Source organism: Gaiella sp., from assembly GCF_035710885.1.
Classification (GTDB): Bacteria; Actinomycetota; Thermoleophilia; order Gaiellales; family Gaiellaceae; genus Gaiella.
The window spans coordinates 1-50,409 of the sequence record NZ_DASTCS010000052.1 but is presented as its reverse complement, the minus strand read 5'-3'; the positions used below and the strand labels follow the sequence as shown (position 1 = coordinate 50,409).

At 71.0% G+C, this 50,409-nt stretch carries 57 protein-coding genes and 1 pseudogene; 22 read left to right on the top strand and 36 right to left on the bottom strand.

Translation table 11 applies throughout. From position 1 onward, the window contains the following. The 6 genes from VFO26_RS13055 to VFO26_RS13030 all read right to left on the bottom strand — a co-directional run. Positions 1–944, bottom strand: a 944-nt coding sequence (locus tag VFO26_RS13055) for an FAD-binding protein (RefSeq protein WP_325115452.1), incomplete at its 3' end; no start/stop codon positions are given. A gap of 122 nt (positions 945–1,066) precedes the next feature. Next, positions 1,067–1,483 carry a VOC family protein gene (locus VFO26_RS13050; RefSeq protein ID WP_325115451.1) on the bottom strand — a complete coding sequence of 139 codons (417 nt, stop codon included), beginning with the start codon at positions 1,481–1,483 and terminating at the stop codon, positions 1,067–1,069. Further along, entirely contained in the window at positions 1,480–3,078 is a 1,599-nt protein-coding gene (gene pckA / locus VFO26_RS13045; RefSeq protein ID WP_325115450.1) for a phosphoenolpyruvate carboxykinase (ATP), read from the bottom strand. The genes VFO26_RS13050 and pckA overlap by 4 nt, the downstream gene beginning before the upstream one ends. Before the next feature lie 111 nt (positions 3,079–3,189). Continuing rightward, positions 3,190–5,037 carry an ABC transporter ATP-binding protein gene (locus VFO26_RS13040; RefSeq protein WP_325115449.1) on the bottom strand — a complete coding sequence of 616 codons (1,848 nt, stop codon included), beginning with the start codon at positions 5,035–5,037 and terminating at the stop codon, positions 3,190–3,192. A 68-nt stretch (positions 5,038–5,105) separates the two neighbouring features. Further along, positions 5,106–5,702, bottom strand: a complete 597-nt coding sequence (locus VFO26_RS13035; RefSeq protein ID WP_325115448.1) for a lysophospholipid acyltransferase family protein — start codon at positions 5,700–5,702, stop codon at positions 5,106–5,108. Positions 5,703–5,708: 6 nt separating this feature from the next. Next, positions 5,709–6,302: a hypothetical protein gene (locus VFO26_RS13030; RefSeq protein ID WP_325115447.1), complete on the bottom strand. Its 594-nt coding sequence runs from the start codon at positions 6,300–6,302 to the stop codon at positions 5,709–5,711. Between the two features lie 37 nt (positions 6,303–6,339). Here VFO26_RS13030 and VFO26_RS13025 point away from each other — a divergent pair, with 37 nt between their 5' ends. Beyond that, positions 6,340–7,176: a tyrosine-type recombinase/integrase gene (locus tag VFO26_RS13025; protein ID WP_325115446.1), complete on the top strand. Its 837-nt coding sequence runs from the start codon at positions 6,340–6,342 to the stop codon at positions 7,174–7,176. A 273-nt stretch (positions 7,177–7,449) separates the two neighbouring features. After that, entirely contained in the window at positions 7,450–8,364 is a 915-nt protein-coding gene (locus VFO26_RS13020; RefSeq protein WP_325115445.1) for a tyrosine recombinase, read from the top strand. Here the strand turns inward: VFO26_RS13020 and VFO26_RS13015 are convergent, their stop codons facing one another. The 4 genes from VFO26_RS13015 to VFO26_RS13000 are packed head-to-tail and all read right to left on the bottom strand — an operon-like array spanning position 8,365 to position 11,499. Continuing rightward, positions 8,365–9,369, bottom strand: a complete 1,005-nt coding sequence (locus tag VFO26_RS13015; protein ID WP_349259087.1) for a 5-(carboxyamino)imidazole ribonucleotide synthase — start codon at positions 9,367–9,369, stop codon at positions 8,365–8,367. It abuts the gene before it with no gap. A 39-nt stretch (positions 9,370–9,408) separates the two neighbouring features. Further along, positions 9,409–9,873 carry a 5-(carboxyamino)imidazole ribonucleotide mutase gene (gene purE / locus VFO26_RS13010; RefSeq protein WP_349259086.1) on the bottom strand — a complete coding sequence of 155 codons (465 nt, stop codon included), beginning with the start codon at positions 9,871–9,873 and terminating at the stop codon, positions 9,409–9,411. 36 nt (positions 9,874–9,909) lie between these two features. Beyond that, positions 9,910–10,410, bottom strand: a complete 501-nt coding sequence (locus VFO26_RS13005; RefSeq protein ID WP_325115442.1) for a HEAT repeat domain-containing protein — start codon at positions 10,408–10,410, stop codon at positions 9,910–9,912. A gap of 6 nt (positions 10,411–10,416) precedes the next feature. Next, on the bottom strand, positions 10,417–11,499 hold the full coding sequence (locus VFO26_RS13000) for a citrate synthase 2 (RefSeq protein WP_325115441.1): 1,083 nt from the start codon (positions 11,497–11,499) through the stop codon (positions 10,417–10,419). Positions 11,500–11,583: 84 nt separating this feature from the next. Here VFO26_RS13000 and VFO26_RS12995 point away from each other — a divergent pair, with 84 nt between their 5' ends. The 5 genes from VFO26_RS12995 (at position 11,584) to VFO26_RS12975 (ending at position 16,042) form a co-directional block, all read left to right on the top strand. Beyond that, on the top strand, positions 11,584–12,663 hold the full coding sequence (locus tag VFO26_RS12995) for an isocitrate/isopropylmalate dehydrogenase family protein (RefSeq protein ID WP_325115440.1): 1,080 nt from the start codon (positions 11,584–11,586) through the stop codon (positions 12,661–12,663). A gap of 27 nt (positions 12,664–12,690) precedes the next feature. Next, positions 12,691–13,626 (top strand): malate dehydrogenase, encoded by a 936-nt coding sequence (gene mdh / locus VFO26_RS12990; protein WP_325115439.1) that lies wholly within the window; start codon positions 12,691–12,693, stop codon positions 13,624–13,626. 67 nt (positions 13,627–13,693) lie between these two features. Then, the gene (locus tag VFO26_RS12985; RefSeq protein WP_325115438.1) at positions 13,694–14,440 is read left to right on the top strand and encodes an SDR family oxidoreductase; all 747 of its coding nucleotides are present in this window, start codon (positions 13,694–13,696) and stop codon (positions 14,438–14,440) included. Further along, the gene (locus VFO26_RS12980; RefSeq protein ID WP_325115437.1) at positions 14,437–15,447 is read left to right on the top strand and encodes a PDZ domain-containing protein; all 1,011 of its coding nucleotides are present in this window, start codon (positions 14,437–14,439) and stop codon (positions 15,445–15,447) included. The genes VFO26_RS12985 and VFO26_RS12980 overlap by 4 nt, the downstream gene beginning before the upstream one ends. Positions 15,448–15,787: 340 nt before the next feature. Beyond that, positions 15,788–16,042: a LapA family protein gene (locus tag VFO26_RS12975; RefSeq protein WP_325115436.1), complete on the top strand. Its 255-nt coding sequence runs from the start codon at positions 15,788–15,790 to the stop codon at positions 16,040–16,042. Between the two features lie 3 nt (positions 16,043–16,045). Here VFO26_RS12975 and VFO26_RS12970 read toward each other — a convergent pair whose 3' ends face one another. Next, positions 16,046–17,137, bottom strand: coding sequence for a PLP-dependent aminotransferase family protein (locus VFO26_RS12970; RefSeq protein WP_325115434.1), 1,092 nt, complete (start codon positions 17,135–17,137; stop codon positions 16,046–16,048). 150 nt (positions 17,138–17,287) lie between these two features. On the opposite strand from VFO26_RS12970, the gene VFO26_RS12965 reads away from it, so the two are divergent. Further along, a complete protein-coding gene (locus tag VFO26_RS12965; RefSeq protein WP_325115433.1) occupies positions 17,288–18,481 on the top strand; it encodes a DEAD/DEAH box helicase in 1,194 nt (397 codons plus the stop codon). A 16-nt stretch (positions 18,482–18,497) separates the two neighbouring features. On the opposite strand, the gene VFO26_RS12960 is transcribed toward VFO26_RS12965, so the two are convergent. The 8 genes from VFO26_RS12960 to sucC all read right to left on the bottom strand — a co-directional run bounded on the left by VFO26_RS12960 (position 18,498) and on the right by sucC (position 24,200). Continuing rightward, on the bottom strand, positions 18,498–19,043 hold the full coding sequence (locus VFO26_RS12960) for a hypothetical protein (RefSeq protein WP_325115432.1): 546 nt from the start codon (positions 19,041–19,043) through the stop codon (positions 18,498–18,500). Further along, the gene (locus tag VFO26_RS12955; RefSeq protein WP_325115431.1) at positions 19,040–19,381 is read right to left on the bottom strand and encodes a cupin domain-containing protein; all 342 of its coding nucleotides are present in this window, start codon (positions 19,379–19,381) and stop codon (positions 19,040–19,042) included. The genes VFO26_RS12960 and VFO26_RS12955 overlap by 4 nt, the downstream gene beginning before the upstream one ends. A 30-nt stretch (positions 19,382–19,411) precedes the next feature. Continuing rightward, complete coding sequence (locus tag VFO26_RS12950) at positions 19,412–20,296, bottom strand: serine/threonine-protein kinase (protein WP_325115429.1); 885 nt, start codon at positions 20,294–20,296, stop codon at positions 19,412–19,414. A 22-nt stretch (positions 20,297–20,318) separates the two neighbouring features. Then, a complete protein-coding gene (locus tag VFO26_RS12945; RefSeq protein WP_325115428.1) occupies positions 20,319–20,948 on the bottom strand; it encodes a hypothetical protein in 630 nt (209 codons plus the stop codon). Positions 20,949–21,026: 78 nt separating this feature from the next. Next, entirely contained in the window at positions 21,027–21,440 is a 414-nt protein-coding gene (locus VFO26_RS12940; RefSeq protein WP_325115427.1) for a potassium channel family protein, read from the bottom strand. 96 nt (positions 21,441–21,536) lie between these two features. Next, entirely contained in the window at positions 21,537–22,409 is an 873-nt protein-coding gene (gene sucD / locus VFO26_RS12935; RefSeq protein WP_325115426.1) for a succinate--CoA ligase subunit alpha, read from the bottom strand. Between the two features lies 1 nt (position 22,410). After that, positions 22,411–23,055, bottom strand: a complete 645-nt coding sequence (locus VFO26_RS12930) for a class I SAM-dependent methyltransferase (protein WP_325115425.1) — start codon at positions 23,053–23,055, stop codon at positions 22,411–22,413. Further along, the gene (sucC, locus tag VFO26_RS12925; RefSeq protein WP_325115424.1) at positions 23,052–24,200 is read right to left on the bottom strand and encodes an ADP-forming succinate--CoA ligase subunit beta; all 1,149 of its coding nucleotides are present in this window, start codon (positions 24,198–24,200) and stop codon (positions 23,052–23,054) included. Before sucC ends, VFO26_RS12930 begins: the two co-directional genes overlap by 4 nt. A gap of 88 nt (positions 24,201–24,288) precedes the next feature. Between sucC and VFO26_RS12920 the strand changes: the two genes are divergently transcribed. Then, positions 24,289–24,855 (top strand): hypothetical protein, encoded by a 567-nt coding sequence (locus tag VFO26_RS12920; protein WP_325115423.1) that lies wholly within the window; start codon positions 24,289–24,291, stop codon positions 24,853–24,855. A 34-nt stretch (positions 24,856–24,889) separates the two neighbouring features. Here the strand turns inward: VFO26_RS12920 and VFO26_RS12915 are convergent, their stop codons facing one another. The 3 genes from VFO26_RS12915 to VFO26_RS12905 are packed head-to-tail and all read right to left on the bottom strand — an operon-like array spanning position 24,890 to position 28,344. Beyond that, the gene (locus VFO26_RS12915; protein WP_325115422.1) at positions 24,890–25,342 is read right to left on the bottom strand and encodes a hypothetical protein; all 453 of its coding nucleotides are present in this window, start codon (positions 25,340–25,342) and stop codon (positions 24,890–24,892) included. A 57-nt stretch (positions 25,343–25,399) separates the two neighbouring features. Next, positions 25,400–26,560, bottom strand: coding sequence for an SAM-dependent methyltransferase (locus tag VFO26_RS12910; protein ID WP_325115421.1), 1,161 nt, complete (start codon positions 26,558–26,560; stop codon positions 25,400–25,402). Further along, complete coding sequence (locus VFO26_RS12905) at positions 26,557–28,344, bottom strand: acetyl-CoA carboxylase biotin carboxylase subunit (RefSeq protein WP_325115420.1); 1,788 nt, start codon at positions 28,342–28,344, stop codon at positions 26,557–26,559. The genes VFO26_RS12910 and VFO26_RS12905 overlap by 4 nt, the downstream gene beginning before the upstream one ends. A 23-nt stretch (positions 28,345–28,367) precedes the next feature. Here VFO26_RS12905 and pgsA point away from each other — a divergent pair, with 23 nt between their 5' ends. Next, positions 28,368–28,913, top strand: coding sequence for a CDP-diacylglycerol--glycerol-3-phosphate 3-phosphatidyltransferase (gene pgsA, locus VFO26_RS12900; RefSeq protein ID WP_325115419.1), 546 nt, complete (start codon positions 28,368–28,370; stop codon positions 28,911–28,913). A gap of 185 nt (positions 28,914–29,098) precedes the next feature. On the opposite strand, the gene VFO26_RS12895 is transcribed toward pgsA, so the two are convergent. From VFO26_RS12895 to VFO26_RS12880, 4 genes are read right to left on the bottom strand one after another with little or no spacing between them, the layout of a single operon-like run. Next, the gene (locus VFO26_RS12895) at positions 29,099–30,136 is read right to left on the bottom strand and encodes an ABC transporter ATP-binding protein (RefSeq protein WP_325115418.1); all 1,038 of its coding nucleotides are present in this window, start codon (positions 30,134–30,136) and stop codon (positions 29,099–29,101) included. Further along, positions 30,079–30,903 (bottom strand): ABC transporter permease, encoded by an 825-nt coding sequence (locus tag VFO26_RS12890; RefSeq protein WP_325115417.1) that lies wholly within the window; start codon positions 30,901–30,903, stop codon positions 30,079–30,081. Before VFO26_RS12890 ends, VFO26_RS12895 begins: the two co-directional genes overlap by 58 nt. Continuing rightward, positions 30,900–31,649, bottom strand: coding sequence for a molybdate ABC transporter substrate-binding protein (gene modA, locus VFO26_RS12885; RefSeq protein WP_325115416.1), 750 nt, complete (start codon positions 31,647–31,649; stop codon positions 30,900–30,902). Before modA ends, VFO26_RS12890 begins: the two co-directional genes overlap by 4 nt. After that, a complete protein-coding gene (locus tag VFO26_RS12880) occupies positions 31,646–32,023 on the bottom strand; it encodes a TOBE domain-containing protein (protein WP_325115415.1) in 378 nt (125 codons plus the stop codon). Before VFO26_RS12880 ends, modA begins: the two co-directional genes overlap by 4 nt. 239 nt (positions 32,024–32,262) lie before the next feature. On the opposite strand from VFO26_RS12880, the gene VFO26_RS12875 reads away from it, so the two are divergent. Genes VFO26_RS12875 through VFO26_RS12860 form a run of 4 tightly spaced genes read left to right on the top strand, consistent with a single transcriptional unit; the run spans position 32,263 to position 35,905 of the window. Further along, complete coding sequence (locus VFO26_RS12875; protein WP_325115414.1) at positions 32,263–33,252, top strand: sulfate ABC transporter substrate-binding protein; 990 nt, start codon at positions 32,263–32,265, stop codon at positions 33,250–33,252. A gap of 6 nt (positions 33,253–33,258) precedes the next feature. Further along, on the top strand, positions 33,259–34,104 hold the full coding sequence (cysT, locus tag VFO26_RS12870; protein ID WP_325115413.1) for a sulfate ABC transporter permease subunit CysT: 846 nt from the start codon (positions 33,259–33,261) through the stop codon (positions 34,102–34,104). Beyond that, positions 34,101–34,919, top strand: coding sequence for a sulfate ABC transporter permease subunit CysW (gene cysW / locus VFO26_RS12865; protein ID WP_325115412.1), 819 nt, complete (start codon positions 34,101–34,103; stop codon positions 34,917–34,919). Before cysT ends, cysW begins: the two co-directional genes overlap by 4 nt. Then, a complete protein-coding gene (locus VFO26_RS12860; RefSeq protein WP_325115409.1) occupies positions 34,919–35,905 on the top strand; it encodes a sulfate/molybdate ABC transporter ATP-binding protein in 987 nt (328 codons plus the stop codon). The genes cysW and VFO26_RS12860 overlap by 1 nt, the downstream gene beginning before the upstream one ends. A gap of 3 nt (positions 35,906–35,908) precedes the next feature. Here the strand turns inward: VFO26_RS12860 and VFO26_RS12855 are convergent, their stop codons facing one another. Then, positions 35,909–36,316 carry an Rrf2 family transcriptional regulator gene (locus tag VFO26_RS12855; RefSeq protein ID WP_325115408.1) on the bottom strand — a complete coding sequence of 136 codons (408 nt, stop codon included), beginning with the start codon at positions 36,314–36,316 and terminating at the stop codon, positions 35,909–35,911. Positions 36,317–36,406: 90 nt separating this feature from the next. Here VFO26_RS12855 and VFO26_RS12850 point away from each other — a divergent pair, with 90 nt between their 5' ends. Together VFO26_RS12850 and VFO26_RS12845 are read left to right on the top strand one after the other, a co-directional pair. After that, positions 36,407–37,369 carry a GNAT family N-acetyltransferase gene (locus tag VFO26_RS12850; RefSeq protein WP_325115407.1) on the top strand — a complete coding sequence of 321 codons (963 nt, stop codon included), beginning with the start codon at positions 36,407–36,409 and terminating at the stop codon, positions 37,367–37,369. Further along, positions 37,366–37,818 (top strand): SRPBCC family protein, encoded by a 453-nt coding sequence (locus tag VFO26_RS12845; protein ID WP_325115406.1) that lies wholly within the window; start codon positions 37,366–37,368, stop codon positions 37,816–37,818. Before VFO26_RS12850 ends, VFO26_RS12845 begins: the two co-directional genes overlap by 4 nt. An 89-nt stretch (positions 37,819–37,907) precedes the next feature. On the opposite strand, the gene VFO26_RS12840 is transcribed toward VFO26_RS12845, so the two are convergent. The 4 genes from VFO26_RS12840 to VFO26_RS12825 all read right to left on the bottom strand — a co-directional run bounded on the left by VFO26_RS12840 (position 37,908) and on the right by VFO26_RS12825 (position 41,340). Beyond that, on the bottom strand, positions 37,908–38,063 hold the full coding sequence (locus VFO26_RS12840) for a hypothetical protein (RefSeq protein ID WP_325115405.1): 156 nt from the start codon (positions 38,061–38,063) through the stop codon (positions 37,908–37,910). Positions 38,064–38,196: 133 nt separating this feature from the next. After that, on the bottom strand, positions 38,197–39,228 hold the full coding sequence (locus VFO26_RS12835; protein WP_325115404.1) for a manganese catalase family protein: 1,032 nt from the start codon (positions 39,226–39,228) through the stop codon (positions 38,197–38,199). Between the two features lie 95 nt (positions 39,229–39,323). Continuing rightward, positions 39,324–40,889: an acyl-CoA carboxylase subunit beta gene (locus VFO26_RS12830; protein ID WP_325115403.1), complete on the bottom strand. Its 1,566-nt coding sequence runs from the start codon at positions 40,887–40,889 to the stop codon at positions 39,324–39,326. Positions 40,890–40,911: 22 nt separating this feature from the next. Continuing rightward, positions 40,912–41,340 (bottom strand): PPOX class F420-dependent oxidoreductase, encoded by a 429-nt coding sequence (locus VFO26_RS12825; RefSeq protein WP_325115402.1) that lies wholly within the window; start codon positions 41,338–41,340, stop codon positions 40,912–40,914. A gap of 46 nt (positions 41,341–41,386) precedes the next feature. On the opposite strand from VFO26_RS12825, the gene VFO26_RS12820 reads away from it, so the two are divergent. Further along, the gene (locus VFO26_RS12820) at positions 41,387–42,352 is read left to right on the top strand and encodes a PLP-dependent aspartate aminotransferase family protein (protein ID WP_325115401.1); all 966 of its coding nucleotides are present in this window, start codon (positions 41,387–41,389) and stop codon (positions 42,350–42,352) included. A 30-nt stretch (positions 42,353–42,382) separates the two neighbouring features. Here VFO26_RS12820 and VFO26_RS12815 read toward each other — a convergent pair whose 3' ends face one another. After that, positions 42,383–43,324 (bottom strand): DUF1214 domain-containing protein, encoded by a 942-nt coding sequence (locus VFO26_RS12815; protein WP_325115400.1) that lies wholly within the window; start codon positions 43,322–43,324, stop codon positions 42,383–42,385. A 150-nt stretch (positions 43,325–43,474) separates the two neighbouring features. Between VFO26_RS12815 and msrA the strand changes: the two are divergent. After that, a pseudogene (gene msrA / locus VFO26_RS12810) lies at positions 43,475–44,119 on the top strand (peptide-methionine (S)-S-oxide reductase MsrA). A 173-nt stretch (positions 44,120–44,292) separates the two neighbouring features. On the opposite strand, the gene VFO26_RS12805 reads toward msrA, so the two are convergent. The 3 genes from VFO26_RS12805 to VFO26_RS12795 form a co-directional block, all read right to left on the bottom strand. Further along, positions 44,293–45,030, bottom strand: a complete 738-nt coding sequence (locus tag VFO26_RS12805; protein WP_325115398.1) for an adenylate/guanylate cyclase domain-containing protein — start codon at positions 45,028–45,030, stop codon at positions 44,293–44,295. Beyond that, entirely contained in the window at positions 45,027–45,635 is a 609-nt protein-coding gene (locus VFO26_RS12800; protein WP_325115397.1) for an alpha/beta hydrolase, read from the bottom strand. Before VFO26_RS12800 ends, VFO26_RS12805 begins: the two co-directional genes overlap by 4 nt. A gap of 325 nt (positions 45,636–45,960) precedes the next feature. Continuing rightward, complete coding sequence (locus VFO26_RS12795) at positions 45,961–46,488, bottom strand: hypothetical protein (RefSeq protein ID WP_325115396.1); 528 nt, start codon at positions 46,486–46,488, stop codon at positions 45,961–45,963. A gap of 209 nt (positions 46,489–46,697) precedes the next feature. Between VFO26_RS12795 and VFO26_RS12790 the strand changes: the two genes are divergently transcribed. The 3 genes from VFO26_RS12790 to VFO26_RS12780 all read left to right on the top strand — a co-directional run bounded on the left by VFO26_RS12790 (position 46,698) and on the right by VFO26_RS12780 (position 49,408). Further along, complete coding sequence (locus tag VFO26_RS12790; protein WP_325115395.1) at positions 46,698–47,525, top strand: SGNH/GDSL hydrolase family protein; 828 nt, start codon at positions 46,698–46,700, stop codon at positions 47,523–47,525. A 219-nt stretch (positions 47,526–47,744) separates the two neighbouring features. Next, on the top strand, positions 47,745–48,221 hold the full coding sequence (locus tag VFO26_RS12785) for an RNA polymerase sigma factor (RefSeq protein ID WP_325115394.1): 477 nt from the start codon (positions 47,745–47,747) through the stop codon (positions 48,219–48,221). Next, positions 48,218–49,408: a hypothetical protein gene (locus tag VFO26_RS12780; protein WP_325115392.1), complete on the top strand. Its 1,191-nt coding sequence runs from the start codon at positions 48,218–48,220 to the stop codon at positions 49,406–49,408. The genes VFO26_RS12785 and VFO26_RS12780 overlap by 4 nt, the downstream gene beginning before the upstream one ends. A 438-nt stretch (positions 49,409–49,846) precedes the next feature. Here VFO26_RS12780 and VFO26_RS12775 read toward each other — a convergent pair whose 3' ends face one another. Next, positions 49,847–50,182 carry a GntR family transcriptional regulator gene (locus VFO26_RS12775; protein WP_325115391.1) on the bottom strand — a complete coding sequence of 112 codons (336 nt, stop codon included), beginning with the start codon at positions 50,180–50,182 and terminating at the stop codon, positions 49,847–49,849. 44 nt (positions 50,183–50,226) lie between these two features. Between VFO26_RS12775 and VFO26_RS12770 the strand changes: the two genes are divergently transcribed. Further along, positions 50,227–50,409 (top strand): hypothetical protein (locus VFO26_RS12770; RefSeq protein WP_325115389.1); only part of this gene is annotated, 183 nt, incomplete at its 3' end.

The window sequence follows — 50,409 nt, the reverse complement described above, 5'->3', positions numbered from 1 at the left end:
AGCTTGTTGAGGATCTTCTCCGGGCCGAGATGGCGAAGGTCGAGCATCACGGAGCCGTTGACCCCGCGGCCCGCCTCGATCTCCGTCGTCTCGGAGCGGGACACGACGTCCCGCGAGGCGAGCTCGAGCGCGTTCGGCGCGTACCGCTTCATGAACCGCTCGCCGTCCTTGTTGAGCAGGTAGCCGCCCTCACCCCGGCAGCCTTCGGTGATGAGGATCCCCGACGGGTACATCGTCGTCGGGTGGAACTGCATGAACTCCATGTCCTTCAGCGGAAGCCCCGCATGGAGGGCCATCGCCATCCCGTCCCCTGTGCAGGCGTAGGCGTTCGTCGTCGCGCGGTAGAGGCGACCGACGCCCCCGGTGGCGAGGATCGTCGCCGATCCCGTCACAGCCTTCACCCCGCCGTTCAGGAGATCCCAGCAGATGACCCCAGTGCAGCGGCCGTCCTCCTCCACGAGCCGGAAGGCGAAGTACTCCTCGAGCACCACGAGGCCCTGGTCCACGCGCTTCTGGAGCTGCTCGTAGAGCACCTGGATGAGGACGTGGCCCGTGATATCCGCGGAGTACACGGTGCGCGGCGAGCCGGCCGCGCCGAACGGGCGCTGGTCGAGCTTGCCGTCTTGGTCGCGCGAGAAGACACAGCCCCAGTGCTCCAGCTGGTAGATGTCACTCGGCGCCTCGCGCGTGAAGACCTCGATCGCGTCCTGGTCGCCGAGGTAGTCCGAGCCCTTGACGGTGTCGAACGCGTGCGTCTCGGGGCTGTCGTCCGCCTTGTTGCCGAGCGCCGCGTTGATGCCCCCCTCGGCCGCGCCCGAGTGGCTGCGGGTCGGGTGGAGCTTCGAGACCACGGCCACCCGCGCACCGGCATCGTGCGCCTCGATCGCGGCGCGCATGCCCGCGCAGCCGGCGCCGACGACGAGCACGTCGAAAGGTGCGTCCATCGCTTGGAACCTATCGGATGGGCCGTTCCCGAGGCCCGCCGAAGCGCACGCGACGAGCGGCCCCGACGTGACGTCTGCGTCTGCTCGATGGTGGCCGGAAGGACGTGCGCCCGGAGGCCGAGCTACGCGACGACGCGCTCGGGCCCGCCGTCCGAGCGCTCCTCGAACAGCGTCAGCTGGAGGCCGGCCGGCGCCTCGAGCCGCGCGTTGAGCGACCCCCACGGCGTGGACGTCGGCCCCGCGAGCACACGAGCACCGGCCTCGGCCAGAAGTCGTGTGCTCTCCGTGGCATCGTCGATCTCGAACGCGATCCGGATATGGCCGGCAACGCGCCTCCCCACCTCCACCTGGTCGATGTAGGCGGCGTGGGGCGGATCGGACAGCTCGAGCGTCGCCCGACCGGCATCGAGGATCGTCACGTCGCCGTGCTCGCCCGAGAACGCGCCGAGCTCGGGCAGGCCGAGCACGTCGCGGTAGAAGCGAAGCGCCTCCTCGTAGTCGTCGGCCGTGACGACGACGCGTAGCTGCCGGACGCTCACGCCGCGGGAGGCCCGGCCGCCGCGACCGCCGGGTCGACTTCCGACGCGAATTTGCCCTCGAAGTTCTCGCGGAACATGGCGGCAAGCTCCTGCGCCTTCGCGTCGTACGCCTCCGGGTCCGCCCAGGTGGAGCGCGGGTCGAGGAGCGCCGTCTCCATGCCCGGCACGGCGACCGGGACCTCGACGCCGAAGACAGGGTCGACACGGTAGGCCACGTCGTGCAGCGAGCCGGCGAGGGCTGCGCGCAGGAGCGCGCGCGTCGCCTTGATCGGCATGCGACGACCCTCGCCGAACGGGCCTCCCGTCCAGCCGGTGTTGACGAGCCAGACGCTCGAGCCGTGCTCGTCGAGCTTCTCGGCGAGCATCGTCGCGTAGACGCCCGGACGCTGGGGGATGAAGGGCGCCCCGAAGCAGGTCGAGAACGTGGGCTGCGGCTCGGTGACGCCGATCTCCGTGCCCGCGAGCTTCGCGGTGAACCCGGAGAGGAACCAGTACTGGGCCTGCTCGCTCGAGAGCCGGGCGATAGGCGGCAGGATCCCGAAGGCGTCGGCGGTGAGGAAGACGACGTTGCGCGGGTGACCGGCCATCTTCGACGGGTGGGCGTTGGGGATCTGCTCGAGCTCGTAGGCCGCGCGCGTGTTTTCGGTCTTGGAGTCGTCGTCGAGGTCGATCACACCCCGTTCGTCGACGGCGACGTTCTCCAGGATCGTCCCAAAGGTGCGGGTCGTGCGAAAGATGTCCGGCTCGGCCTCGGCGGACAGCCTGATCACCTTCGCGTAGCAGCCGCCCTCGATGTTGAAGACGCCGTTCGTCCCCCAGCCGTGCTCGTCGTCGCCGATGAGGCTGCGGGAGGGGTCGGCGGACAGTGTCGTCTTGCCGGTCCCGGAGAGCCCGAAGAACACCGCGACGTCGCCGTCCGGGCCGACGTTGGCCGAGCAGTGCATCGGGAAGACCCCCTCGAGCGGAAGCCGGTCGTTCATCACTGTGAAGATCGATTTCTTGATCTCGCCCGCGTAGAAGGTCCCGCCGATCAGCACCTCAGTACGGCTCGGGTGCAGGAGGACGAACGTGCCTGTGCGCGTGCCGTCCCGCTCGGGGTCGGCCTCGACGCCTGGAGCGTGTAGGACGAGCGCCTCGGGCTCGTGAGCGTCCAGTTCCGCGGGTGTCGGACGGATGAACATCGTCTTGGCGAAGAGAGCGTGGTAGGGGCTGGCCGAGACGACGCGCACCCCGATTCGATGCTCCGGATCGGCGCCCGCGAAGCCGTCGATCACGTACAGCCGCTGCTGCGCGGAGAGGTGGTCGACCACCTTCTGCCGCAAGCCGTCGAACCGGGTCTCGTCGATGGGCTGGTTGACCTCCCCCCACCAGATCCGCTCCTCCGACCCCGGCTCGTGCACGATGAACTTGTCCTTCGGCGAGCGGCCCGTGAACCGCCCCGTGTCCACGACGAGCGGGCCGCCCTCGGCGAGTCGGTCGTTGCCGCGCCGGATGGCGTCGGTGTACAGCTGGGACGTCGTCGGGTTCCGCAGCACGTCGCCCGACGGGGCGATCCCGTGGCCTTCCAGCCCGGACTCGGTCGTGGTCGCGGTCATTGGTGGGAGATCTCCTCCTTCGAGAACAGCGAAACGGTAGTCGCAGCACGGCTGACATGGCAGCGCAGTCGCCCGTCTCCGAGTTCGCGCCCTTGAACGCGGAAGCGCGGCTCAGCTGGGCGTGGGAACGACGTCCGCGACGTCCGCGTCGCGGGCGACGAGGGACGCGTAGCGGCCGCCGAGGGCGAGCAGCTCGTCGTGCGTCCCCCGCTCGACGATCCGGCCGTGGTCGAGCACCACGATCTGGTCGGCGTCGCGCACCGTCGAGAGGCGGTGGGCGATTGCGATCACGGTACGGCCCTCCGCCAGCCTCTCGAGTGCGGCCTGCACGGCCCGCTCCGTCTGCGTGTCGAGCGCCGAGGTCGCCTCGTCGAGCACGAGGATGGGCGGATTGCGCAGGATCGTCCTGGCGATCGCGATCCGCTGCTTCTCGCCTCCCGAGAACCGGTAGCCGCGCTCTCCGACCACGGTGTCGTAGCCCTCCGGCAGCGACGCGATCAGGTCGTGGATCTGGCCGGCGCGCGCCGCCTCCTCGACCTCCTCGTCGGTCGCGTCCGGGTCCGCGAAGCGGAGGTTCTCGCGAACGGTCGCGTGGAAGAGGTACGTCTCCTGGGAGACGACGCCGACCGCCGCGGTGAGCGACGAGAACGTCAGCTCGCGGACGTCGATCCCGTCGATGCTCACGGTCCCGCGCGACGCGTCGTAGAGCCGCGCGACGAGGTACGCGCACGTCGTCTTCCCCGAGCCGGTCTCGCCGACGAGCGCGGTCTTCGTGCCCGCAGGGACGGTGAAGGTGACGCCCTCGAGCGTCCAGGCGTCCTTCTCGTAGCGAAACCAGACGTCGTCGAACGCGACGTCCCCCGTCGGCCGCTCGATCGTCGTCGTCCCCTCTGCGATGTCCACCGGCTGGTCGAGGTACTCGAAGATCCGGTCGAACAGCGCGAGCGAGCTCTGCACCTCCAGCTGGACGCCGAGGAGGCTCCCGATCGGGAAGAAGAGGCGGGTCTGGAGGGTCGTGAACGCGACGAGCGTGCCGATCGTGATCGCGCCCGAGCCGCGCGAGATCGTCCAGCCGGCGAAGAGGTAGACGAGAGCCGGCATCACGGCGAACGTCGTCTGGATGGCCGCCATCATCCAGCGGCCGGTCATCCGCGTTCGCACCTCGAGCCCGGCAAGGCGCTCCGACTCGGTCTGGAACCGCTCTGCGAGGTCCGCGGACCGGCCCATCGTCTTGCCGAGCAGGATCCCCGAGACCGAGAGCGACTCCTGGACGATCGACGAGACGTCCGCCAGCGACGCCTGGCGCTCGGCCGTCACCTTCTTGCGCTGCTCGCCGACCCGCTTCGTCAGCCAGACGAAGAGCGGGAGCAGGGCGAGCGCGAAAGCGGCCAGCCGCCAGTCGAGCAGCAGCATCGCGATGATCGTCGCGAGCACCGTGGTGACGTTGGAGAGCACGGAGGTCGCGGTCGACGTGACGACGTTCTCGATCCCGCCGATGTCGTTCGCGATCCGGCTCTGCACCTCGCCGGTGCGCGTGCGGGTGAAGAACGCGAGCGACAGGCGCTGGAGGTGCCGGTAGACCGACGTGCGCAGGTCGTGCATCACGGCCTGGCCGACGAGGTTCGAGAGCAGCGTCTGCCAGACACCGAGGATCCCGGTGACGATCGGGATCGCGACCATCCCGGCGACGAGGGCGGTGAGGAGCCCCATCCGCACGCTTGCTTCCCCGGTCGAGGCGTCCACCTGGATCGCCGTGTCGAGCACCTCGCGCAGGAGGAACGGCGAGATCACGCCCAGGCCTGCGGAGAGGACGATCAGCGAGGAGACGAGCCCCAGCCGTGCGCGGTAGGGCCGGAACAGCCGGATGATCCTGTGCAGGTTCGCCTTGCGGACGGCAGGGTCCGCCGGGCGCGTGGGGACCTCGCTGCTCGTGAAGGATTCCCAGCGACGTCCCGGCACGGATCGAGTGTGCCTGCTGTCATGCGCCCCAGGTAGGGCGGGCGCCGTGTGGCTCCGGGCGCGGCCGCTCAGCGCGCGGTGAGCGCCTCGACTGCGCCGCGCACGCGTGCTGTCAGCTCGCGGGTCGCCGGGATCGTCGGCGCCAACGGCTCGACGGGGATGGCCTCGCCCACGAGGACGCTGACGCGGGCGAGCCGTGGCAGGCGTGTCCCCGGTCGCAGCGCGTCGGCCGCTCCGAGGATCGCCACGGGGACGATCGGCGTCCCGGTCGTCAACGCGAGCCGCGCTGCACCGCGCTGCCACGGCCGGTCGCGTTCGCCGAGGACGGTGCCCTGGGGGAAGATCGCGACGGCGTCGCCGCTCGCGAGGGCGCGGGCGGCGGCGGCGACGGCCGCCACGTCCCCGCGCCGGCGCTCCACGGGAATCCCGCCGAGCCGTTCGAGCACCCATCCGACGACACGCCTCGACCAGAGCTCGCTCTTCGCCAGGAAGCGGAGCGGCCGGTCGATGGCGGCGCCGAGGAAGAACGGATCGGCGAGCGAGTCGTGGTTCGCGACCACGATCACCGGGCCGGCCGGGATCCGCTCCATCCCCTCCACGCGGAGCCGCCAGAGGATCCGCACCACCGGGCCGACGACCAGGTGGACGATCCCGTAGAGCCCCATTGTGGCTCAGCCGCTCGTCCGCGGGCATGCGCGGACTGCGCGGGCCGTCTCCGCGGCGCGTCGGGCGTACCCCTCGGGCGTGCCGTGGACGTGATCCGCGGCGAGCAGGGAGTCGTCCTGGGCGACCATCTCCGCCCAGTCGACCAGCCGCAGGCTCTCGTTCGCGGCGCTCGCCTCGCGGAGCACCCGGTCGAAGCCCGTGCGTTCGACCCCGTCCCGGATGATCGTGGCCCAGAGGAGGCAACGCCTTGGGCCGACGATCTCGGTCGCCTCCTCGACGTATCCGCGGAACTCTTCCTCGGAGCCGTCGAGGTCGTTCGTCCCGAGGCTGACCACCACCACGGGCGCGAGCGCCGCGCCAAGGCGCCGGAGCTCGTCGATCCCCTCCCGGGTGGTACGGCCGACGCGATCGCGGGCGTCCACCCGCCACCCGGAGAGCTCGTCTCGGAGGAACGGCTCGACGCCGACGTTGAGCGAGTCGCCGACGAGCGTCACGCGTCCCGTGTCGTCCGTCGGGGCGTCGTCGTCACGCGTCACGGCGAACACCGCACCGACGAGCGCGACTGCGAGCGCGAGGACGAGTACGGGGAAGATTCGCATGGGCAGGCGTCGTCGGAAGGGGCGAGAAACCCTAGACGTGGACACCCGTGCCGCGATCGACCGGTTCCTCGCGAGCCCCGGGCTCTCCGACGCGACCCGGCGCGCGTACGGCGCCGACCTGCGCGACTTCGCCGCCTGGCTGCGCGAGCACGAGCTGGCGCTGGACGACGTCGACGTCCGCACCCTCGCCGCCTACACCTCCGAGCTCGGGCGTGCGCGTCGCGGGCTTGCGCCCACGACGATCGCCCGACGGCTGTCCGCCGTGCGGTCGCTCGTGCGACACGCGCTCGGGCCGTCGCGCGTCCCCGACGCCGCGCTCGCGCCGAGCCGTCCCCGTCGCCTCCCCGAGACGCCGGCCCTCGAGGAGGTCGAGCGGGCGGTCGACGCCGCCGGCAGCGACGAGGGGCCGCTGGCCCTGCGCGACGCGGCCCTGCTGGAGCTCGTCTACTCGTGCGGCCTCCGCTCGGCCGAGGCCGTCGCGCTCGACCTGGGCGACGTCGACCTCGATCGCGAGCACCTCCACGTCCGCGGGAAGGGCGGCAAGGAGCGGCTCGTGCCCTTCGGTGAGGAGGCCGCCTGGCTGCTCGCGCGCTGGCTCCGCGACGGTCGCCCCGCGCTCGCGCGGGGCGCCTGCGACGCGCTCTTCCTCTCGGTACGAGGAAAGAGGCTCGACACGAGCATGCTCCGCCGCCTCCTGCCGAATCCGCACCGCCTTCGGCACGCCTACGCCACGCACCTGCTCGAGGGAGGCGCCGACCTGCGGACGATCCAGGAGCTTCTCGGGCATGCCTCCCTGTCGACGACGCAGGTGTACAGCCACGTGGACGCGCGCCGCCTGCGGCGGGTCTACGACCGGGCCCACCCGCGCTCGTAGGCGCGCCCACGCCACGCGGCCCAGCAGGTCGCAGAGTCGGTGTCAGACACGGTTCTCTGTCAAGAGTCCGGTCGGGCCGGGCCCGACCGGGTCGGCTGAGGGAAGGTCTTGTGGCGGAGATGCAAGGCGCCACGCGGTTCGGCCGGGCACGTGAAGCGATTGGCACGAATTCGGCACAGTTTGGGCTTGACAGAGATCGGTGTCTGACACCGGTCGGGCGACCGGCGGCGGCGCAGGAGGACGCACCGCGCCGCCGAATCGGGTCCCGCCGCGATGAGCGACCGCCACGACCCTGATGTCGAGAGCTTCCTGCTCCTCCTCGCGGCCCGCCGCTCGCCGCGCACGGTGGACGCGTACCGCCGTGACCTCGCCTCGTTCGCCTCGACGCTGGACGGCCGGGTCGGAGACGCGACCACCGAGGAGATCGAGGCCTGGCTCGCGACGATGCGCGCGGACGGCCGGGCGCCCTCGACGATCGCCCGGAGGCTCGCCGCCGTTCGCGCGTACCTCCGCCATCTGATGCTGATGGGCATGCGCTCCGACAACCCCGCGGCGGCGATCGCGGGGCCTCGGCGCCCGCGCACCGTGCCGAGGACGCTCTCGCCGGCCGAGGCCGAGCGCCTCGTGGACGCGGCGAGCGGGTCGTCCCCTCGTGCGATGCGCGACCGCGCCCTCGTCGAGCTGCTCTACGGCGCCGGCCTGCGGGTCTCCGAGGCCGTCGGGCTCGTCAAGGCGTCGGTCGACCTGGAAGGCCGCATCGTGCGGGTCCTCGGGAAGGGCGGGAAGGAACGGCTCGTGCCGCTGGGCCGGCCCGCCGCCGAGGCTCTGCGACGGTACATGGCGCTCGGCAGGCCGCATCTGGACCGGCGCCACCGTCCCGACCTGTTCCTCAACGCCCGCGGCGGCGCGCTGACGCGCGCTGGGGCCTTCCTCGTGCTGCGCAAGATCGCAGACCGCGCGGGGCTCGAGCCCGGTCGCGTGCATCCGCACCTGCTGCGCCACTCCTTCGCGACGCACCTTCTCGAGGGCGGCGCAGACCTGAGGAGCGTCCAGGAGATGCTCGGCCATGCGGACGTCGCGACGACGGAGCGCTACACCCACGTCTCCGACCGCCATCGGCGCGAGGCGTACTTCCGCGCGCATCCCCACGCGCGGCGGCGGACCGGGCGCGCGCCTGACGCTGGCTGATCAGCGCGCGTCTGCCAGGGCGACGGCTCGCTGCACCGTGTCCTCGGCCGGGTCGATCAGGGTGAGGTGGCCGACCTTGCGGCCCTGACGCGGGGCCTTCCCGTAGAGGTGCACCCGCGCACCGGGGAGCTCGAGCATCGCCTCCAGCGCCGGGACCGAGCCGATCAGGTTGACCATCGCGGACGGAGCGCGGAGCTCGGTCGGGCCGAGTGGGAGGCCGAGGATCGCCCGCAGGTGGTTCTCGAACTGGCTGGTCGCTGCGCCGTCGATCGTCCAGTGCGCGGTGTTGTGGACCCGCGGCGCGAACTCGTTCGCGAGCAGGCGACCGCCGACCTCGAAGAGCTCGACCGCCAGGACGCCCACGTAGTCGAGCGCGTCCATGATCTTCGTGCAGATCGCCTCCGCGTCGCTCTGCGGCGCGCCGGGTGCAGGCGCTCGCGTCACGCGCAGGATCCCGTCACGATGGAGGTTCTCACCCACCGGCCAGAACCGCGTCTCGCCGCTGCGCGCCCGGACGCCGACGATCGAGAGCTCCCTGTCGAACGCGACGAGCTCCTCGGCGAGCTCCCCCTCCCCGAGCGCGTCCGCGACATCGACGCGTCGCTGTCCCTTGCCGTCGTACCCGAGCCGTCGCGACTTCACGAGCGCGGGCAGCCCCGTCTCCTCCACCGACCCGAAGCGTGCGGTGGGGATCGCAAGCGACCGGAAGAGCTCCTTCTCCCGGAGCCGGTCCTGCCCCTGCTCGAGGGCCGCCCGGCCGGGCACGGCGCCGACCCGCGCCGCCGCCTCGACCGGGACGTTCTCGAACTCGAACGTCACGACGTCTGCTCCGTCGGCGAGGCGCCCGAGGGCCCGGGGGTCGTCGTACTCCGCCACCAGGAGCTCGCCCACATCGCGGGCGCAGGCCTCAGCCGACGGGTCGAGGAACCGGAAGCACACGCCGAGCGGGAGCCCGGCGAGCCCGAGCATGCGCCCGAGCTGGCCGCCTCCGATGCAGGCGACCAGCGTCACGCGACGCTGTGTCGATTCAACACAGGTTCTGAGTCACGCAGCCGGGTCGGGGCTGTCCAGGACGGCCTGGGTCTGGGCCGCGCGGAACCGCCGGAGGCGATCGGCGAGAGCGGCGTCGGAGCCGGCGAGCACCGCCGCCGCGAGGAGCGCCGCGTTGACCGCGCCGGCACGGCCGATCGCGAGCGTCCCCACCGGGATGCCCGCAGGCATCTGCACGATCGAGAGCAGCGAGTCGATCCCGGACAGCGCCTTCGACTCGACCGGGACGCCGAGCACGGGCAGGGCGGTCTTCGAGGCGGCCATGCCCGGCAGGTGGGCGGCCCCGCCTGCCCCTGCGATCAGCACCTTCAGGCCGCGGCCCTCGGCGGACGAGGCGTACTCGAACAGCAGGTCGGGTGTCCGGTGGGCGGAGACGACACGCTGCTCGAACGCGATGCCGAGCTCGTCGAGCGTCTCCGCGGCGTGCTTCATCGTCTCCCAGTCGGAGCGCGAGCCCATGATCAACCCCACGAGCGGCGATGCCACGCGAGAAGCCTATTTCGCCCGGGACTTCTTCAGAAGCAGAGCGGCGACGGCGCGGGCCGCCTCCCGCACCTCGCGATCCGTCTCGTCGTCCTGCGAGATCCCCTCGAGCAGCTGGATCGTGCCCCGATCCGCGGGGCCGTTCCTCAGGCAGAGCATCGCGAGCCGCCGGACGGCGGCATTCGGGTCGCGGGCGGCGAGCTCGTTGAGCAACGGTCGGTACTTGTTCACGTCGCCCGGGTGCTCGGCCGAAAGCGTCGTCAAGGCGATCAGGGCGGAGCCGCGGGCGCCGGCGCTCTCGTCCTCGAGCCCTCGCCGGAGGAGCTCGAGCTTCTGCCGGAAGCGGAACTGCGCGATCGCACGGTACGCCTGCCCCCGGACCCTGTAGTCCGCGTTGCGGGCCGACGACTCGATCTCGTCGTCCCACTGGCCCCGGAGCGTGGCGAGCTCCTGCTCGTTCCCGGGTGTCCGGGCGAGCTCCTCGGCGCGTGCCGCTGCCTCGGCCAGCTCCACCGCGATCTAGACCGCGGAGAAGGACCGGGCGGCCGGCCCGACGTACCGGGCCGAGGGGCGAACCAGGCGCCCGAGGCGCTTTTGCTCGAGGACGTGCGCGGACCAGCCGGCCGTGCGCGAGCAGGCGAACATCGCCGGAGCGAGCTGCGGCGGCACGTCCGCGACGTCGAGCACCACGGCCGACCAGAACTCGACGTTCGTCGCGAGCACGCGGTCAGGCTTGCGTGCATGGAGCTCCGCCAGCGCCACCTGCTCGAGTTCCTCGGCGACGTCGAACCGCGGTGAGCCGAGCTCCTGCGCCGTGCGACGGAGGAGGCGGGCGCGCGGGTCCTCGGCCCGGTAGACGCGGTGCCCGAAGCCCATCAGCCGCTCGCCACGGTCGAGGAGATCCTTGACGTAGCCCTCGATGGACGGCGCCGCGGCCGCGCCGTCGAGCATCGGCAGCACCCGTGCTGGCGCCCCCCCGTGGAGCGGGCCCGAGAGCGCGCCGACGGCGGAGGACAGCGCCGCCGCGCAGTCGGCGCCGGTGGAGGCGACGATCCGCGCGGTGAACGTCGAGGCGTTGAGCCCGTGCTCGGCGGTGCAGATCCAGTAGGTGTCGATCGCCTGGACGTCTTTCGGGTCGGCCTCGCCGCGCCACGCGAGGAGGAACCGCTCGGCGGTCGTCTCGCCCTCGGCGACAACCGCAGGGTCGACGCGATCCGAGTGCCCGTCGGCGAGCCGCGCCGACTGGGCGCAGACGGAGATCATGGCCGCCGACAGCCGCCGAAGATCCTCCTTCGCGTCCTCGTCGGAGATGTCGATCAGCTTGTCGAGCCCCCACTCGCCGCCGAGGCGCGCGGTCACGGTCTGGAGGTCCGAGGGCGTCCGGCCGGTGAGATCGCGTGCGACGTACTCCTCCGCCGGCGGCAGGCCCGGCTCGGGCGACTCGTCCACGAGCAAGCCCCAGACCTTCTCGAACGGAACCGAGCCGACCAGCTCCTCGATGTCGACGCCGCGATAGCGAAGCGAGCCGCCGTCGCGGTCGGGCTCGGCGATCTCGGTCTCGAAGGCGACGACGCCCTCGAGGCCAGGCTTGAAGTCGGTCATCGCGCTCCCTTCCGCTCCGGGGCCTCCGTCGCCCCGACGGTACCTGAGCGGTGGTCGGAGGCAGTGTCACTATCCTGCCGCGCGATGTCCCACACCGTGACACTCATCCCCGGCGACGGGACGGGGCCCGAGCTCACCGAGGCCACGCGCAGGGTGCTCGAGGCGACGGGCGTCGAGTTCACGTGGGACGTCCGGCAGGCCGGCGTCGACGTGATGGAGACGGCCGGGACGCCGTTGCCGCCCGAGACGCTCGAGTCGATCAAGCGGAACGGCGTCGCGCTGAAGGGCCCGATCACGACGCCGATCGGAACGGGCTTCCGCTCGGTGAACGTTGCCCTCCGGCACGAGCTCGGGCTCTACGCCTGCGTGCGGCCCTGCAAGACGTACGAGGGTGTGCGCACGCGCTACGAGTCGGTCGACGTCGTCATCGTCCGCGAGAACACTGAGGACCTCTACGCCGGGATCGAGTTCGAGTCGGGCACCGAGGACGCCCGCGCGGTGATCGACTTCCTGAACGCGCGCCAGCCGAAGCAGATCAGCCCGACGTCCGGGATCTCGATCAAGCCGCTCAGCCCCGAGGCGTCGGAGCGGATCATCCGCTACGCGTTCGAGTACGCGCGCGATCACGGCCGCCGCCGCGTCTCGTGCATCACGAAGGCGAACATCATGAAGCACACCGACGGGCTCTTCCTCGCGGTCTTCCGCGAGGTGGCGAAGGACTTCCCCGAGATCGAGGCCTGGGAGACCCTGGTGGACGCGCTCTGCATGGGACTCGTCCAGCGCCCCGAGGAGTTCGACGTCCTGGTGCTCCCGAACCTCTACGGCGACATCATCAGCGACCTCACGGCCGGGCTCGTCGGCGGGCTCGGGGTCGCGCCCGGGGCCAACATCGGCACCGGGGCGGCCGTGTTCGAGGCGACACACGGCTCGGCCCCGAAGTACAAGGGCCAGAACAAGGTCAACCCGACCGCGATGATCCTGTCGGGAAAGCTGATGCTCGACCACATCGGCGAGCGGGACGCCGCCAGGCGGCTGGACGAGGCCGTCGCGGCGGTGATCGCCGAGGGCAGGAGCGTGACGTACGACCTCAAGCCGAGCCGCGACGACCCGTCGGCGGTCGGCACGTCCGAGTACGCGGACGCGATCATCGAGCGGCTCGGCTGAGACGCCGCCAGACGAAGGAGAACCAACGTGAACGGCAGGAAGAAGGTCACCGTCGTCGGAGCCGGGAACGTCGGCGCGACGTGCGCGCTCGAGGTGGCGCGCCGCGACTACGCGAACGTCGTGCTCGTCGACATCGTCCCCAATTTCGCGGCCGGAAAGGCACTGGACCTGAACCAGATGGCCTCGGTCACGGGCTTCGAGCCGACGATCGTGGGCAGCGAGCGCTACGACGCCACGAAGGGCTCCGACGTCGTCGTGATCACGGCCGGGAGGCCGCGCTCGCCCGGGATGAGCCGGGACGACCTCGTGACGACCAACGAGGCGATCGTCGCCGCGGTCACGAAGGACGTCGTCCGGAGGTCGCCGAGGAGCGTCATCGTCGTTGTCTCGAACCCGCTCGACGCGATGTGCCACGTCGCCCAGGCCGTCTCCGGGTTCCCGAAGGAGCGCGTGGTCGGGATGGCCGGGATCCTCGACACGGCCCGCTTTTCCGCCTTCATCGCCTGGGAGACCGGCTCGTCGGTGAAGGACGTCCAGGCGATGGTGCTCGGCGGCCACGGCGACCAGATGGTCCCCGTCGTCTCCGCCACGACCGTGGGCGGCGTGCCGCTCGAGCAGCTGACGACGAAAGGGAAGATCTCGAAGATGGTCGAACGGACGCGGAAGGGCGGCGGCGAGCTGGTCGGGCTGCTCGGGACGTCCGCCTGGTACGCGCCCGGGGCGGCGGCGGCGCAGATGGTGGACGCCGTCTGCCTCGACCAGAAGCGCGTGCTCCCCTGCACGGCGCTGCTCGAGGGCGAGTACGGCGTGGACGGCCTGTACATGGGCGTCCCCGTGCGGCTCGGCGCCGGCGGGGTCGAGGAGATCGTGAAGCTGAAGCTCTCCGCGGCGGAGAAGAAGATGGTGCGCGAGTCGGCGGCCGCGGTGCGCGACGTGGTCGGCGTCCTGACGACGACCGCGTAGCACGCCGTTTCGCTCGGCGTCGGGGCTTCACGGCCGCTGAACACCCACCCGGGTAGCCTTCGCCGCCATGGATCTCGGGCTGCAGGGACGCACCGCGATCGTCTGCGGCGCGTCGTCCGGGATGGGCCTCGCCGTCGCGGAGCAGCTTGCGGCGGAGGGCGCCAACGTCGCGATGTTCGCGCGGCGCCGAGACCTGCTCGAGCGGGAGGCGGAGCGGATCGGAGCGCTCGCGGTCCAGGGCGACGTCACGATCCCGCAGCACCTCGAGCGGCTGGTCCAGGCGACGGTCGGAGCCTTCGGCGGGATCGACGTCCTCGTGCTGAACGGGGGCGGGCCGCCGGCGGGGCCCGCGACCGGGATCACCGCGGAGTCGGTCGAAGAGGCCGTTGCGCTGCTCCTGACATCGCACGTGTCGCTCGTCGGCCACTGCCTGCCTCACATCCGTGCGAACGGCCGCGGCCGGATCATCGCGATCGAGTCGTCGTCGGTGCGTGAGCCGCTCGCGAACCTCGCGTTGTCGAACGCCGTGCGCCCGGGTGTCGTGGGGTGGCTCAAGACGCTCGCACGCGAGCTCGGTCCCGAAGGCGTGACCGTCAACACGATCGCTCCGGGACGCATCGACACGGACCGGCTCCGGTCGCTGTACGGGGCCGACGGCCCCCCTGAGGCTGACCTGGAGCAGATCCCCCTCCGACGGCTGGGAGCGCCCGCCGAGATCGCCGCCGTCGTCGCGTTCCTCGCCTCCGACCGCGCCTCCTACGTGTCGGGCACGGTGGTCCCGGTCGACGGCGGGCTCACGCGCGGCCTGCTGTGAAGTCGTCGACCTCCCGCTGGCTCGCCCTCTCCGGCGTCGCTCTCCTGGCGGCCGTCGTCTTCCTGCTCGCGACGCTTCCGAGCAACGACTACCTCTTCGTCCCGAACGGGGCCAAGCCCGTTGCGGGCAAGGTCGCCGTCGAGGGCAAGGACGATCTGGGGGGGCCGGGAGGCATCTACTTCGTCGACGTCACGGTACGGAAGGTGCGCTGGCTCGAGCGGGTGCTCCCCTTCATGCGCCCCGACGGCGCGTCGCTCGTTCCCGCGCACGCGGTCACTGCGCCCGGCGAGTCGTTCCGCGAGCGGGTGGCCGACGCACGCGTCGAGATGAACCGGTCGGAGCAGGTCGCAGCGGCGGTCGCCCTGCGCGCCGGAGGGCTGGAGGTGGAGGCGACGCCGCGCGGTGTCCTCGTCGAGTCGGTCGCCGTCGATGTCCCCGCTGCGGGGGCGGTCGAGGACGGGGACGTCATCGTCGCGGCCGCCGGGCGCAAGACACTGACGCCCGACGCGCTCCGGGAGGCGGTCTCCTCCGTCGAGCCGGGCGAGAGGGTGCGACTGCGCCTGCGCCGCGACGGACAGGGCCTCGAGCGGGCGGTGCGCACGATCGCCGCTCCCGACGACGAGTCGCGCGCCATCATCGGCATCCGCGTGACGCAGGACGCGAAGATCGAGCTGCCGCTGGACGTCGACATCGACCTCGGCGACGTCGGCGGGCCCTCCGCCGGCCTCCCGTTCGCGCTGCAGGTCTACAAGGAGCTCGGAAACGACGTCGACCGCGGTCACCGGGTGGCGGCGACCGGCGCGATCGAGCTCGACGGCAGCGTCGTCTCGGTGGGAGGCATCAAGCAGAAGACCTACGGCGTCCGCTCGTCCGGAGCGGACGTGTTCCTCGTCCCGGCTGGGGAAAACGCGGCGACTGCGCGCCGCTATGCAGGAGACCTGCGGGTCGTCCCTGTGGAGAGTTTTGAACAGGCGTTGCGCGCATTGCAAACGCTTCCCGGAAAATAGCCGATTTGCAGGTTTTTTGCCTCGCAGGGCGACAGCCGCAAATTGCGGAGAATTCGTTTCGGCGGGGGTTGCGCGGCCGCCGGGCCACGGCCACAATCCCCGCTGTTCCATCAGGGGACGAGGGCAGGCGACGAGAGGGGACATGGGTACGCGCGCCGTCGCGACATGCGAGGACTGCTATTTCCGCAAGGAGGGCCTGTGCGCCCTCCCGGGGAACGCTCCTTGCCCGACCTTCCGCGCTGCAGCGGTCGGCCGCCTCACGCCTCCGCCGCAGCCGCGGCTCGTGCTCCGGGCTCCGCTGCCACAGGTTGCGCACGTAGCCAGCGCATAAGATCGCCGCGTGAGCGACGACGAGACGCGCCCGCCCCAGGGGGACCGCCCCGGGTCCCGGGATGTCCCCTGGAGAATGGTGATCTGGGCCGCGATCGCGCTCTACGCGATCGTCTTCCTGCTCGTCAACGACGAGAAGCAGTCCGTCAGCTTTGTCTTCTTCACCGTCAACACGCGACTGGTCTGGCTGATCCTGCTCAGCATGGGGCTCGGCGCCGCGCTGGCGATCATCGGGCCGCGCTGGTGGCGGAGCCGGAGGCGCTGAGGGTCAGGCGACGAGCCCGGCGAGGACGCGGACACCCTCGGAGATCCGCTCCGGCGTCTCGTACGAGAACGCGAGCCGCGCGGAGCTCGAGCCACCCTGCCCGTCGGGGAAGAAGTCGGCCCCGCGGACGAACGTGACGCCCGCCTCCGCCGACCGCCCGAGCAGCTCGCCCGTGTCGACCCCGGGGATGTCGACCCACAGGAAGTACCCGCCGTCCGGGTGGCTCCAGGCGGCGCGGCCCTCGAGCCCGTCTCGGAGCCCTGCGAGCATCGCGTCTCGCTGCTCGCCGAGGATTCCTCTGATCCGCGCCAGGTTCGGCTCGAAGCCGCCGCGCGCATGGAGCTCGTGCACCATCGCCTGCGGGAGGAGCGGCGGCGAGATGTACGTCGAGACGGCACGCTCGTCGTAGGCCGCCCGGAGCGCCTCGGGCACGACGAACCAGCCGACCCGGAGCCCGGGGGCGACCGTCTTCGAGAACGACGAGGTGAACGTGACGCGCTCGCCTCCGTCGAGGGAGTGGAGCGACGGCGGCGCCGTGCCCTCGTACCGCACGAGCCCGTACGGGTCGTCCTCCAGCACGTCGAGGTCGTACGCGCCGGCGAGCTCCACGATCCGCCTGCGCCGCTCCTCGCTCAGCGTGCGCCCGCTCGGGTTCTGGAAGGTCGGGATCGTGTAGAGGAAGGAGACGTCGCCGCCGCGGCGGAGCTCGGCCTCCAGCGCGTCGGGATCGAGCCCCTCGTCGTCCATCGCCACCGCGACCGTCTCGACTCCCTGCCAGCGCAGGAGCTTCAACGGCCGGTCGTAGGTCGGCCCCTCGACGAGCACCCGGCCGGGGCGCCGCTCGAGCTGGGCCGCGGAATAGAAGACGAAGCCCTGGAGCCCGCCCGTCGTGAGGAAGACGCGGGCCGGGTCGACCCCGTGCCGCTCGCCGAGAAGCTCGCGGAGCGGGCCGTAGCCCCCGCCCGTACCGTACGAGAGGATCACCGTGCCGTCCCGCTCCAGCGCGGCGCGCGCGCAGTCCGCCAGAAGCTCCGGATCGATGCAGGACGGCGCCGGGGCTCCGCGCGCGAACGAGATGGGTGCCGTCGAGGCCATGGCGCGAGCCTACCGAGGGCGGCCGACGCGGCTGCTACCTTTCTGCGTACGGTCGGCCATGGGGGTCGACCCGTGGGATCCGCTTCGTTCGACTCCTCGTGGGCTCGAAGGTCGTAGGTCTCGAGCCGTTTCACCAAACACAGGAGTCACATGTCCCAGGAAACATTCGCCGCGCTCGGCGTGAGCGCGGACTTGACCGCAGCGCTCGAGGCGCGCGGCATCATGGCACCCTTCCAGATCCAGACCCGCGCTGTCCCGCCTGCGCTCGCCGGCACCGACCTCCTGGCGAAGTCGCCGACGGGCTCGGGCAAGACGCTCGCGTTCGCGATCCCGCTCGTCGAGCGGGTGCCGCGCGACGACGCGCGCCCGGCGGCCCTCGTCCTCGTGCCCACACGCGAGCTCGCCGTCCAGGTGACCGAGCAGATCGAGACGCTTGCCGCCGTCCGCAATCTCGCAGTCGCGTCGGTCTACGGTGGGGTCGCCCTGCGCCCGCAGGCGAACCTGGCGCGAGACGCGCACGTGATCGTCGCCACTCCGGGTCGCCTGCAGGACCTCCTCGACCGGCGCATGCTCACCCTCGACGCCGTCGAGATCCTCGTGCTCGACGAGGCCGACCGGATGCTCGACATGGGCTTCAAGCCGCAGGTCGACCGGATCGTGAAGCGGCTCCCGCGCGATCGCCAGACGATGTTCTTCTCGGCGACGCTCGACGGCGAGGTCGGCGAGCTGGCCCACGCGTACACGCAGTCGCCGGTTCGAATCGAGGCCGAGCTCCCGAGCGTTCACGCGCCAGGTGACATCGAGCACCGCTTCGTCCCTGTCACGAACGACTCGAAGGTGACAACGCTCGTCGAGCTGCTCGAGGCCGACCGCGGCCTCGCCCTCGTGTTCGTGCGGACGAAGCGGGGGGCCGACCGCCTCGCCCGCAAGCTCACGCAGCACGGAGTCAAGGCGGTGTCCATGCACGGCGACCTGACGCAGGGGCAGCGCCAACGGGCGCTCCAGCGCTTCGAGTCCGGCCACGTGACCACTCTCATCGCAACGGACGTGGCGGCGCGCGGCCTCGACCTCGACGACGTCACGCACGTGATCAACTTCGACCCGCCCGAGGACGGCAAGGCCTACACCCACCGGGTGGGCCGCACCGGCCGCGCCGGACGTTCCGGGACCGGGGTCACGCTCGTCCTGCCCGAGCAGCAGGCGGACATGAGCCGTGTGGCGCGACTGAACGGCCAGCACGAGACGTTCGCCTCGACCGGGATGAAGACCGCCGCACCGCGGCTCGTCTACTCCTCCCGCGGGCGGGGCAAGTGGGGCTCGAGGCGGCCCCAGCGGAAGATCTGACGGTCGGCCGGGTCCCTCAGGACCCACCGACCTCCGCGCACTCGGGGGTCGACTGGAGCGCGTTGGCCAGCTGCCCGTCTGCGTCGAGCTCCTGGAGCCTCGTGGTCGCCCGGCCGATCCCCTCCAGCGCCTTCTGGGCGGCCTCGGCGATCTTCCGCGCGCGCGCCGCGACGTCCGTCGCGTCGGCGATCTCGCCTCCCACCTCGCCCTCGAGCTCCTGGAAGGTCGTCTGGGCCTCGCTCGCGGCGTCCGTCAGCGCGACGTTGATCTCGTCGCCGTTCGGCACGTCCGGCGGACCGAGCTCGCGGAGCTCGTCGGCGAAGGCTCCCGAGGCGACGGCGGCGCTGCGCACGGCGCCGGCGACCTGGTCGCCGGACGGCAGCCCCTCCCCCTCCAGCTCGCCGCCGCTCTCGGAGATCCCGTCCGTGAACGTCGTGAGCGCCTGACAGAAACCCGTGGCCCAGGTCGACGGGTCGACCGAGCCGCCGTCCCCGTCGCCACCGCACCCTGCGGCGACGGCGAGCGCCAGCAGGCTCAGCACGAGAGGCAGCCTGGCGGTCACGAGAAGTACGTGTCGTCGTGGGAGTACGGCGGGACGCACATGCAGAGCAGTCGCGCGCCCTCCGGCCCCGCGACCAGCTCGTGCCAGGCGCCGGGAGGGATCAGCACGGCGTCGCCCTGCCGGACGTCACTCGACTCCCCGTCGACCTCGAGCACTCCTCCGCCACCCGTGAGGAGGTAGATCTCTTCCGTGCGGGCGTGGTAGTGGCGCTGCGTGGCCTGACCGGGCTCGAGCCAGGCCTCGGCGAGGGACTGCGCGGTCGTGTGGTGCAGCTCGCGGATCGTCGAGCCGTCCTTCGTCGTGAACGGCTCCACGTCGGCCAGCGATCGCAGCTCCACGCGCGCGATCCTACGCGCTCGCCGTGGCGGTCAACGCGTGCGGACGCGGAAGCGGCCCAGCAGGGGCCGCTTCGGAAGCGCGTCCACGAGCAGCTCGAGCTCGGCGGCGAGGGCCGCGGGGGCCGGCCTCTCCGCGGGATCGGGATCGAGGCAGGCGGCCAGGAGACGACGCACGGCCGGCGGGACCCGCTCCGGGAGCGCCTCGGGCTGCTCCCGCAGCTGCGGGAACCGCTCCTCACGCGACGAACGAGCGGGGAAAGGCGCGTGGCCGGAGACGGCGTGGTAGAGGGTGGCTCCGACTCCCCAGATGTCGGCGGCCGGCGTGATCGGGCCACGGCCGAGCGGGTCACACTGCTCGGGCGACATGTAGGCGTCGGTGCCCAGCCGGTGCCGCGTCCCGACGAGCTTCTCGACCGGGCGCGCGATGCTCAGGTCGATCAGGCGCGCGGGGGCGCCCATGATGATGTTGCTCGGCTTGACGTCGAGGTGCACGATTCCCCGGCCGCCGAGGTAGTGCAGGGCCGAGCAGAGCTGAAGACCGAGCGGGAGCAGCTGCTCGCGCTCGAGCGGACCGAACCTGCGCACGAGTGTCGAGAGCCGCGGCCCCTCGAGGTGCTCCAGCACGACGTGCGGACGGGCGCCGTCGAGGTCGGCGTCGAAGCTGCGGACGATCACCGGATGCCGCAAGAGCTCGAGGAGCCGCACCTCGTCCGCGAGACCACGGAGCGCGTGCCGGTCGTCGACGAGGTGGGGGCGAAGGATCTTCACGACCACCAGCGCGAACAGGCTGTCGTCCCAGGCGAGATACGTCTCGTACCGCTCGCCGCCCCCGAGCAGGCGCACCACGGATCTCCCGGGCACCAGCTCGGCGCCCTTCTCGACGTCCCACTCCACGGCGGGCGAGGCCTCGTCCACGGCCCCGCCCGCCGAAGGTACGTCAGTTGGACGTATCGTCGCCGCCCGTATCGTCGTCGCCGCCACCGCAGCCGGTGTCCACGCCGCTGTCCGTGTTCGCGTTCGTTCCGGCAGCCGTGTCCACACCGCTGTTCGTGTTCGCGTTCGTTCCGGCACCGGCACCGCTGTTCGTGTTCTCGTTCGTGTCGGTGTTCGCGTCGGTGGCCTTGCCACCCGTGTTCGTGTTGGTGTTCGTCGGCCCGGCGACGCCCGTCGTGTTGTCGCGGCGCGAGACGTCGCGCGAGTTGGAGATGTCCGGCGTGTTGTGGTCGCCGGTGCGATCGCGCGAGAAGTCCCGCGAGTTCGACCGGTCGGCGACGCCCACCCCATCGCCGGTTCTGTCCTGCGAGCGGTCGAGCGAGCGGGACGGTGCGCGCGTGGTCACGTCGTTCGACTTGTCGCGCGAACGGGAGGCGTCGCCGCCGGCCTCGGCGTCGGCGTCCTCCTCCTCGGCCAGCTCGACCTCGCGCTCGTCACGGAGGACTGCGAGCACCTCAACGGTCTCGGAGCGGTCCTCCGGCGCCTGTGTCGCCGCGCCGCCCACCGAGACGGCTCCCGTGCTCCCCACGACGACTGCAAGGCCGACCAGCACGAGCTTGATGAATCGCTCCACGCTGCCCCTCCGTTCTGTCGTGTTCGCCGCAAGATACCGCGGCGGGCCAGAAGCGAAACTCCGCGGTGCAGGCCGCGCTCAGCCGAGAGCGCTCTCGAGCTTGCGCTCGATGCGCTCGAGCCGCGCCATGAGCTCGTCGCGCTCGTCGGCGTCGAGCTCCCGCTGCTGTGCCTGCGCCCTGGCGACGAACACCGAGACGACGAGTGACGTGGTGATCGGGATCGCGCTCACACCGGCCAGCATCAGCACGCTGGCGACCAGCCGACCCGCGTCGCTCGTGGGCACGACGTCGCCGTAGCCCACGGTCGTCACGGTCGTGATCGCCCACCACAGCGACTCCCGGAGGCTTCCGATCCCCGGATCGACCGCCCACTCGACGAACGCGGCGATCAGCGCGAGTACGAACGCGACGAATGCGACCATGCGCACGGCACGGACGATCGTCAGCGATTCGATCTTGCGTTGCAGGCGCTCCTCGAGCGTCGGTCGCACCGCCCCGCTTTCGCCCGCGGCGCCCGTCCCCCTGCCTGAAGCCGGCCCTTCAGCCGGGGATCTGGGCCGCTTCGTGCCGCCGGCTGCCGCGCCCGGCTACGGCCGGGCGAGCTCGGCGGCGAGCTGCGCGGTCTCGGTCGGCGTCGTCCCGACCCTGATCCCGCGCGCCTCGAGCGCCAGCTTCTTGCCCTCGGCCGTGCCCGAGGAGCCCGAGATGATCGCGCCGGCATGGCCCATCGTCTTGCCCGGAGGCGCGGTGAAGCCGGCGATGTAGGCGACCACGGGCTTCGTCATCTCCGCCTCGATGAAGTCTGCGGCCTTCTCCTCCTCGTCGCCCCCGATCTCGCCGACCATCACGACGTACTTCGTCTCGGAATCCTCCTCGAAGAGGGTCAGGACGTCGATGAAGGACGACCCCACGATGGGATCGCCCCCGATCCCGACGATCGTCGAGTTCCCGAGGCCCATCTGCGTCAGCTCGTGGCCGATCTGGTAGGTCAGCGTCCCGGAGCGTGAGACGAGCCCGATGCTCCCCGGGGCGAAGATCTCCGCCGGGATGATCCCGACGTTCGCCTTTCCGGGCGAGAGCGCCCCCGGGCAGTTCGGTCCCAGCAGCCGGACGCCCTTGGAGCGGATGTACGCGTGGATCCGGAGCATCTCGTGCGCCGGGACGCCCTCCGTGATGGTGATCACCGTGTGGACGCCCGCCTCGACCGCCTCGTAGATCGCGTCGGCGGCGAAGGGCGCCGGCACGAAGACCATCGACGTGTTGGCGCCGTGCTCGTGGACGGCGTCCGCGACGGTGTCGAGCACGGGAACGCCCTCCACGTCCTGGCCGCCCTTGCCGGGCGTCACCCCTGCGACGAGGTTCGTGCCGTAGGCGCGGTTCCGCAACCCGTGGAAGCGCCCCTCGGACCCCGTCAGCCCCTGGACGACGAGCCTGGTGTCCGTGTCGACGAAGATCGCCACGTCAGAACCCCTTGACCGCGAGCAACGCGAGCTTGTCGAGGGTCAGCCGGCCGTCCGCGACGCGGTCGCCCAGGAGGAGCTCCACGCGTTCGGCGTCCTCGCCCCCGCAGCCCGTCCGCGCGAGCCAGGCCCCGAAGTCGATGGTGTGCTCGGAGAAGCGCACGTCGTCGAGGGTGAGCCCGGCTTCCTCCACGAACGCGCGCCATTCGGCCTCGGTGTAGTTCCGGACATGGGACGGGTCGCGCACGCGCTCTGCCTCCTCGACGTCCTCGCCCATGAACAACGTGTCGACGATCACCACGCGGTCACGGCTGACCCGCGCCATCTCGCGGAGCGCGACCGCAGGATCGGAGAAGTGGTGCGCCGCCGTCCGACACGCGACGACGTCGAACGCCCCATCCGCGAAGGGCAGCGACTCGGCGCGGCAGATCACGTCGGGCCGCATGCCGGGCGCAGGGTCGCAGGTGACGACCTCGAGGCCCGCCTCGCGCAGCCGCCGGGCGACGTGACCGCCGCCGGTCGCGACGTCGAGCGCGGTTCTCGCACCCTCGGCCCAGGCGACCATCTGGTCGAGGTCCTCGCCCGAGCGATGGGCATCCGACTCGACGTAGGCCTGTGCGCGATCGCTCCAGACGTCGTTCGTCATGCCGCTGCCGCCAGCTCCACTGCCAGCTTGGCCGCCTCGAGCATGGTCGGGGCGACGCGGAGGTTGGCCGGTGCCGCCTCCGCGAGGATTGTGCGGCCCTCCTCCGCGTTGGTGCCGTCGAGCCGGGCGACGATCGGCAGGTCGAGCGACATCTCCCCGAGCGCCTGGAGGATCCCCCGCGCGACCTCGTCGCAGCGGGTGATCCCGCCGAAGATGTTGAAGAAGATCGCCTTCACCTGCGGGTCCCTCGTGATCACGGAGAGCGCGTCGACCACGCCCTGCGCGTCGCCGCCCCCGCCGAGGTCGCAGAAGTTGGCGGGTCGGCCTCCCGCGAAGGTGACGACGTCGACGGTGGACATCGTCAGGCCGGCGCCGTTGCCGAGCACGCCGACGTCGCCGTCGAGCTTCACGTACGTGACGTGCTTCTCCCGTGCGTAGGCCTCGAGCGGATCGGCTGCGTCGAGATCGCGCATCTCCGCCACCTCCGGGTGACGGAAGAGCGCGTTGTCGTCGACGGTGAACTTCGAGTCGAGCGCCTTGACCTCGCCCTCGGGTGTCACGATCAGCGGATTGATCTCGCAGAGCATCGCGTCGAAGCGGACGAAGGCGTCGTGCAGCTTCCCGACGATCGCGGCGATCTGATTCTGCTCGGACCGATCGGCGACGCCGGCCCCGTACACGAGGCGCCTGGCCTGCCAGGGGTGGAATCCCTCGAGCGGGTCGACCCGCAGCTGGACGAGCGCGTCGGGGCTCTCCTCGGCGACCTGCTCGATGTCGACTCCGCCCTGCGTCGTGAACATGTAGAGCGCCTGCTTGGCACCCCGGTCGAACGTCAGCGAGAGGTAGTACTCCTTCGCGATGTCGGAGGCCCGCTCGATCCAGAGCTTGCGGACGACGTGGCCGCGGATGTCCAGTCCGAGGATCTCCTTGGCGCGCTCCTCCGCCTCGTGCGCGTTCGCGGCGAGCTTGATGCCTCCCGCCTTGCCGCGGCCGCCCGTGAGCACCTGCGCCTTGACGACGACCGGGCCGCCGAGGACCTCCGCCGCCTGGCGCGCCTCCCCGGGGGTCGTCGCGAGCCGGCCCTCGGAGACGGGGATCCCGACCCGCTTGAAGAGCTCTTTCCCCTGGTACTCGTAGAGGTCCACGCCGCGCGGGAGGCTACCGAAGAACTTCCGCGTGGCTCCCGGCCTCCGGCGCGAGAGTGGGACGTGCTACCTGTGCGAGCATGGCCGCGTGCCCCGTCCGGTGTCGATCGTGCTCGTGCTCGCCGCCGTGTCGCTCGCAGCCGGCTGTGGCTCGTCGAGCCCGCCGGCCCCGCCGGCGGCCGCGGCGACGCCGCAGAGCGCCGAGCTCGACTGGGAGGAGCGGTCTCCCGAGACGGGTCCCGGGCTCGTCTTCCGCGTACGCCGCTTCGCGGTGACGGAGCGGGGCTGGGAGGCGGACGTCGAGGTGTCGAACCGCACCGGGATCCCCTGGGAGATGGGCGAGGACCCGGTCGCGGTCGAGCAGTCGTTCGGGATCATGCTCTTCGCGACGGGTGAGCTCGACGAGGTCGAGCGCAGGAGTCGGGACGGCGACCTGCCCGGCCTCCGCACCGCGCAGGAGTTCGATCCGGAGCTACCCGCCCGCCTTGCCGCCGGCTCGAGCTGGCGGGGGATGATCTCTGCGCGTGGCAGCCTCGCCGCCGGGCGCTACGTGCGGGTCGTGTTCGGCCCCCTGATCGCCGTCGGCGACCCTCCCGACGAGATGCCGGCGCAGTTCGTGTGGATCACGGACAACGCGTACCGACTGCGGGCGTGACCCCACGCGCCCGACGCCTAGGTGCCCGTGTGGATCAGCAGTAGTCGCCGACGAAGCCGGATCGCAGCAGGACGACGTTCGCCTCCTGGTAGCTCCGGCCCGCCTGGCGCGTGCGACCTGCGCCCGCGGCGACCATCGCGTCGACGTACAGGACCGCCGCGCGCCGCTGTCCCTCGTGCACCCGGACGATCCTGGCCCTGAACGCGCGGGCGCTGCTCGTCCCGCCTGGCGCGCCGCGAGCGTCGTCGAGCGCCTGACGGGCGATCCGCGCCATCGACCCCGCCACGAGCGCGGCGCGTTCCCAGTTGGCCTGGCGCCACGCCAGCAGGAGTCGCCGCTGCTCCGACATCCACCGTGCCTGGTGGCGCTCCGCGGCGCTGCACAGCGACGTCGCGGAGGACGAGGCCGGGTGACCGGTCGACGCGAAGGCGAGCGCTGCGAGCAGCACGCAGACGACGACGCCACCTCTCCCCCTCCTCGTGCGCACGAGTCCTGTCGTCGGAACATCCCGATCGGACACCGATCCCTCGATCGGGTGCGGAGCTCATCCCGTCGCGACCACGTCGGCGAGCATGCGTTCGAGCGTCGGCACGATGCCGAGCGCGTCGGCGAACGCGCGATACTCGGCGGAGAGTCGTTCCCGGTCGCGCGGAGGGCGCTGCGTTCGCGTCGCGCGCAGGAGGACGTTCTTCGGCGTGTGCTCGAGCGGGACGAACTCGACGACCTGCACGTCGTATCCCGCGATCTCGAGCAGGCGAGCCCGCGCGGCGTCGGTCACCTCGGCCGCGAACCGCTCCTTGAGTGTCCCGTGCCGCAGAAGCGGGCGCAGCACCTCGCTCGAGAGCTGCCCCGAGAGCTCGTGCTGGCAGCACGGCACCGCGAGGATGACGTCCGCGCCGGCGCGCACGGCCCGCTCGAGCGCGGCATCGGTCGCCGTGTCGCACGCGTGGAGGCTGACGACGAGGTCGACACCGCCGAGGTCGGCCTCTGCGATGTCGCCGAGCTCGAAGCGGAGCCCGGCGGCGTCGAGGCGGCGCGCGAGCGCCTCGCACTCGGCCACGACCTCGGGCTTGAGGTCGAGGCCCAGCACGTCGACCTCCCGGCCGTGGACACGCGAGAGGAGGTCGTGGAGCGCGAAGGTCAGGTACGCGCGCCCCGAGCCGAAGTCCACGACCCGGAGAGGGCCCTCGGGGAGAGCTGCGACGATGTCGTCCACGAGCTCGACGAACCGGTTGACCTGCCGGAACTTCGCCCTCCGCGGTGCGCGCACCTTGCCGTCCGCGGTCTGCACGCCGAGCGCGACGAGGAACGGGACAGGCTCGCCTTCGGGCAGCAGGCGGCGCTTCGCCCGGTCGTGCTCGCCGCTTGCCTCCGGCCTCGTCGGCGGCCGGCGGAGCACCCGCGGCTCCCCGCGGCTGGCGAGCACCTGCCAGTCGGCGTCCGGCTCGTGCAGGAGCGCCTGCCGGTAGGTCCCGCCGATCGCGGCACGGAGGAGCTCCGCGAGCGCTGGCCCCTCGAGGTTCTCGTCGGTCGTGCGCGCGTCGAAGTGACGCCGGACGTGCCACTGCGGGCCGGAGCGGAGCGTGACCGGGTCGACCGTGACGCGGCGCGCCGTCCCGGACTCCGCCGATCGGGGCCGGCTGAGGGTCGCACCGGTGAGCGACCGGTCGCCGACGAGCCGCTCGACGAGCTCGTCGACCGTCATTGCGGCTCGGGGGTCGCGACGACACAGACGAGCTGCCCGATCGTGATCCCCGCTCCCGGGGAGACGGCGAGGTCGCGGACGATGCCGACGCGCGGCGAGACGATCTCGTTCTCCATCTTCATCGCCTCGATCACGCACAGGAGCTGACCGGCCTCGACCGCGTCGCCGTCCCCGACCTCGACCTTGAGAACGGTGCCCTGCATGGGGCTGAGAACGGCGCCGTTGCCGCCCGCCCCGCGGCCCGAGGCGCTGCGTTCCCGACGGCGGCGGGCCAGGCCCGCCCATGGAGGCTCCGTGACGTGGAGGCTCACGTCGTAGGAGCGCCCGTCCACCTCCACCGCCACGAGCCGTGGCACGGTCGTCGCCGACCCGTCCGACCCGTGTGCGACACTCGTTGTCCGATGAGAGAACGACTGCTCGAGCTCCTCCGCACGCTCCGCCAGCTCCTTCGACTCGACGATGCCGTCGCACGTCTCGCCGCGCGCGAAGCACGGGTGCTCCAGCAGCGCACGGTGGAAGCCGAGGAGGGTCGGAGGCCCTTCGATCCGGAACTCTTCGAGCGCGCGCAGCATCCGCGCGATCGCGCGGTCGCGGTCGACGTCGTGGACGATCAGCTTCGCGATCATCGGGTCGTAGAGCTCGCTCACCTCGTCACCGGCGTCGATGCCCGAATCGACCCGCACGCCCGGTCCGGCCGGCTCGCGGTACGCCGTCACCCGCCCCGGCGCGGGCAGGAACCCCTTGGCGACGTCCTCGGCGTTGATGCGGCACTCGATCGCGTGGCCGCGAAGCACGACGTCCTCCTGCCGGAGCGAGAGCGGCTCGCCGGCGGCGACGAGCACCTGCTCGCGGATCAGGTCGAGCCCGGTGACGACCTCGGTCACGGTGTGCTCGACCTGGATGCGGGTGTTCATCTCCATGAAGAAGTACTCGCCCCCTCCGGTCAGGAGCCCCTCGATCGTCCCGGCCGAGCGGTAGCCGGCGGCACGTGCCGCGTCGACGGCGATCTGCCCGATCCGAGCGCGGAGGGCGTCGTCGACCGCGGGCGACGGTGTCTCCTCGACGAGCTTCTGGTGGCGGCGCTGGATCGTGCAGTCGCGCTCGCCGAGGTGGATCACGTTGCCGTGCGCGTCCGCGAGCACCTGCACCTCGACGTGGCGCGGGTCCTCCAGGTACCGCTCCACGTAGACCGCCGGGTCGGCGAAGTACCTCTCGCCCTGCCGCGTGGCCGCGTCGAAGGCTCGCTCGGCCTCGTCGGGGCTCCGGACGATCTCCATCCCCTTCCCCCCACCGCCCGCAGCCGCCTTGATGATCAGCGGGTAGCCGATCTCGGCCCCGAGCCCCACGACCTCGGACGCGGAGCCGACCGGGTCGACCGCCCCGGGGACGATCGGCACCCCGGCCGCGCGCATGGCAGCCCTGGCCGCGGTCTTCGACCCCATCAGCTCGATCGCTGCGGGAGGCGGACCGATCCATGTCAGGTCCGCCTGCTCGACGAGCCTCGCGAACGCTGCGTTCTCGGCCAGGAACCCGTAGCCGGGGTGGATCGCCTGCGCGCCGGAGCGAAGCGCGGCCTCCACGAGCACGTCTCCGCGGAGGTAGCTCTCGGCCGCGGGCCCGGGCCCGATCCGGTACGCCTCGTCGGCCGCCCGCACGTGCGCGCGCCCCCGGTCGGCATCCGAGTACACGGCGACGCAGCCGATGCCGAGCTCGCGCAGCGTCCGGAAGATGCGGACCGCGATCTCGCCGCGGTTGGCGACCAGGACCTTCGAGAAGGGAGGCATGCGGGGCGTATTCTCCCCGAACCGTGACGCTGCCCGACCAGTTGACGCTCGCCAGGGCGTTCGCGGTCCCCCTCGTGGTCGTCCTCTTCGCGTGGCCGTTCGACGACCACCTCTACTGGGCAACGGCCGTGTTCGTACTGGCGATGGCGACCGATCAGATCGACGGCTGGCTCGCGCGCCGTCGCAACCAGACGTCGGCCTTCGGCTCGCTGCTCGACCCGATTGCGGACAAGGTGCTGGTGCTCGCCGTGCTCGTCATGCTGATCGCCGAGGGCGTGGCACCGGCATGGATGGTCGCGGCGATCGTGGCCCGCGAGATCGCGGTGTCGGGCCTCAGGCTGGCGGCCATCGAGCGGGGGGTGGTGATGGGTGCCCGCGACCTCGGGAAGCTGAAGACGTGGGCGCAGACCGCTGCCGCGACGATCGCGGGATTCCAGGCCGCCGGGGCGTGGGAGACCGACGTCGCGTGGTGGGCGCTCCTCGTCGCGACGGTCCTGACCTGGATCTCGGGGCTCGACTACGCGCGCGTCGCACCGCGGGTGTTGCGCGGCGAGCGGGCCGCCTCGTAGGTCGCCGGCCGCGGCTCCACGGCGGGGGAGCGCTCGACCGCGTCAGCGATCCCGGCACGCCACCACGCCTCGCTGCGTCCGGCGGGCGGGCTCACGCGGACTCCTGCACGCGCGGCCGCGACGAGAGCGGCCACGGTGACCTCGTCGCGTGCGTCTGGTCCGAGCGAGAGTCGCACGGCGGGAGGCTACGCGAGCGGGAGGAGCCGCGCGGCCGTCGCCTTGAACGATGCGACGACGGCCTCGCCCTCCTTCAGCGCGAGCCGCTCGACCGACGCCGTCGTGACCTCGGCCACGAGCGGCCCGACCGCGACCCGCGCCCGGTTCCCGAGCGACGTGATCCGCGTGATCGGGGCGCGCACGTGGTTGACGGCCGAGTCGTCCGGCACGTTGCGTGAGAGCGCGACCTCCCAGGGATAGACCGTGACGGCCACCCTGCCGGTGGCGCCGTCCGTCGACCACATGGTGCCGCCTCCGTCGAGCACCACCTCGGTGAGGGCGTCCCGGCTGCCGACGACCGCGCCGGGGACGAGGTTCGCCCCGGTGAAGCGCGCCACGAAGGAGTCGACAGGGGCGGTGACGAGGTCCGCGGGTGTCCCGACCTGGCGCAGGCGCCCGTCCACCACCACGCCGACCCGGTCGGCGAGCGTCGCAGCGTCCTCGAAGTCGTGGGTGACGAGGATCACGGGGAGACCGAGGCCGGCGAGCAGGTCGTGGAGCTCCCCCCGCACCGTGGCCCGGGTATGCGTGTCCAGTGCGGACAGCGGCTCGTCCAGGAGCAGGGCGCGGGGCTCGCGCGCGAGAGCGCGCGCGACGGCCACGCGCTGACGCTCCCCCCCGGAGATCTGCGTGGGCCGGGCGTCGGCCAGGTGACCGATGCCGAACCGCTCCAGGAGCGTGTCGACCGCGGTCCGCTCGGCTGCTCCATACGCGACGTTGCGGCGCACGGTGAGGTGCGGGAACAGCGCGTAGTCCTGGAAGACGAGGCCGACCGATCGGCGCTCGGGGGGCACGTCGATCCCGCGCGTCGTGTCGAGCCAGGTCTCCCCGTCGAGCGCGATGCGCCCCCGGGCCGGCCGGAGGAGGCCCGCGACCGCCCGGAGGACGCTCGACTTGCCCGCTCCGGACGGCCCCACGAGCGCGAGGGTCTCCGCCCCCACGTCGAGGGTCAGCTCGAGGGCGAACGTGCGGAGGCCGTGGGAAAGTTCTGCGTGGAGAGTCGCCATGAGGGGACGAGCTTGACGGCGAGCAGGAGGAGCGCGCTCGCTGCGACGAGCTCCGCGCCGATCGCGAGGGCGGTGTCGAAGTCGACGTCGAACTGCTCGTAGACGGCGAGGGAGAGCGTCTGGGTCACTCCCTGCAGCGAGCCGGCGAACATGATCGTGGCGCCGAACTCGCCGAGGCCCCTCGCGAATGCCAGGGCCGCGCCGGCCCCGAGGCCACCGGACGCGAGCGGCAGCGCAACCCGCGCGAACGTGCGACCGGGCCCCGCGCCCAGCGTCCGCGACGCGTCGACCAGCGACTGGTCGACGGCTTCGAAGGCCGCGATCGCCGTCCGCACGAAGAACGGTCCGGCGACGAACACGATCGCGAGGACGACCGCGACCCGCGTGAACGCGATCTCGAGACCGAGAGCGGAAAGCGTGTCCCCCAGCAGCCCGAAGCGCCCGAACGCGGCGAGGAGGCCGATGCCGGCAACGGCGGGTGGGAGAACGAGCGGCAGCTCCACGAGGGTGACGGCGACGCTCCGACCCCGGAAGCGCCGCGTGGCGAGGAGGTACGCGGCGGGCGTCCCCACGAGGAGGATCACGCCCTGTGCGACGAGCGTGGTCGCAAGCGTCACGCGCAGGGCGTCGCGAGCGACCGGCGAGCCGAGGGCATCGAGGAGGTCTCCGGGCGACACGCGAAGGAAGATCGCGGCCACAGGCACGACGAGGAATGCCAGGGCGAGCGCCGTGGCCGCCCAGAGCACGACCCCGAAGGCCCGGCTCAATCCGGCAACCCGAAGCCGGCGCGGCGCAGCGCGCGCCGTCCGTCCGCGCCGAGCAACGCGATCAGGAACGCCTGGGCAGCCTCCAGGTCGCGAGGCTGCGCCGCGACGGCGGCTTCGTAGATCACGGTCGGCTGTGCTCTGCGTGGGAACCGGATCACGCGGACGCTCGAGGCGACGGCACGGACGTCCGTCGCGTACACGAAGCCCGCGTCCGCCTCGCCGAGCGCGACCTTGCCCACGATGCCCTTGACGTCGGGCTCGAGGCTGACGGTCTTCCGCAGCACCCTGAGGAGCCCCTGGCGCTTCAGCACCTCGCGCGTGTAGAGCCCGATCGGCACCTTCGGGCCGGCGACGACCAGGCGGAGCCTCGAGCGCTTCGCCAGATCTCCGACCGTCGCGAGGCGTGCCGGGTTCCGCCGCGGGACGATGAGGACGAGGCTGTTCGTCGCGAACGCGACCGGTTTTCGCACCAGGCCCTCCGCGAAGAGCGCCTGCGTGTGCTGCGGGCTCGCCGAGAGGAAGACGTCGAACGGGAAGCCGTGACGGGCCTGCTGGGCGAGCTGGTTCGAGCCCCCGAACGAGGCCCGCGCGGTGTCGTCCACCTGCGGCAGCACCTCGGTCAGCGACGCGGCGGCGAGGATGGTCGCAGGCCCTTCCGTCCCGCGCGCGGTCGCCGCCGGGGCCGCTGCCGCGGCCGGGCCGGCGAGCGCGACGAGCGTCGCGGCGACGGTCGCGAGCCGCCTCACCGCTCGACCATCACGCTGGTCGACTTGACCACTCCGGCGGCGCTCATCCCGGGCGCGAGCCCGAGCTCCTCGACGGACTCGCGGGTCACGATCGCAACGACCCGGGCCGGCTCGGTGACGTCGATCTCGACCCTGGCGAGCAGTCCGTCCGTCTCGACCGAGCGGACGATGCCACGGAACCGGTTGCGCGCGGTCAGCCCTTCCGCTCCCTCGTCGGCCCTGAGCCGCTCGACCTCCGAGACCGGGACGACCCGGCGGTTGGCGGAGTCGCGCTCCACGCGCAGCTTCCCCTCCCGGTCCCAGCGGCGCAGCGTGTCGAGGCTGATCCCGAGCGCACGGGAGGCTTGCGCGGCCGTCAGATGCTTCCTAGGCATTGCCTATTCACTATCACACGAGCGACAGCTCGTGGGAGCCGGCCCTCGTGAGACCCAGCAGCCTCCCGGGCCGCCCCGGCTCGGGCTCGACCGGAGGCGAGGGCGACGGTCGCCGCATCGCGGGGAAATCCGGAACGTACCTCCTCCGACCCGGTGGGTATGCGTATGTCTTATGCGTGTCATATCCTCTGCTAATGTCCAGCACTCTGATGGGGATTGTCGAGAACAGGAGGAGCCACATGCCACGTCGCGTCCTCGCGGTCGCGCTGACCGTGATCGTCGGGGCGGCACTCGCCGTTGCCACGACCGCATCCGCCCACACGTCCGATACGAGGCTGAGCCTCGTCGGCTACGCAGTCCCGCGCGAAGCGCTCGGCGCGGTGATCAAGGCCTGGCAGCAGACGCCGGACGGCCGGGACGTCAGCTTCACGCAGTCCTACGGCGCGTCGGGCGATCAGGCCCGCGCCGTCGCGGCCGGCCTCCAGGCCGACGTCGTGCAGCTGTCCACCGGGCTCGACATCGAGCTCCTGGTCAAGGCGGGCCTCGTCGACGCGAAGTGGAACAGGCAGTCGGCCAAGGGCATCGCGACGAACTCGATCGTCGTCTTCGCCGTTCGCGACGGCAACCCGAAGAAGATCAAGAACTGGAGCGACCTGGTGAAGCCGGGCGTCGGGATCGTGACACCGAACCCGCTCTCGTCCGGCGCCGCGAAGTGGAACGTGATGGCGGCGTACGGGGCCCAGCGGCGGCTCGGCAAGACCGACCGGCAGGCGATCGCATGGGTCGAGCGGATGTTCAGGAACGTCGTCTCCCTCGACACGTCGGGACGGAACGCGACCAACGCGTTCGTCGCCGGTCGCGGCGACGTCTTCATCACGTACGAGAACGAGGCGCGCCTCGCGAAGCTGCAGTACGTGATCCCCCGTCAGACGCTGCTCATCGAGGCGCCCATCGCGGTGATCAAGACGAGCGAGAACCGCGACACTGCGAACAGGTTCATCCGCTTCACCAAGAGCGCCCAGGCCCAGCGGATCTTCGCGCAGTTCGGCTTCCGCCCGCTGCTCCCCTCCGTCTATCAGGAGTTCGTCAAGCAGTACCCGAGGCGACCGGGCATCTTCAAGATCGACGACAAGTACCTCGGCGGCTGGAACGCCGTCGACAGGAAGTGGTTCGACCCCGACAAGGGCGTCTGGGTCGGGATCGCGAAGCGCACCGGCGTCGGGACGTAAACGCACGTGTCGAGCATCGAGACGCTCGGACGGGCCCGTCCCGTGCGCATCCCGAGGGAGACGGCGACCGCCCTCTCCCTCGGCTTCGTCGTCGCCTTCCTCTCGGTCGTCGTCGCGCTGCCTATGGCCGCGCTGATCTGGGAGTCGACGAAGGAGGGCTCCGCGGGCTTCTGGGAGGTCGTCACGAGCCCGCAGTCCCTCGCAGCGCTGAAGCTGAGCTTCGGCGTCTCGCTCGTGATCGCCGTGATCAACGGCATCACGGGAACGCTGATCGCGTGGGTCCTGGTCCGCGACGAGTTCCGGGGCAAGCGCGTGGTCAACGCGATCATCGACCTCCCTTTCGCGCTCCCGACGATCGTCGCCGGCCTCGTGCTCCTCGCGCTCTACGGGCCGTCGTCGCCGATCGGCGTCGACGTGGCCTTCTCACGGACCGCGATCGTGCTGGCCCTGTTGTTCGTCACGCTCCCGTTCGTCGTCCGGACGGTGCAGCCCGTGCTCCACGAGCTCGACCGGGAGATGGAGCAGGCGGCGCGGTCGCTCGGAGCCTCCGAGGCCACGATCTTCCGGCGCATCGTGCTTCCGAACATCCTCCCCGGCATCCTCTCCGGCGTCGCGCTCGCCTTCGCGCGCGCGGTCGGCGAGATCGGCTCGCTCGTGATCATCTCGGGCAGCCTCCCGTACAAGACCGAGGTCGCGTCCGTCTACATCCTGTCGCGCGTCGAGAGCGGGGACAGGGCGGGCGCGGCGGCGATCGCCGTGGTGCTGCTCGTCTCGTCCTTCCTCGTGATCCTCGGGATCGGCGTGGTCCGGCGGCTGACGACCAGGCACGACGTGGCGCAGGCACGGGCATGAGGCCCGCGACGCTCGGCTCGCGGACGCGACGCCACGTATTGCGCTGGACCGCCCTCGCCTACCTCCTCGCGATCCTGGTGGGACCGCTCGCGATGGTGTTCTGGCGGACCTTCGAGAACGGCTACGACGCCGCGTGGAGCGCACTCACCACCCCCGAGACCGTCCAGGCGTTCAAGCTGACACTTCTGATCACGGCGATCGCGGTGCCGCTCAACACCGTCTTCGGAGTCGTCTGCGCGCTCGCGATCGTGCGGCGGGACTTCCCCGGGAAGGGGCTTCTCAATGCCTTCGTCGACCTGCCGCTCGCCCTCTCACCCGTCGTCGTGGGCCTCTCGCTCTTCCTCCTCTACGGCCGCGAGGGATGGTTCGGAGGCTGGCTCGAGGAGCACGACATCCAGGTGCTGTTCGCCCTCCCCGCGATGGTGCTCGCGACGGTGTTCGTCTCGCTCCCGTTCGTCTGCCGCGAAGTGGTGCCGACGCTGCGCGAGATCGGAGACGAGCAGGAGCAGGCTGCGCGCACGCTCGGCGCGAGCGGCTGGCAGACGCTGAGGCGCATCACCCTGCCGGCCATCCGCTGGGCGATCGTCTACGGCGTCGTGCTGACCACCGCCCGCTGTCTCGGCGAGTACGGCGCGGTCGCGGTCGTCTCCGGTCGCATCCAGGGCCAGACCGAGACCGCGACGCTTCGCGTCGAGGAGCGCTACGACAGCTTCGACGTCCAGGGGGCGTACGCGATCTCCCTCGTCCTCGCGCTGCTCGCAGTGCTCGTCCTGATCGCGATGACCGTCTTCCAGCGCAAGGAGGAAACCGCCTGATGTCGATCGTCATTCGCAACGTCTCCAAGCGCTTCGGCGACTTCGTCGCGCTCGACGACGTCTCGCTCGAGGTCGAGGGCGGGTCGCTGACCGCGCTGCTGGGGCCCAGCGGGTCGGGCAAGTCGACGCTGCTGCGGATCATCGCCGGCCTCGAGTGGCCCGACCAGGGCGAGGTGGAGCTCTCGGGAGAGGACGCCACGGCGCTGACGCCGCAGAAGCGGAACGTCGGGTTCGTCTTCCAGCACTACGCCGCGTTCAAGCACATGAACGTGCGCGAGAACATCGCGTTCGGGCTCAAGGTGCGCAAGCGGCCGCGGGCGGAGATCCACGAGCGCGTCGACCGGCTGCTCCAGCTCGTCCAGCTCGAGGCGTTCGGACACCGCTACCCCGCGCAGCTCTCGGGAGGCCAACGGCAGCGCATGGCTCTCGCGCGGGCCCTCGCGCCGGAGCCGCAGGTGCTCCTCCTCGACGAGCCGTTCGGCGCCCTGGACGCACGTGTCCGCGCGGAACTCCGCGAGTGGCTGCGCCGCCTGCACGACGAGGTGCACGTGACGACGATCTTCGTGACGCACGACCAGGCGGAGGCGATGGACGTCGCGAGCCAGATCGCGGTCATGAACCACGCCCGGATAGAGCAGGTCGGGTCGCCGACGGAGCTCTACGACGAGCCGGCGACGGAGTTCGTGATGAGCTTCGTCGGCGAGGCGAACCGACTCGGCTCTGCCTGGGTCAGGCCGCACGAGCTCGACGTCGCCCACCAGCCGACGGAGGACGCGGTCGAGGCGCTGATCGAACGGATCACACCGTACGGGTTCGACGCGCGGATCGAGCTCGCGCTCGGCGGCGGCGAGGCGGTCACCGTGCAGATGACCCGCGAGCGACTCGAGCTGCTCGAGCTCGAGCGAGGCCAGATCGTGTGGGTCAGACCCGATCGAGAGCGAGTGTTCGACGAGCGCGGTCGCGCGCCCGCGGCGGCCACCGCCTGACGGTCAGGCCGCCCGGGAGCGCGCGACCACGTCGGCGAGCGTCGTCTCGTCGAGCACGCCGCGCATCGCAGCCCGGAGCTCGATCCAGACCAGGGCCAGCGCCTGCGCCGCCCCCTCGTAGGCGACCTCGTCCGGCCGCACGCCGCGCACGGTCGCGATCGGCCCCTCTACCGCCCGGATCACGTCGGCGAGGCTGATCTCGTCCGCCGGCCGTCCGAGCGCGTACCCCCCTTCCACTCCCCGCCGGCTCGCCACCAGCTCGGCGTGACGCAGGTCGAGGAGGATGGTCTCCAGGAACTTCCGCGGGATGCCCTGCACGGTGGCGAGCTGCTCCGCCTTGACCAGCCCGCCGGCCGCGGCGAGCTCGAGCATCGCGCGAAGCGCGTAGTCGACTTTCGCGGAGACGCGCATCGCCGAACCGTAACGCCGGGCGAGCGCATGTCCCTGAGGACTGGTCCGCGTCGGCCGGAGAGCGGCCCCGGCAGGCCGTACGATCGCACCGTGGACGTCGACGTCCTCACCGACCCCGTCGAGGTCCTCGAGCGAGCCGGGCCGCTCCTCGGCGCCGACGAGGCTCGGCACAACCTCGCGTTCGGGATCCTCTCGTCCGCCCGCGACCAGCCCGACGTCTACCCGGAGCTCAGGGGCTGGATCGTGACCGAGCGGTCGAAGGTCGTCGGGGCGGCAGTGCAGACGCCGCCCAGCAACCTGGTGCTGGCGCGGCCGCTCGTCGAGCGCGCGCTCGACGAGCTGGCGGAGGGAATCGACGGGGAGCTCCCCGGCGTGGTGGGGGCCGTGCCCGAGGTGGACCGGTTCGCGCAGCTCTGGGCCGCGCGACGCGGGATCGGGGTCGAGACGCGCTTCGAGCAGCGCATCTACGCGCTGCGGCGGCTGCACGCGCCACCCCGCGTCGAGGGCGCGATGCGCCTCGCCGGTCCTGCCGACCGCGACCTCGTCCTGGGCTGGGTGGTCGCCTTCTCCCGGGAGGCCCTCCACGACGACCCCGCCGACACCGGCCAGCTCGAGCGAAGCGTGGACGCGCGGCTCGAGGGCTCCGAGACCCGCGGGATCGTCCTCTGGGAGGCCGAAGGCCGTCCCGTCGCGCTGGCAGCCTTCGGGGGCCCCACACCCAACGGCATCCGGATCAGCTTCGTCTACACGCCGCCCGAGCACCGCGGCCGGGGCTACGGCAGCGCCGTCACCGCGGCGACGTCGCGACTGCAGCTCGACCGGGGACGCCGCTTCTGCTTCCTCTACACCGATCTCGCGAACCCGACCTCGAACGCGATCTACCTGCGCATCGGCTACGAGCCCGTCTGCGACTCGCGGGAGCTCGCCTTCGAGCCGCGGCCGGTGCCGCCCGCGGAGCCCGGCCCGGCTGACAGCAACCGGGCCGCCGTTTGGAAACCGCCCGCCCGGGCACGCCCAACCGGAGGGTTTCCACGACAAGGAGGTTCCGGATGAAGACGATCGAGGAATCGATCGAGATCGAAGTGCCCGTGTCGACCGCGTACAACCAGTGGACGCAGTTCGAGTCGTTCCCGCGGTTCATGGACGGCGTCGAGCGCGTCGAGCAGAAGGACGCCACGCGGCTGCACTGGGTGGCCGACGTCGGGGGCGAGAAGCGCGAATGGGACGCGGAGATCACCGAGCAGCATCCCGACCAGCGGATCGCCTGGAAGGCGCTCGGCCAGGAGGGGCCGAACGGTGTCGTCACCTTCCACAGGCTCGACGACGCGCGCACCAAGGTGATGGTGCAGATGGACTACGCGCCGGAGGGCATGAAGGAGTCGGTGGGCTCCGTGGTCGGGCTCGACAGTCACAAGGTGAAGGGCGACCTCGAGTCGTTCAAGCACTTCATCGAGGGCCGCGGCGCCGAGACGGGCGCCTGGCGCGGCGACGTCGAGAGCTAGACAGGGCCCGGAGCCGGCGGCGTCACGGCGTCGCCGGCTCCACCCGCGACGTGCCGAGGACGGTCGTGCACGCAGACGCGGCGGCGACGCTAGAAGAAAAGCCTGATCAGCACGTTCACGAGGATCGTCAGCAGGACGGAGACGGCGAGGGAGGCCAGCAGGCACCCGGGGGAGCAGCCGTAGCCATAGACCCGCGCCCGGCCGTCCGCGAGCGTCCTCGGCCGAGGCGGGTCTCCGGGCTCCATCGCGCGAGCCTCGCCGGGACGGCCGGGCCCGCAAGAACCGGCGGCAGCCCCGTCGGCCGCCCGAAGGACCGCCACGCTCTGGCGGCCCTCCGGGTCGGCCCGTGCGCCGGCTCTCCGGCGCACGGCTCGACGGCTACCTCCTCGCGCTGGCCGTCTTCTGGCGCGTGGTCCGCCGCGGCTTGGCCGCCGGCGCGCGCTTCGCCGACGGGGCGCGGCCGGGTGACCTGGCGCCTCCGTTGGCGACCTCGCCGGTCGGCTCCTTCGGCAGGCCCGCCTTCACACGCAGCTTCCGGGCGATCTCGGCGATCTCCTCGGGAGCGTAGTCGGGTGCGAAGACGGCAGGCTGCGCCGGCAGGTCGTTGGGGGGCACCCCCTCGGGCGGCTCCTCGATCACGACGAGCTCCTCGCCCGTCTCGGGATGTGGGCCGTTGAAGACCGCGGCCAGCTCGAGATAGTCGGTCGGCGAGAAGCGGTACAGCCGCAGGTGGTCGCCACGCTCGATGTGCGGCCTGCACTCGGGGAGCTTCTCCGTCGGGATGCGTGGTGACGGGAACAGCTTCGTCAGGTCGGCGCCGGTGAGGCGCTCGAGCGCCCGGGCATACGCGACCTGGTGGACCCCTCCTCGCACGAGCAGGTATCCCGTCAGCGCACGCGCCGCAGGGTGGTCGACCATCTCGTAGACCTTCAGCTTGTTGTTCCTCGCGCCCGTCTCCAGGAAGAAGTTGTGGGTGAGATCCTCGACGAGGTCGCCGGACGAGAAGACGTAGTCGCCGTTCCACGGCCGCCCCTGCGAGTTCTGGGGCAGGGCGCCCTGGCCGCCTGCCAGGAAGTGGTGCGGGTTGCCCACGCCCTTGACCGGACCGAGCGACGTCTTCGGAGCCCGCCCGTTCGAGGTCGGCGACGCACCGGTCAGCATCGTGTTGATCGTCGCGGCGACCAGCTCGATGTGCCCGAACTCCTCGCCGGCGATGTTGGCGATGAGGTCGTAGAACGGCCGGGCTCCCTGGCGGTCCCGGAAGTTGAACGACTGGAACGTGTAGTTCATGAACGTCGACATCTCGCCGAAGCGTCCGCCCATGAGCTCCTGAACCGCTGCCGCTCCCTCGGGATCCGGATCCGAGGGAGGTGGCAGCGTCGTCGCGATGCGATCGATGCGCCTGATCACGGCTTGCCTCCTGGGTCGTTGGAAGGCGTGGCGTACCCGACCCCCGCTCGGGTAAACGGGCGTGGGGGACGATCGGCGCGACGCTCCGCGGGGCCCTACAGCGGGATGTTGCCGTGCTTGCGCTTCGGGCCCGGCTCGCGCTTCGACAGCGTCGCCTCGAGCGCCCGGATCAGGTAGGGGCGCGTCCTCCTGGGCTCGATCACGTCGTCGATGTACCCGCGCTCGGCCGCCGAGTAGGGGTTGGCGAAGCGCTCCTTGTAGTCGGCGATCAGTTCCCCGCGTCGCCCCTCGGGATCCTCGGCGTCGTCGAGCTCGTGCCTGAACACGATGTTGACCGCGCCCTCGGGGCCCATCACGGCGACCTCGGCCGTCGGCCAGGCGACGTTGACGTCGGCGCGGATGTGCTTCGAGCTCATGACGTCGTACGCGCCGCCGTAGGCCTTGCGCGTGATCACCGTCAGCTTCGGCACGGTCGCTTCCGCGTAGGCGTAGAGCAGCTTCGCCCCGTGCCGGATGATGCCCCCCCACTCCTGCGCGGTCCCGGGAAGGAAGCCGGGGACGTCGACGAAGGTCACCAGCGGGACGTTGAAGGCGTCGCAGGTCCGGACGAAGCGCGCCGCCTTGACCGAGGCGTCGATGTCGAGCACACCTGCGAGCGCGGAGGGCTGGTTGCCGATGATCCCGACCGCGTGCCCACCGAGCCGCGCGAAGCCGCACACGATGTTCTCCGCATGCGCGGGCTGGATCTCCAGGAAGGCGCCGTCGTCGGCGACCGACTCGATCACGCGCTTCATGTCGTAGGGCTTGTGCGTCGAGTCGGGGATCAGCGAGTCGAGCTCCGGGGCCTCGCGATCGACCGGGTCGGTGGGGGGTGCGTAGGGCGCCGTCTCGAGGTTGTTCTGCGGGAGGAACGTGAGGAGGTACCGCGCGTCCTCGATGCACGCCTGCTCGTCGGGCGCGGCGAGGTGGGCGACACCGGACTTGGTCGCATGGGCGGTCGCGCCGCCGAGGTCCTCGAAGCTCACGTCCTCGCCCGTGACGGTCTTCACGACGTCGGGGCCCGTGATGAACATGTACGACGTCCCCTCGGTCATCAGCACGAAGTCGGTGATCGCGGGCGAGTAGACCGCGCCGCCGGCGCACGGGCCCATGATCAGCGAGACCTGCGGCACGACACCAGACGCCTGGACGTTCCGCCAGAAGATCTCCGCATAGCCCGCGAGGGAGACGACGCCCTCCTGGATCCGCGCACCGCCGGAGTCGTTGATCCCGACGACGGGGCACCCGACCTTCAGCGCCATGTCCATGACCTTGCAGACCTTCTCCGCGAAGACCTCCGAGAGCGAGCCCCCGAAGACCGTGAAGTCCTGGCTGAAGACGCAGACGGGGCGCCCGAAGACGGTGCCGTAGCCGGTGACGACAGCGTCGCCCCACGGCCGCTTGTCGTGCATGCCGAACTCGATCTCACGGTGGCGGACGAACCGGTCGAGCTCGACGAACGAGCCCGGGTCGAGCAGCAGCTCGAGGCGCTCCCGCGCGAGCAGCTTCCCCCGCTCGTGCTGCCGCGCGACCGCTTTCTCGGATGCGGCGTGGGCCGCTTCCTCGCTCAGCTCACGGAGCCAGTCGAGCTTCGCCTCGGTCGTCTCGTGCCGCGCGGACATCGCGCGGAGCGTAACCCGGCCGCTACGAACGCGGAGGCATCCAGGGACCGACCCCGCCGAGCCGCTCGGGCGTGATGTGCAATACCACTCCGGGCGGTGGGTCGGGCATCGGGGGGAACGTCACGTCGGGCCCGAGGTAGCGGTAGGCGAGCTGCTGTAGCAGCTCCGGCGCCCCGCCCTCGGTCAGCCGGGCGCGCCCGTGGACGACGAGGTACTGGAGGAGCCCGGGCGGCTGGATCTCGGTGCCCTCGATCGAGAGGACGACGTGCGGATCGCGCCGGACGTTCCTGAGCTTCTGCTGCGTGGGCACGAGGTGCGCCGACACGATCTCGTCGCCGTCGCGCCCCACCCAGACGCACGAGACCTGTGGGGAGCCGTCGCGGTTCAGGGTCACGAGGTGCGCGAGCCGTCCCGACTCGACGAGCGCGCGTGCACCTTCGGGCAACTGCATCCCGCCAATGCTATGCGCGCACGGGAGGCTGGTAGCGTCGCCCGCCATGGGCGCGCCGCTCGATCGCTCCGCCACGTGGCCGTACGAGCAGGGCGAGCCGGGGAGGTTCTCGTACGCGCGTGCCGACCATCCGACCGGCGTGGCCTGCGAGGAGGCGCTCGGAGCGCTCGACGGCGGTCACGCGCTGCTCTACCCGTCCGGGATGGGGGCGGTCACGACCGTCGTGCTCACGCTGCTGCGCCCCGGCGGCACCGTCGCGCTGGCGGAGGGGGCGTACTACGGGCACCGGGTGCTCCTCGACCATCTCGGCGGCTGGGGCGTGAACGTCGTCGAGTTCGACCAGACCGCGGCACCACCCGACGACGTCGACCTGATCCTCGTCGAGGCTCCCGCGAACCCGCTGCTGACGATGCCGGACCTCGAGGCCGCCGCTGGGCATCCCGCACCCGTGGTCTGCGACGCGACCGTCGCCTCGCCGCTCCGCTTGCGCCCGCTGGAGCACGGCTGCGAGATCGCGCTCCACTCGGCGACGAAGGTGCTCGCCGGGCACGACGACGTCGTCGCCGGTGTCACGGTCACGCGCGATGAAGAGCTGCGCGACAGGCTCCACCTCACCCGGCGGCTCGCCGGCATCGTCGCCTCGGCCGACACCGCGTGGCTCGTCCGCCGCGGGCTCGAGACGCTCGAGGTGCGACTCGCGCGCCAGGAGGAGACCGCGCGCACGCTCGTCGAGCGGCTGACGTCACACCGCTCCGTCGAGGTCGTCCGCTACCCGGGCATCTCGTTCCTGGTCTCGTTCGACGTGGCCGACGGCGATGCGGCCGGGCGCGTCGAGCGGGGCGTGCGGGTGATCGAGAACGCCACGAGCCTCGGCGGCACGCGTTCCAAGCTGGAGGCGCGCCACCGCTGGGAGGGAGACCGGATCCCAGCGGGACTCCTCCGCCTGTCCGTCGGGCTCGAGGACCCGGAGCAGCTCTGGGCCGACCTCGAGCAGGCGCTCACACAGGCGTGACCGGAGACGGCCGGCGCGGCCGTCAGGCTGTCAGGCCTCGGTGACCGACGGGAAGGTCCAGGAGCCGTCGAGCACTTCGCGTCGAGGCCGGTACAGGCGCACGACGTAGTTCCAGCCCTCCATGAGGGGCAGCAGATTGGGCCGGTCGTGGTCGCCGCCGAACCAGACGGTGACCGTGCCGTCGTCGTTCGGTGTCGCCGTGAGGCTGTTGACGCTGTAGGCGTTTCGGTCGTTCGCCTGGAAGAAGCCCTCGGCGTTGTAGAGCGAGATCGACCAGAAGGCATCGACCGGGACATCGCCGACGGTCAGCTGGTACTCGCCCACCGGGAGCCCAGGGTCGACGTTGACGTAGTACGCCTCTTCCTCCGGTAGACCTCCCCACCCAGCGGCGGTGGCGATCAGGTGGCGCACGGGATCGACCTCGTCGCGACGTCCGAAGGCGCGCTCGAACCCCCCCAGGCCTCGCGCGAGCTCGAGGAGCGCCTGCCGAGTGATTGCGGCGCTCGCATCGTCGTACTCGGGCAGTACGAACGGTCGGTTCGAGCCGGCGCTCAGCCCGAGTCCGTCCTGCAGCGCGTGGACGGCTGCAAGGTCCTCGGGATCGTTCGGGTCGACCAGGATGCGGGCGGCGAGCAGGACGAACGGCGTGTCGAACTCGTCGATGCCCAGTCGATACTCGCCGGGATCGTGGATGAGTCGGTTCACGTAGTGATCCTCGTTGACGACCATCACGGAGAGATACCGATCCCCACTCGGCGGGATCGTCAGGGCCGCGCCGGCGGTCAGGTCGACCACGGCGGCGCTGTACAGCGTGTCGCGGTTCTGCCGAATCACCGGCTGATGGTCGAGCGGGGTCGGCTCCCGGTTGTGCGACCACGTGTTCGTTCCTCCGGCATCTCGCTGGATCGCCGCGAACATCCGGTCGGTCTCGGCGCGCGCGAAGTTGTCGACGTTCACGCGGATCGCGGCCATTCGACGTGCACCTCCGAGTCGCACCGGGACAGCTCGGCGATCCTATCCCGCGGGGGCCGGCGCGCCGTTCGGTCCGAGCAGCTATGGCTCGCGGACGAACTGGCCCCGCCCGGCGGCGGGTGCGAGCCGGCGCTCGCCTTCGCCCACGGCATGCTGCGCGTATCCTTCACGGGGAGGTCGGAGCTGGTCGCTCCCGAGGAGGTCGTCCCCGGACGCGACACGCCGATCACCGGCCACGGGCCACACCTCGTCCTCGGGACACCGATCATCCCGCCCTTCCCCGAGGGCTACGAGCAGATCGTCGTCGGCAGGGCTGCTTCTGGGGCCCGCCGAGCGTCTCTTCTGGCAGGCACCGGGCGTGTACACGACTGCGGCCGGCTACGCCCGACGTACGAGGAGGTGTGCTCCGGCCGGACCGGGCACGCCGAGGTCGTGCTGGCGGTCTTCGACCCGGCGCGAACGAGCTACGACGAGATGTTGCGCGTCTTCTGGGAGGGCCACGATCCGACGCAGGGCATGCGGCAGGGCAACGACGTCGGCACCCAGTACCGCTCGGCCGGCTACTGGCACGACGCGCGACAGCGTGACGCCGTCCTGTCGTCGCGTGACATGTTCCAGGAGGACCTCACCCGCGCCGGCTACGGGCAGGTCACGACGGAGATCGCCGAGGCGGGGCCGTTCTTCTACGCCGAGCCGTACCACCAGCAGGACCTCGCCGCGAACCCGAACGGTATTTGCGGCCTTGGAGGGACAGGCGTCTCGTGCCCTGCCCCAGCAGCAGCGGCGAGCGACTGACGACCGGGGTTCCGGCGGGCATCGTGCCCAACCGGGCTCCATTACGTGCCTCCTTCGTCTGTGCGTTCAGATGCTCAGCCCGGAACCGCGAGCTGTCTCCGTTCGCCCTTCGATCTTAGCCTTGCCCGGTCCCTGTCCGCGGCCACGCCACGGTGCCTGGGTGTGACGGAGCCTCAGGCTTCTGCCGCGTAGAGCCGCCACTCGCCGGGGACGCCTTTCAGCTCGTGTGTACCGCGGTCTTGAAACTCGAGCCCGGAGCCTGCGACGAGGTCCTTAACGGTGCTTGACACGAGAACCTCGCGCGGAGCTGCATGGGCCGCGATCCGGGCGCCGGTGTGGACCGCGATCCCGGCGACCTTCCCGTCGAGCAATTCGCACTCACCCGTGTGCAAGCCCGCCCGCACCTCGAGTCCGAGCCCGTGGACGCCTTCGACGACGGCCTGTGCACAGCGAATGGCTCGGGCGGGGCCATCGAAGCTGGCGAGGAAGCCGTCGCCTGCGGTGTCGACCTCCTTGCCGCGAAAGCGGACGGGCTGACGACGGACGAGCTCGTGGTGCCGCTCGAGAAGTTCTCGCCACGCCCGATCGCCGAGGCCGACGGCGCGTTCGCTCGCACCCACGATGTCAGTGAAGAGGATCGTCGCGAGCACGCGCTCCGGATCGGGGTCGTTCCAGCCACCTTCTTGCCATATGCCAAGCAGGAACGCCTCCGTCTCGCCGAGCACACGCTCGAGACTTGAACCAGTAAGGATGCTCTCCCCCTCCAGTTCGACGAGCCTCGCCCCAGGGATCTGCTCCGCCATGTAGCGAGCGCCGCCAATGGCCATCGCCGGATCACCGACTGCATGAACGAGCAGCGTCGGCACCTGGACGGCCGACAGTACGTGTCGGACGTCTACTTCCCGGTTCATCGCGGCGAGCGTCTCGATCGTGCCCGGGCTGGCGGCCGCGCGGCGAAAGTAGTCAGGTCAGCATCGCTGTACCCAGGTGCGATCGTGCGCCCGACTTCCGCGACGGCCGCGTGGCGAGACTGCAAGAAGAGCATCTGGTAGGCCCGTACTACTGAACGCTGCCGCTCCAAGGTCCACCCCCACGGGTAATCCGGTGCCCACAGCTCGCGGGCAAAACCGCGTCCCAGGACGAGGGCACTCGTCCGCGCAGGATACGTCGCCGCGAACAGGACGCTCATCGGGACGCCCACGCTGATGCTGAACACGGCCGCCCGCTTTGAGCCCGCCGCGTCCATGACTGCGCGGAGATCGTCCATCCGCGTCTCAAGAGCTGGAGTGCCGCCAACACGATCCGACATCCCAACACCACGCTGATCGAGCACGATCACGCGCGAGACCGACGCCAGACGCTCCACGATGCGGCCGTGAAATGTCGGCATCTCCGTCATCAACTCGACATGCGAGACGAACCCGGGGTGGAAGACCACGTCGAACGGCCCCTCGCCAAAGACGCGGTATGCAATCCAGACCGCTCCGCTTCTCGCGTAGCGCGTCTCCGGCTGCACGGCGCTAGTGTCGGATATCGCAAACTCCTGAGCAAGCGGCCCGCCCTCCGCAAGGGAATAGAGGGCACTGACTTCCGGGTTTCCATGGGGCGGTGAAACGGACTCGCGCAGTGACTGCACGGCGTTCTCCGGGCTTCTCCCGCTGTTGGGCTGTGTTAACCCCGCTGCGCCGGCCCGGCCACCCGGCCGCGGGCCCGGAGCGAAAACGCGGAGCGCCGGAGGCTGGCATGAGAGAGGGGGAGCCGCAGCTCCCCCTCTGGTCAAGCCTGTATGTCGCCGGAACGACTGAGGACTGCTTGAAGTCCGAAGCGTCCCTGACAGCCGTCTAGTGGTCGATGGTTCCGCTGAACGCGCCGGAACTGGCGCCCGTCGTCTGATCCACGGTGCTTTCCAGCGTGAAGCTGCCAGTTGCGTCGGCGAAGCGCCCCGTTCCGCCCGTGATGGTGTAGACCTCGACAATCGAGAGCGTGGTCGGACTCGTCCGGGTCGCCTGTCCGGCGACCGTGGCGAGCAAGTCGTCGCCGTTTGCCGCAGTGAAGGTCGCGGTTCCCGTTGAAGCCATGGTCACAAGGTTGATCACCATCGTGATGTGCTCGGTGTACTTGCCGAGATGCGTGGCGTTGCCCGTGCCCTCGCGATCCAAGAAGCGGAGCGGGGGAACGACCGTCCCCGTTTCAACCGCACTAACCGTTCCCTTGAACGGAGTCTCAGCCGCCATGGCGCTGGCCGCGACGATCGCCAGCGATAGCGTGAAAGCAGCAACCAGCCCGACGAACAGCGGGTGACGAATCTTCATTCCGTTTCCCCCCTTTGGAAGCAGTCGGCCGCCGATGATCAACAGGCTGCGCTCCACCGTAACCAGTCGTGACACTCGAAACAAGCGCGCCGCCCTATGCATCCACGCTAAGGGAGCCTTGCGGCTCCCTCGAGGTCGAGCGCGGTGCGCGCCGGGGTCAGGCACCGACGGGGATCGGAGCTAGCAGCTCCTCGATCCAGTCAAAGCTTCGCTCACGACCGTGTGCGAAGGCTGGTCCGTGGAGGTGGGCGCCCTATACTCGAGCGATGCGGCGCGCGGGTGTTCTCGCGGCAGCGCTCGTCGTCCTCACGGTCGGGGCGTCGGCGGCGGGTGCGACATCGACTGCGCCACGGGATTACTACCTCGCCCTCGGCGACTCCATGGCCTACGGCTTCCAGCCGACGAAAGCCGCCAGAAGATTGCCGCCGAGCGCGTTCGACACGGGGTACGTCGACGTCTTCGCAGCGCGGCTTCGCGCCCTCGCACCCGGCATCCGTGTCGTCAACTACGGCTGCCCGGGTGAGTCGACGGTCACGTTCACGAAGGGCGGCTGCCCCTGGCTCGCCGAGGGCAAGCGACTGCATGACGGCTTTCGCGGATCGCAGATCGATGCGGCGCTCGCGTTCCTACGAGCGCATCGCGGTGAGGTCAGCCCGATCACCGTGACGCTCTGGGGCAACGACTTCTTCGCGCTGGTTGATGCATGCAAGGGCGGCCCTGCCTGTGTCCAGAAACGGACCGGGACGATCGCCTCCCGTATCGGCACGATCCTCACGCGGCTCAGGCAGGCTGCTCCGACATCCGAGATCATCGTGACCGGTGCCTGGAACCCGGGCGCCGAAGACTTTGCGCAGACCGATCCTGTGTTCCGCTCGCTCGACGGGCAGATCCGGCGGGCCGCCGCGTCCACGAGGGCGCGCGTCGCCGACATGCAGAAGGTCTTCAACACCGGCGGAACCCCGGCGGCGCGGCGCGCTCGGATCTGCTCCCTGACCTTCATGTGCAAGGGAGGGGACCCCCATCCGACGAATGCGGGGTACCGGGAGATGGCCAAGGCGTTTCTCGCCGCGTCCGGCTACCCGCCCAAGCGCTAGAGCGAAGGCTCACGGGGTAATGTCCCCAGCGGGATTCGAACCCGCGTGATTGGGCTGTGTTGAGCCCTCATGCCCGGCCCGGCCACCCGGTCGCAGGCCCGGAGCGAACCGCGGAGCGGCAGCGGCGGGCATGCTCCCCGGAACGCGTGTCGCTTGCGGATCGGCGTTACCGTCAGCGCTCGATAAAGGATTCAGCCGAAATCGCGATCTTGATAGAGCATGGGTCGTCTCGACTCCGACCTAGAAGATCTCTTCCGGCGCCGACACGGCGCCTTCCAGGTGATGCTCGCGTCGGTCACGGGGAGCGTCGACAGCGCACGCGACGTGGTGCAAGAGGCCTTCGTGCGAGCGCTGCGCTACCAGGACGGATTCAGCGGTGAGGGTTCACTCGAAGGCTGGGTATGGCGGATCGCGCTCCGAGCTGCGGTCGGCTCGCAGGGATCGGGTGAGCTCTCGCTCGAGGAGGTACCGGAGATCGCGTTCGTCGACGAGAGAACCGACCAGGCGCTCGCGGCGGCTGTTCGGGAGCTGTCCCCGCAGCGGCGGATGGCGATCTTTCTGCGCTACTTCGCTGACCTCTCGTATGCCGAGATCGGTGAGGTGCTCGGGATCGCCGAGGGAACGGTCGCAGCGACCTTGTCCAAGGCACACGAGCAGTTGAGCGCACAACTCACGAAACACGAGGTGGTGGCATGAGCACCTACGACGACGCGTCGCTGGCCACGCGCTTCCGAGCGCTGGCAACCGATCCCCTCCCGATGAGCTGGGATGAGGTTCTCGAGGTCGCCCACTCCTTCGAGCGGATCTTTCCGGTGCCGACCGTGGTCGCGGACTGGGATGACGTGCACGATCGCGCGGGCGCGGAGCAGCCGCACCGCACGCGGTCGTTCCGGCGCCAGAGGCTCGTTGCAATCGTCGTTGCGGGCCTGGTGGCCGCGCTCCTCGTCGCGCCGGGGCTCGGCGTCGGCAGCCGTCTCCTCGATCTGCTTCAGGGACCGTTCATCCCCCCCGATGTTGGTTCGCCCGCCTGGTCGCCGGATGGGCGGAGGATCGCCTTCTCGCGCTACGGCGGCGACTGGTACGCGGACATCTACGTCATGAACGCCGACGGCAGCGGGGAGCGCGAGCTGACACGCGACGTCCAAGGTCTGGAGTGGTCGCCCGACGGACGGCAGATCGCCTTCAAGAGCGACCGCTCCGGCGAGTCGGAGGTCCACGTCATCAACGCCGACGGGAGCGGCGAGCGACAGCTGTCTCACGGTGGCGGATGGTCCCATCGCTGGTCACCCGACGGGCGGACGATTGCCTTCGAGAGCACCCGTGAGCGCGGGGCGGGCAACACCGACATCTACCTCGTCAACGCGGACGGAAGCGGCGAGCGAAGGCTGACACAACGTGGCAGCAACCTCTCCTGGTCGCCGGACGGACGAATGATCGCCTTCAACAGCAAGCGCTCCGGTACCTGGGAGATCCACGTCATCAACGCCGACGGGAGCAGGCAGCGGCGGCTGACACACAACGGAGGCCGCGATCCCGTCTGGGCGCCCGAGGGGCGGACGATCGCCTTCACGCGCAACGGGCGGATCTTCGTCATCAACGCCGACGGGAGCAGGCAACGGCAACTGACACGTCGCGAGGGTCGGCCGGTCTGGTCGCCCGACGGCCGGAAGATCGCCTTCCGGGCCCACGACGCGTGGATCTACTCGATGAACGCCGACGGAAGCGGGCTACGGCGGCTGGCACGCAGCAGCGACCATGGTCTGGCCTGGTCGCCCGATGGGCGGAACATCTCCTTCGTGAGTGATCGCGACGGAGGGAGGGACGAGATCTTCGTGATGAACGCCGACGGCAGCGGGCAGCGGCGCCTAACGCAGCGCGGATAAGCGCCCTACTTGGCCGCCCGACGGCCGGAGGATCGCCTTCTGCGCAACGGTGAGGGCAGAGGCGGTACTCGATCGCGCCGGCGCGATCGACGTAGCACCTGCGGCCAGGTGCGCGAGGCGAACTAGATCGCGTCGTCCGTCGCGCGCGTCGTCGCGCGTACCTCGCCAGCCCAGCCAGCCGGTACCCCACCGTCGAGCCTGCGACCTTGCGGGTATCCGAGCTCGAGTCCCGGCGGGGGTGGCGGCGTCGTGCACGCTTCCCGGCTGTGATCGCCCATCGTCGTACCTCCAGCGTCGAGGGATGCGATCGATCAGCTGGGCGCTCACTCTAGCGCGGTCGTTGCCAACGAGGGCACCACGGCTCGGATGCACTTCGGGCCGAGTGCCTACGTCAGCACACGGGTGCGGGAATGTCTCTTGAACGACCCGTGCGCGCCGTCAGGCAACGTCCTCGATCATGGCGACGAGCTCGTCGACGGCGTATCCCTGGGTGCGGGCGAACTCGACCAGTTCTCGCACTTTCTGGATGACGGCGCCGCGCTCGGGTGTGCCGGCGACGGTGATTCCGCGTCGGCGGCGAAGTTCGAGCAGCCCTTCGTCCTGCAGCAGCCGTAGCGAGCGCAGGACCGTGTTGGTGTTGACTCCGAGCACGGTGGCGAGGTCTCGTGCGGGTGGGAGTCGTTCGCCGGGTTTGGCCTCGCCGTCTGCGATCGCGCGTCGGATCTGGGCGGCGACCTGGAGATAGAGGAGCTCGGCGCCGTCTTCTTTGTTCACCTTGACACTAATCAATGTACTAGGAATACTAGCTCAATGTTGAAGTGGAGGCAGGCATGACTGTTTCCGCCCCGCCGCGTCCGCCCTCGCAAGCGCCCGAGGTTCCGGACAGCAGGCCGCTCGAACGCGATGAGATCGAGGCCCTCGTCGAGGCGCTGATCGAAGAGGCGCGACGAGAGACGCGCCGTCGCCATCGCAGATACTGGGCGCTCGCCGCGCTCGCGGCT

Excerpts from the sequence above, each read along its gene's own strand:
- pckA (WP_325115450.1), bottom strand. The coding sequence starts at position 3,078 with ATGACCGCGACCACGACCGAGTCCGGGCTGGAAGGCCACGGGATCGCC.
- VFO26_RS13035 (WP_325115448.1), bottom strand. The coding sequence starts at position 5,702 with ATGGGGCTCTACGGGATCGTCCACCTGGTCGTCGGCCCGGTGGTGCGG.
- VFO26_RS13030 (WP_325115447.1), bottom strand. The coding sequence starts at position 6,302 with ATGCGAATCTTCCCCGTACTCGTCCTCGCGCTCGCAGTCGCGCTCGTC.
- VFO26_RS13020 (WP_325115445.1), top strand. The coding sequence starts at position 7,450 with ATGAGCGACCGCCACGACCCTGATGTCGAGAGCTTCCTGCTCCTCCTC.
- purE (WP_349259086.1), bottom strand. The coding sequence starts at position 9,873 with ATGGGCTCGCGCTCCGACTGGGAGACGATGAAGCACGCCGCGGAGACG.
- VFO26_RS13000 (WP_325115441.1), bottom strand. The coding sequence starts at position 11,499 with ATGACCGACTTCAAGCCTGGCCTCGAGGGCGTCGTCGCCTTCGAGACC.
- VFO26_RS12995 (WP_325115440.1), top strand. The coding sequence starts at position 11,584 with ATGTCCCACACCGTGACACTCATCCCCGGCGACGGGACGGGGCCCGAG.
- VFO26_RS12985 (WP_325115438.1), top strand. The coding sequence starts at position 13,694 with ATGGATCTCGGGCTGCAGGGACGCACCGCGATCGTCTGCGGCGCGTCG.
- VFO26_RS12970 (WP_325115434.1), bottom strand. The coding sequence starts at position 17,137 with ATGGCCTCGACGGCACCCATCTCGTTCGCGCGCGGAGCCCCGGCGCCG.
- VFO26_RS12965 (WP_325115433.1), top strand. The coding sequence starts at position 17,288 with ATGTCCCAGGAAACATTCGCCGCGCTCGGCGTGAGCGCGGACTTGACC.
- VFO26_RS12930 (WP_325115425.1), bottom strand. The coding sequence starts at position 23,055 with ATGACGAACGACGTCTGGAGCGATCGCGCACAGGCCTACGTCGAGTCG.
- VFO26_RS12910 (WP_325115421.1), bottom strand. The coding sequence starts at position 26,560 with ATGACGGTCGACGAGCTCGTCGAGCGGCTCGTCGGCGACCGGTCGCTC.
- VFO26_RS12905 (WP_325115420.1), bottom strand. The coding sequence starts at position 28,344 with ATGCCTCCCTTCTCGAAGGTCCTGGTCGCCAACCGCGGCGAGATCGCG.
- VFO26_RS12895 (WP_325115418.1), bottom strand. The coding sequence starts at position 30,136 with ATGGCGACTCTCCACGCAGAACTTTCCCACGGCCTCCGCACGTTCGCC.
- VFO26_RS12880 (WP_325115415.1), bottom strand. The coding sequence starts at position 32,023 with ATGCCTAGGAAGCATCTGACGGCCGCGCAAGCCTCCCGTGCGCTCGGG.
- VFO26_RS12875 (WP_325115414.1), top strand. The coding sequence starts at position 32,263 with ATGCCACGTCGCGTCCTCGCGGTCGCGCTGACCGTGATCGTCGGGGCG.
- cysW (WP_325115412.1), top strand. The coding sequence starts at position 34,101 with ATGAGGCCCGCGACGCTCGGCTCGCGGACGCGACGCCACGTATTGCGC.
- VFO26_RS12860 (WP_325115409.1), top strand. The coding sequence starts at position 34,919 with ATGTCGATCGTCATTCGCAACGTCTCCAAGCGCTTCGGCGACTTCGTC.
- VFO26_RS12855 (WP_325115408.1), bottom strand. The coding sequence starts at position 36,316 with ATGCGCGTCTCCGCGAAAGTCGACTACGCGCTTCGCGCGATGCTCGAG.
- VFO26_RS12845 (WP_325115406.1), top strand. The coding sequence starts at position 37,366 with ATGAAGACGATCGAGGAATCGATCGAGATCGAAGTGCCCGTGTCGACC.
- VFO26_RS12840 (WP_325115405.1), bottom strand. The coding sequence starts at position 38,063 with ATGGAGCCCGGAGACCCGCCTCGGCCGAGGACGCTCGCGGACGGCCGG.
- VFO26_RS12830 (WP_325115403.1), bottom strand. The coding sequence starts at position 40,889 with ATGTCCGCGCGGCACGAGACGACCGAGGCGAAGCTCGACTGGCTCCGT.
- VFO26_RS12825 (WP_325115402.1), bottom strand. The coding sequence starts at position 41,340 with ATGCAGTTGCCCGAAGGTGCACGCGCGCTCGTCGAGTCGGGACGGCTC.
- VFO26_RS12820 (WP_325115401.1), top strand. The coding sequence starts at position 41,387 with ATGGGCGCGCCGCTCGATCGCTCCGCCACGTGGCCGTACGAGCAGGGC.
- VFO26_RS12815 (WP_325115400.1), bottom strand. The coding sequence starts at position 43,324 with ATGGCCGCGATCCGCGTGAACGTCGACAACTTCGCGCGCGCCGAGACC.
- VFO26_RS12805 (WP_325115398.1), bottom strand. The coding sequence starts at position 45,030 with ATGAACCGGGAAGTAGACGTCCGACACGTACTGTCGGCCGTCCAGGTG.
- VFO26_RS12790 (WP_325115395.1), top strand. The coding sequence starts at position 46,698 with ATGCGGCGCGCGGGTGTTCTCGCGGCAGCGCTCGTCGTCCTCACGGTC.
- VFO26_RS12785 (WP_325115394.1), top strand. The coding sequence starts at position 47,745 with ATGGGTCGTCTCGACTCCGACCTAGAAGATCTCTTCCGGCGCCGACAC.
- VFO26_RS12780 (WP_325115392.1), top strand. The coding sequence starts at position 48,218 with ATGAGCACCTACGACGACGCGTCGCTGGCCACGCGCTTCCGAGCGCTG.